Raw genomic sequence first — 57,671 nt, 5'->3', positions numbered from 1 at the left:
CCCTGGTCAGAACGATTTCGGGGGAAGATCTACCGGAACTTCGAACTGCACTCGGCCAAGCCGCGGCGTCGGCCGGAGCTGGTGATCGTCAGCGTCGACGAGCACTCCGACGCCACTCATGGCCGTACCGTGGCCGACTGCCGGCGCGTCACAATCCGGTTCCAGATCAGCTGGGAGAAGGGCCGGCCTTACCTTGGGAGCGAGAACCGCACCTACTACCGTCGCTGTTCCGAATCTCGTTGACCGGCAGGCAATTGCGAGCAACGGACGGGTGTCACGGCTTCTGCGGTTCGGTCCCGGGATCCTCGCCCCGGCTCTCACGCCACTTGCGCAACGCCTCGTCGTGCTCGCGGTCCACGCGCTCCTGATCCCGGCGCAACTGCTCGTCGATCGCATCGGTGGCGGCCCGGTGGGTCTGCGGCCGCTCGTACTCCGGGAACCCCGCGGTCCCGGTGGAACGCCAGGCCACCTGATTACCGGCCGCATCCTTGGGCCGCCCGGCCACCAGCCAGGCGATCCCACCGACGATCGGGAAGAACAGGATCAGCAGGATCCAGCCGACCTTGGGCAGGTTACGGACCCGGTCGGAGTCGGTCTGGATGCACTCGATCAGGCAGAAGATCATCAGCGCGAGCTGGATCAGAACGGGCAGGAACCGGATCACGGCGGTCGTTCTCCTCGCATCGAGCTCGTGATGCGAGCTGTCGGACGGCAGGTGCCGGGCCGGATCCTATGGCTTGGCTGTGCCGGGCGGCTACTGCCGAGTCGGTGGCCCGGGGCCGCCTCAGCCGGCCGGCCTCAGGCACCCCGGGCCACACCATCACCAGCCGCGCTCGTGCCACGCCGCCAGGTGCGGGCGCTCGACCCCCAGCGTGGTGTCCTTGCCGTGCCCCGGGTAGATCCAGGTCTCGTCCGGGTAGACGTCGAACAGCCGCTGCTCCACGTCCGCGATCAGTGACGGGAAGGTGTCCTGCGTCGTCTTGCCGACTCCGCCCGGAAACAAACTGTCCCCGGTGAAAGCGTGCACGCTGCCGTCGGAACTGGTCAGCACCAAGGTGATCGAGCCCGGGGTGTGCCCCCGCAGGTGCACCACTTCCAGGGTCAGCTCACCGATCGCGACCTTGTCACCGTGCCGCAGCCGCACGTCGGGCTGCACCGGCAGTGCATCGGCGTCCTCCTCGCCGGCCAGTGTCGGCGCCTTGGTGACGGCGGCGACCTCGGCCAGGGCGCGGTGGTGGTCCCAGTGCTGGTGCGTGGTCACGATGCCGCGCAGCACCCCACCGCCCTCGCCGATCAGGGTGCTGATCCGCTCCGCGTCCTCGGCCGCGTCGATCAGCAACTGCTCGCCGGTGGCCCGGCAGGTGATCAGGTACGTGTTGTTGTCCTGCGGCGAGACGCTCGCCTTCCGGATCACCGCGTCGGGCAGATCACGAACGTCCGCAGGCCCGCCATGGGTGACTTCTCCGCTGTAGACCATGGGCATACCCTGCCAGCCCACCAGGCCCACCCGGACCCGGGACCGCGACATCGCCGGGTGATCCATCGGGTCCGGCACCCTGATCGCCCGGCTCGACGCCGGGCGATCCCGAGTCCTTTTCCGGTGCTCTGGTGCCTGATGTCCACTCGCCGGACGGCGATGGGCCGGTTCGACGCGAAGACTGTCGGTGGTGGCACCTAGCATGTCCGTCGTGAGTGACCGACTTATCGTTCGCGGAGCCCGCGAGCACAACCTCAAGGACGTCTCGCTCGATCTTCCTCGTGACGCGCTGGTGGTTTTCACCGGTCTGTCCGGGTCGGGCAAGTCCTCTCTGGCGTTCGACACCATCTTCGCCGAGGGGCAGCGCCGGTACGTCGAGTCGCTGTCCGCCTACGCCCGTCAGTTCCTCGGCCAGATGGACAAACCCGACGTCGACTTCATCGAGGGCCTTTCCCCGGCCGTCTCGATCGACCAGAAGTCCACGTCGCGTAACCCGCGCTCCACGGTGGGCACGATCACCGAGGTGTACGACTACCTGCGCCTGCTCTGGGCCCGGGCCGGCCGGGCGCACTGCCCGACCTGCGGCGAGGCGATCACCAAGCAGACCCCGCAGCAGATCGTCGACCGGCTGCTCGACCTGCCCGAGGGCACCCGGTTCCAGGTGCTGGCCCCGGTGGTGCGCGCCCGCAAGGGCGAGTTCGTCGACCTGTTCGCCGATCTGCAGACCAAGGGGTTCTCCCGGGCCCGGGTCGACGGTGACGTGGTCTCGCTGGCCGACTCGCCCACCCTGGACAAGCGCTACAAGCACACCATCGAGGTGGTGGTCGACCGGCTGGCCGCCAAGGCCTCGTCCAAGCAGCGCCTGACCGACTCGGTCGAGACGGCTCTGCTGCTGGCCAACGGCATCGTGGTGGCCGAGATGGTGGACGAGCCGGAGGGCTCCCCGGGCCGCGAGCGCCGCTTCAGCGAGAAGATGGCCTGCCCCAACGAGCACCCGATCGCGATCGACGACATCGAGCCGCGGGTGTTCTCGTTCAACAACCCGTTCGGGGCCTGCGGCGAGTGCACCGGCATCGGGGTCAAGCTCGAGGTCGACCCGGAACTGCTGGTCCCCGACGAGGACCTGACTCTGGCCGAGGGCGCGATCGTGCCCTGGACCCAAGGCTCGGCCGAGTACTTCCTGCGGCTGATGAAGGCGCTCGGCAAGGACCTCGGCTTCACCGTGAACACGCCGTGGCGGGCGCTGCCCGAACGGGCCAAGAAGGCTCTGCTCGAGGGGCAGGACTACGAGGTCCACGTCAAGTTCAAGAACCGGTTCGGCCGGGAACGCTCGTACACCACGGGTTTCGAGGGTGTCATCCCGTTCATCCAGCGCCGCCACTCCGAGACGGAGTCGGAGTGGAGCCGGGAGCGGTACGAGGGTTTCATGCGCGAGATCCCGTGCCCGGTCTGCAAGGGCACCCGGCTCAAGCCTGAGGTGCTCGCGGTCACCGTCGGCGGCCGGTCGATCGCCGAGGTCTGCTCGCTGCCGCTGGCCGAGGCGGCCGAGTTCCTCGGTTCGCTGCAGCTGAACAAGCGCGAGAAGCAGATCGCCGACCAGGTGCTGAAGGAGATCCACGCCCGGATCGGCTTCCTGCTCGACGTCGGCCTGACCTACCTCTCGCTCGACCGGGCGGCCGGCACGCTGTCCGGCGGTGAGGCGCAGCGCATCCGGCTGGCCACCCAGATCGGTTCCGGTCTGGTCGGTGTGCTGTACGTGCTGGACGAGCCGAGCATCGGCCTGCACCAGCGCGACAACCGGCGGCTGATCGACACGCTGACCCGGCTGCGCAACCTGGGCAACACGCTGATCGTGGTCGAGCACGACGAGGACACGATCCGCGCGGCCGACTGGGCGGTCGACATCGGCCCGGGTGCCGGTGAGCACGGTGGTCACGTGGTGCACTCCGGCACCGTGAAAGAACTGTACGAGCACCCGGAATCGCTCACCGGCATGTACCTGTCCGGGCGCAAGGCGATCGAGATCCCGCAGATCCGCCGCCCGCGCGACCCGAAGCGTCAGCTCACCGTGGTCGGCGCCCGCGAGCACAACCTCAAGGGCCTGGACGTCTCGTTCCCGCTGGGCTGCCTGGTCTCGGTCACCGGGGTCAGCGGTTCCGGTAAGTCCACGCTGGTCAACGACATCCTGTACACAGTGCTGGCGAACAAGCTGAACGGTGCCCGCCAGGTGCCCGGCCGGCACAAGACGGTCAAGGGCCTGGAGCACCTGGACAAGGTGGTCCACGTCGACCAGAGCCCGATCGGCCGCACCCCGCGCTCCAACCCGGCCACCTACACCGGGGTCTGGGACCACGTGCGCAAGCTGTTCGCGCAGACCCAGGAGGCCAAGGTCCGCGGCTACCAGCCCGGCCGGTTCTCGTTCAACGTCAAGGGTGGGCGCTGCGAGGCGTGCTCCGGTGACGGCACGATCAAGATCGAGATGAACTTCCTGCCCGATGTCTACGTGCCGTGCGAGGTCTGCCACGGGGCCCGGTACAACCGGGAGACCCTGGAGGTGCACTTCAAGGGCAAGACCGTGGCCGACGTGCTGGACATGCCGATCGAGGAGGCCGCGGAGTTCTTCGAGGCGGTCCCGGCGATCGCCCGGCACCTGCGCACCCTGGTCGACGTCGGCCTGGGCTACGTGCGGCTCGGCCAGCCCGCGCCGACCCTGTCGGGTGGTGAGGCCCAGCGGGTCAAGCTGGCCAGCGAGCTGCAGAAGCGCTCCACCGGCCGCAGCGTCTACGTGCTCGACGAGCCGACCACCGGTCTGCACTTCGAGGACATCCGCAAGCTGCTGGTGGTGCTGCAGGGCCTGGTCGACAAGGGCAACTCGGTGATCGTGATCGAGCACAACCTCGACGTGATCAAGAGCTCCGACTGGATCGTCGACCTCGGGCCGGAGGGCGGCAGCGGCGGCGGCACCCTGGTCGCCGAGGGCACCCCGGAAGACGTGGCGGCCGTGCCGGAGAGCCACACCGGCCAGTTCCTGGCCGACCTCCTCGAGATCGAGAACCCGAACGCGGTCGAGGCCCGGGTGGCGGCGATCAAGAAGACCCGGCCGGTGGCGGCCGCAACGGCCGGAGCCCGTAAGACGGCCACCAGCAAGACGGCTCCGGCGAAGGCACCGGCCACCAAGACGGCCACCAAGGCAGCAGGGGCCAAGGCGCCAGTGGCCAGGGCAGCGGCCAAGAGCACAACAGCCGCGAAGACAGCCCCGGCCGCCAAGACGGCCGCTACGAAGCCGGCGGCGAAGAAGGCTCCGGCCAAGAAGGTGACGGCGGCCCGGACCGCGGCCAAGCGGATCGACCTGGACACCACCGAAAAGGTGAGCACCCGGCGTCGATAACCCCACCGGCGGAATGCTGCGCGGGAGCCCGGAAGGGCTCTCGCGCAGCATTCCGCGTTTCGGCGGGGTGACGGCTCTCACCCGTCGTTGACGGACTTCGTGGCCATCGGTCAGGATGTCCGCCCCGGCGCCGACCTTGCCTCCCAAGATCGCATCTTCCCAGGTCAGCGCCATCGGAGTGGCAGGAGCGCGAGCAGTGGCGGAGCAGAGTCGACAGACGCGGGTGCTGACTGGGGTAGCCGTCTCCGGGGTGGTGGTGGCCGGCTTGGTGCTGGCCGGCGTCATGGTGGCGCGCGGTTCCGGCACATCCGCCGACGAGGTTGCCGGGACGGTGGAGCGACCTGCGCTGGTGTTCCACGAGCCCACTCCCGCCGCCACCGCGGCAACTTCGTTCGGCGCGGGCAGCTACATCGTCGGCCGTGACATCGAGCTCGGCCGCTACTCCGGCGGCCTCGACCGTGAGGTGATCGCCAACTGCTTCTGGAAGCAGACCGATGCCGAAGGCGGAGACCTGGACAACGACGGCAAGGACCGCCCCAACCAGGTGCTCAGCCTGATGACCGAAGGCAGTCACCTGGTGGTGGCCGGCGAGAACTGCACCTTCAGCCGGCTGCCGGACCAGGTGGCTGTGTCTTCCCGCTGAGCGCCGGCGGTCACAGAACTACCGCAGAGAAGACAGCAGGTCCCGCACCCGCAACGCCACATCGCCGGGCATGCCCAGGTGGGGCGAGTGGTCGCTGTCGATCTCCTGCACCGAAGTGGCACGCGCGGCCATCAGCCGTTGCTGAGCCGGTGCGATGGCCTTGTCCTGCAAGGTCAGCAGATAGGCGGAAGGGATGTCCCGCCAGGCCGCCCGCCCGACCGGCTCGCTGAAGCTGCGCATCGACTGCGGCCGCAGGGTCTGCACCATCTGCTCGGCCAGCCTGCGCGGGGTGGTGCCGTAGAACATGCTGATCGGATCGGTGGCCTCGAGGTAGAGGCCGTCCTCGCTCACCCGGGACTCCGAGGTCGGCTCGCCGCGGTCGGCCTGCGGCACCGTCCACACGCTCTCACCTTCAGCCGGCATGAAGGCAGCCAGGTAGATCAACAACTCGACGCCGTCGGAAGGCAGCACCGCGTCCGTGGTCGGGATGCCGCCGTAGGAGTGGCACAGCACCATGCGCGGGTGGTGCTCGACCAGCCTGGCCCGGATCGCCCGAGCGTCCTCAGCGACACCAGCGGGCGGATGACCCGGGCCGGCGGCGCTGGGCAGATCGACCGTGGCAGTGCTGATCCCCAAGGCGGTCAGGGCGTGAACCAGCGGCTTCCAGCAAGTCGCATCATGGCTGCCTCCGTGCACCAGCAGTACGTCCACCTTCGGCTCCCCCCGTGGCCCCATTCGTCCCCTAAGTCGCATGAGGAACCCTGTCCCGCAACGACTTTCGTCAGGAACTTTAGCGGGAGGCCGGTGGAAGCGCTCCGCTTCGGTCGAGGGGCCAATCAGGGACGTCGGCGCGACCGTTGCGGGGGTGCGCTCGGTAAGTGGACAAAAGGTCTATCCGTGAGCATTGGTCGTACGTCACGATGTCCCCGTGTCAGACCAGCCCCCCATCCTCGACAGCGTCTACTTCGACCGCTGGTACTCCGACATGGAGACCTCGCCGGTCAAGGACGCGCTCCAGGCGCGCCACCTGGGCACCCCGGCCGACTATGTCGCGATCACCGGTTTCCTGCCCTGGGAAGCGCTCGACGAGATCAGCGCCGAACTCCGCCTGAGCCCCGGAGGTCTGCTCGCCGACATTGCCTGTGGCCGGGGTGGCTACGGCATAGCGGTGGCAAAGCGCAGCGGAGCAAGGCTTTCCGGCGTCGACTTCTCCGCCGTGGCGCTGAAGCAGGCACAACTGGCCGCGGCCACGTTGCTGGGGGAGGGCTGGGCCCAGTTCACCGAGGGCACATTCACCAGTACCGGGCTGGCCGAGAGCACCGTCGATGCGCTGCTGTGCACCGACTCCGTGCAGTTCGCCGAGCCCCGGGTCGACGCCCTGACCGAGTTCCGCCGGGTGCTCCGGCCGGGTGGCCGGCTGGCCCTGACCACCTGGCAGGCCATCCGCCCGGATCCGGCCCTGCCGACCCGGCTGCGCAACCTCGATCTGCGCCGGGATCTGCAGGCCGCCGGCTTCACCGAGATCGTGGTGGCCCGCCGGGCCCGCTGGCTGGCGCTCGAGCGGGCCCTGCACGAGGAAGCGGTCAGCCTGCCCAACGACGGCGAGGACGCGGCACTGGCCGACCTCCAGGCCGAAAGCGTTCGCTCGCTGTCCACCTTCGGCAGCATCCAGCGGATCGTGGTGTTCGCCACTGCGCCGTAAGAGGCACATGGTGCACCGTTGCCCGGTTGTGACCATAAACGCCCGGCCGCGTCTTTAGCCGCACTTCATACTTCTCCTGATCACACGGGGGTGGGCGTCGGATCCGGCGCCCGTTCTCGCTGTGCGCGTTCCCCTTCCTCACCTCATCAGGAGTTGCTGCGTGTCGTTCTCAGAGGCCGTCGTCACGGTTCTCAAGCGTAAGTACGCCAAGTTCTCGGGCCGCGCCCGGCGCTCGGAGTACTGGTGGTTCTGCCTGGCCTCGATCCTGATCAACGCGGTGGCCACGATCGTTCTGGCGCTCGGCCTGGTGGCGGGCCAGGAGTTCCCGGCCGCGATCGTGGTGGCCGGAATCATCTACGCCGTGGTCTATTTCGGCCTGATCCTGCCGAGCCTGGCGGTTGCGGTCCGCCGCCTGCACGACATCGGCCGCACCGGCTGGTGGATGCTGCTCAGCCTGGTGCCGTTCGGTGCCCTGGTGCTCATCGTCTTCGCGGTGCTGGAAGGCGAGCAGGGGACCAACAAGTGGGGCCCGAACCCGAAGAACGCCGACCCGGCCTACGGGCAGCCGGACTTCGTTCAGTAGAGCCACGAACCAAACAAGAGGACGCGTACGGGCGGTTCCCGTACGCGTCCTCTCGTTCGAAACCGATCCGGTTCAAACCCGTTTCAGTTCAACCAGATCCAGGCCGGTCAGGCCGGGTCGTAGGCCAGGTTCGGGCGCAGCAGCTTCTCCACCGCGGCCCGGCTGAGCCCGCGCCGCTCGGCGTAGTCGGCCACCTGGTCCGAGCCGATCCGCCCCACGGTGAAGTACCGCGAGGAGGGGTGGGCGAAGATCAGGCCGCTGACCGCCGCGGCCGGTGACATCGCGTAGCTCTCGGTCAGCGTGATGCCCACCTGCGGCGCCTTCAGCAGATCGAAGAGCTCGGTCTTGAGCGCGTGATCGGGCGAGGCCGGGTAGCCCAGCGCCGGCCGGATGCCCCGGAAGCGCTCGGCGTGCAGGTCGGCCAGCTCGGGCCGGGCGTCCGGCTCGAACCACTCGCGCCGCGCCTGCAGGTGCAGGTGCTCGGCGAACGCCTCAGCCAGCCGGTCGGCCAGCGCCTTCACCATGATCGCCCGGTAGTCGTCGTTCTGCGCCTCGTACGAGGCCGCGAGCTTCTCTGCACCCTGGATGGCCACCGCGAAACCGCCCAGGTGATCGCCCGATCCGGCCGGGGCGATGTAGTCGGACAGGCAGCGGTTGGGCCGGCCGTCCGGCTTCACCGTCTGCTGGCGCAGCATCGGGAACTTCACCCCGTGCTCCGGCAGCACGATGTCGTCGCCCTCGGAATGCGCCGGCCAGAACCCGTACGCGCCCTGGGCGGTGAAGTGCCCGGCCTCGATGATCTCGTCGAGCAGGGTCTGCGAGTCCTCCCAGAGCTCACGCGCCGCCGGGTTCTCCAGCACCGCCGGGTACTTGCCCTTGATCTCCCAGGCCAGGAACAGGAACGTCCAGTCGACCAGGGAGCGCAGCTCGTTCAGGTCCGCGTCCACCGTGCGCATCCCGGTGAAGGCCGGGGTGGGGATCTCGGAGAAGTCCACCGGCTCGGGGTTCAGCCGGGCCTGGGTGAGCGAGAGCAGCGGGTTCGCGCGCCGGCTGGCGTGCGCCTCGCGCAGCCGTTCCTGCTCGGTGCGGGTCTCGGCGACGAAACCGGCCTTCTGCTCGGCGCTCAGCAGCTTCGACGTCACCCCGACCACCCGGGAGGCGTCCAGCACGTGCACGGTGGTGCCCTCGTAGGCCGGGGCGATCCGGACCGCGGTGTGCTGGCGTGAGGTGGTGGCACCACCGATCAGCAGCGGCAGGCTCATGCCCTTGCGCTGCATCTCCTCGGCCACCGTGACCATCTCGTCGAGCGAGGGCGTGATCAGCCCGGAAAGGCCGACCGCGTCGGCGTTCTCGGCGATCGCCGTCTCAAGAATGCGAGCCGCCGGCACCATCACCCCGAGGTCGATCACCTCGTAGTTGTTGCAGCCCAGCACCACCCCGACGATGTTCTTGCCGATGTCGTGCACATCGCCCTTGACCGTGGCCAGGACCACCTTGCCCTGCGCGCTGCGCCCGGCCGGAACCTTTCCCAGCCGCAGCATCTCGGCCTTCTCGGCCTCCATGTAGGGCTCGAGGTAGGCCACCGCGCGCTTCATCACCCGGGCGCTCTTGACCACCTGGGGCAGGAACATCTTGCCGGCCCCGAACAGGTCGCCGACCACCTTCATCCCGTCCATCAGCGGGCCCTCGATCACCTCGAGCGGCCGCGCGGCCTGCTGCCGGGCCTCCTCGGTGTCTTCCTCGATGTAGTCCACGTTGCCGTGCACCAGGGCGTAGCTGAGCCGTTCGTTCACCGGCGCCTCGCGCCACGAGAGGTCGACCACCCGCTTGGTGCCCGAACCGCTCACCGTGCCCGCAAACGTCACCAATCGGTCGGTGGCGTCCTCGCGACGGTTGAACAGCACGTCCTCGATCAGCTCGAGCAGGTCCTTCGGGATGTCCTCGTAGACCGCCAGCTGGCCGGCGTTCACGATGCCCATGTCCAGGCCCGCGCGCACCGCGTGGAACAGGAACGCCGAGTTCATCGACTCGCGCACCACGTTGTTGCCGCGGAAGGCGAACGACAGGTTGGAGATACCGCCGGACAGGCGGGCGCCCGGGCAGCGCTCCTTGATCCGCGGCAGCGACTCGATGAAAGCCCGCGCGTAGTCGTTGTGCTCGCTCATCCCGGTGGCCACGGCCAGCACGTTCGGGTCGAAGATGATGTCCTCGGGCGGGAATCCGACCTCGTTGACCAGCAGGTCGTAGGCTCGCCCGCAGATCTCCACCCGGCGGTCGGCGTTGTCGGCCTGGCCGGTCTCGTCGAACGCCATCACCACCACGCCCGCGCCGTACCGGCGGATCCGGCGGGCGTGCTCGAGGAAGACCTCCTCGCCCTCCTTCAGGCTGATCGAGTTGACGATCCCCTTGCCCTGCAGGCACTGCAGCCCGGCCTCGAGCACGCTCCACTTCGAGCTGTCGACCATCACCGGGATCCGCGCCACCTCGGGCTCGGTGGCGATCAGGTTCAGGAAGGTGACCATCGCCTCCTGGCTGTCCAGCAGGTCGGCGTCCATGTTCACGTCGAGCACGTTGGCCCCGCCGCGGACCTGGTCCAGCGCGACCTCCACGGCCGTCTGGTAGTCGTCGGCCTCGATCAGCCGGCGGAACTTGGCCGAGCCGGTGACGTTGGTGCGCTCACCGATCATCACGAAACCGGTGGTCTCGGTGATGTTCATCGGCTCCAGACCGCTGAACCGGGTCTGCGGCTGCACCCGCGGCACCTGCCGGGGCACCAGGCCCCTGACCTTGGAGGCGATCGCCGCGATGTGCGCGGGGGTGGTGCCGCAGCAGCCGCCCACCACGTTGACCAGCCCGTCACTGGCGAACCCGCCGACCAGGTGCGAGGTCTCGCCCGGCTCCTGCTCGTACTCGCCGAACGAGTTGGGCAGGCCGGCATTGGGGTGACTGGCGGTGTAGGTGCCGGCCAGCCGGGCCAGGTCGGCCACGTAGGGCCGCATCTCGGCCGCCCCGAGCGCGCAGTTCACGCCCACCACGAGCGGGTTCGCGTGCTCGATGGAACGCCAGAAGGCCTCCACCGTCTGCCCCGAGAGGGTGCGGCCGCTGGCGTCCACGATCGTGATCGAGAACCAGACCGGCAGATCGGGCGCGACGTCCTGGGCCGCGGCCGCGGCCGCCTTGGAGTTCAGCGTGTCGAAGATCGTCTCGATCAGCAGCAGGTCCACGCCGCCGTCGCGCAGGGCCTCGATCTGCTCGGCGTACGAGGTGTAGACCTGCTCGAAAGTGACCGCGCGGTAGGCCGGGTCCTCGACCTTGGGCGAGAGCGAGAGGGTGACGTTCAGCGGGCCGACCGAACCGGCCACGAAGCGCTTCACCCCGGTCTTCTCGAAGGCCTCGTCGGCCGCCTGGCGGGCGATCCGGGCCGCTTCGAGGTTCATCTCGCGCACCCACGACTCCAGGCCGTAGTCGGCCTGCCCGATCGTGGTGGCGGTGAAGGTGTTGGTGGTGGTGATGTCGGCCCCGGCGTTCAGGTACTGCCGGTGGATGTCCAGCACCACCTCGGGCTTGGTGATGTTGAGCAGGTCCGGGTCGCCGGTGACGTCCTTCGGATGGTTCGCCAGGCGCTCGTCCTGGTAGTCGGCCGGGGACAGCTTCGCGTTCTGGAACATCGTGCCCCAGGCGCCGTCCAGAACGGCGATCCGGCTGTCCAGAAGCTCGCGCAGCGCGCGCGTACGATCCTGACTCATCTGTTGCAACCCCACTCCGACACGGATGACGACTCGTTCTGAGAGGGGCGCCCTTGTGATGCACTAAGCCGCAGGTGAGCGTGGCGGGAACTGCTCCCGCAGTGCCCGTTGCAGCGCCTCTCGACCCTGGCCGACTTCAAAGTTTACGTGGTAACGGCTCAAATGCCGAGTTGCGGGTGAGCGGGTGGCGCTCGCGGCACCAGTTCCGCACGTCTGCTTGAGGACGGGGTGCGCACCGAGGCCGGCCGGGTCACCTGAGCGACCGGTTGGGGTGACGGCGGACGCGGGGGTGCGGGGCCGCTGTTCGGTGACGGTTTGTCCGGTGGTCGGCAGAAATATTCGCAGGCGCTGGGAGTGTGGCGCCCGGCACACTGCTGCGCGTGCGAATGCTCTGGTCAGAGATCCCGGCTCACGTCCGCGACAAGGTCACGGAGTGGCTCGGCGCGGCCGTGGTGGGGGAGACGTCACAGCCCGGCGGCTTCTCGCCGGGGGTGGCCTCGCGCCTGCTCCTGAGTGACGGCCGGCGGGTGTTTGTCAAAGCGGTGGGGGCTGTGCGGAACGTGGACGCGCCGGTGCTTTACCGGCGGGAGATCGCCGTTATGGAGTACCTGCCGCTGTCTGCTCCAACGCCTCGGCTCCTGCACAGCTACGACGACGGGGAATGGGTCGTGCTGGTGATGGAAGACGTTGATGGCGTGCCCCCGCGTTTTCCCTGGGACGCGGCGGAACTGAACAGAGTCGTGTCTGCGCTGGAACGCCTGGCGGAAACGCTGACCCCGGCTCCGGCGGTGGCGCCGCAGATGACCGAGACCGTGGCCGAATACTTCACCGGATGGCGCTCGTTCGCCGCCTCGGCCCAGCTCTCCGAGGTACCCGACGCCTGGGCCCGTGAGCACCTGCCCGATCTGGTGGCCCTGGAGTCGCGCTGGCCCGAGGCCGCCCGCGGTGACACGCTGCTTCACATCGATCTGCGGGACGACAATCTGCTCCTTACCCCCGAAGGTGCTGTGGTGGTGGTCGACTGGCCGCACGCCGCGGTCGGTGCGGCCTGGTGCGATCTGCTGCTGATGCTGCCCAGCGCGGCGATGGGCGGCACGGTCGACCCGGAGGCGGTCTGGGCGTCGTTCGGCCCGGCGCAGAACGCCTCCGCCGACGACGTGAATGCCGTTTTGGCCGCCGCGGCCGGATTCTTCCTGTATCGCTCGACTCTGCCGGTGCCGCAGAACCTGCCAACCCTGAGGGATTTTCAGCGATCTCAAGGAGATGCGGCGTTGCGCTGGCTCCGCGCGCGGCTGGATGCGTAGGGTCCGTAATGTCCGATCGCATAGCCGCATGACGTGGGAGAGTTGGTCGACGTGAAGAGCCTGACCCAGACCGAGGCCGCCGAACGCGCCGCACTGCTGAGCGTGCAGCGGTACGACATCGCGGTGGATCTGACCGATCTGCCCACCGGCCCGCACGTGCGCACCACCTCGACGATCACCTTCACCTGCCGCACGCCGGGCGCGCACACCTTCGTCGACGCCGCCGCGACCGTGCTGCGGGCCACGCTCAACGGCCGCGAACTCGGCCCGGCGGACGAGGCCCGGCTCACCCTGGAGGACCTGGCTGCGGACAACACCCTGGTGGTGGAGTGCGAGCAGGCCGACACCCGCGCGGGCGCCGGGGTGCACAAGGCGGTGGACCCGGCCGACGGCGAGGTCTACCTGTGGATGAGCTTCGAGCCGGACCAGGCCCGGCACGTCTGGGCGTGCTTCGACCAGCCCGATCTGAAGGCGCCGCACACGTTCACCGTGAAGGCCCCGTCCGGGTGGACGGTGACCAGCAACACCGGTACCGCCGAGACCGAGGCGAGCGGAACGTCCACGGTCTGGAAGTTCGCCGCCACCCCGCCGCTGTCGCCGTACAACACGGTGGTCAACGCCGGCCCGTTCCATCAGGTGCGGCGCACGATCGAGGGTTACGACCTGGGCCTGTACAGCCGCCGTTCGCTGGCTGCGGTGCTCGATCGTGACGCCGAGAAGCTGTTCACGGTGACCGCGCAGGGCCTGCGGTTCTTCGGCGAGCAGTTCGGGATGCCCTTCCCGCAGCCGCGTTACGACCAGGTGTTCGTCCCCGAGTTCGGCGGCGCGATGGAGAACTTCGGCTGCGTGACCTGGTCGGACTCGCACCTGCGGCGCAGCACGCCCTCGGCCGGCGAGGACGAGCTGCAGGCCCGGATCCTGCTGCACGAGATGGCCCACATGTGGTTCGGCAACATCGTCACGATGAGCTGGTGGGACGACCTGTGGCTGAACGAGTCGTTCGCCGAGTTCGCCGCCAACTGGGCCGCCGCCGAGGCCACCGTGCACACTGACGTCTGGTCCCGGCACCTGACCGACGGCAAGGTCGAGGCCTACCTGGCCGACCAGGGGCCGATCTCGCACCCGATCCGTCAGCCGATCCACGACGTGGCGCAGGCGATGTCGATCTTCGACGCGATCACCTACCCCAAGGGCGCCTCCGCCCTGCGGCAGCTGCAGGTGTACGTGGGGGAGAAGGCCTTCCGGGCCGGGATGACCTCGTACTTCGCCCGCTTCGCCTGGCGGAACACCACGTTGCAGGACTTGATCGACGAACTTGCCGCCGCCTCGGGCAAAGACCTGGACGTGTGGAAGGAGGGCTGGCTGGAGACCGCCGGCACCGACCGTTTCAGCCTGGACCTGACGGGGGAGCAGCCGGTGCTGGTGGGGAGCGGTCCGGCCGGACCGCCGCGGCCGCAGGTATTGGCCGTCGGTGCCTACACAGTGACGGGTGACGCGTTGGAGCGCACCGATCTTCAGCTGGTAGACGTCCAGTCCGAGCGCACGCCGGTGAATCTGCCCCAGGGAGCGGATTTCTACCTGGTGAACGACGACGACCTTACGTTTGCTTCGACCCGCCCGGTGGCGTCGGCCGCGACGGCCGGAAAACTGCCCACCACCATCGCGCGGGCCGTTGCCGCTACATCAATGTGGGACGCTCTGCTCACCGGAGAGGCTGGCGCTCAGCAGACTCTGGACGGCTTGGTCGCGGTGCTCCGGGTCGAGACCGCGCCCTCCATCGTCGAGACGTACCTACAGATGGCGGCCGCCGCGGCCGAGCTCTGGACACCCGCCGCCCAGCGTGAGCGCAGCGCCGAGCAATTGGCCGAGGTCTGCCGTCAGCTGGCCGATCAGCCCCAGCTGCGGCGGCCCGCCTTGCGCACCCTCGCCCGGTTCACCACCGACGTGGAAGAGCTGATCGGCGACGACATCGACCTGCGCTGGCGGGCCCTGGTCCGGCTTTCCGAGCTGGGGGTGGACACCGCCGGCCCGGTGGCGGACCTGCTGGCCCAGGACCCGGACCCGGACGCCAAGAACCGGGCCGCCGCGGTCCGGGCGGCCGCACCCTCGGCCGCGGCCAAGGCCGAGACCTGGCAGGCGGTGGTCGAGCACACCCTGCCGCTGGGCGCGGTCTACCCGGTGATGAGTGCCTTCTGGCGCCCCGGCCAGGAGGATCTCCTGGCCGGTTACGGCGAGCAGTACCTGACCCTGCTGCCCACCCTGCACCAGGGCGGGATGATCCCCGGGCTGTACTTCACCGCGGCGCTCTTCCCGGTCTTCGGCATCGACGAGGCCTTCGTGGCCCGGGCCGCCGAGGTCAAGGACGGACTCGCCCCGGTGGTGGCCACCACCCTGGCGAGCCGGGCCGACGAGGTCGCCCGGATGCTGCGGGCCCGGGCACAGGGCGAGACTGTCGGTGGGGGCGCCTAAGGTTGTTTGCGTGGCTGATCCATCGACGTACCGACCGGCGGTCGGAACCATCCCCGAGCAACCGGGCGTCTACCGGTTCCGTGACTCGTCCGGGCGGGTCATCTACGTCGGCAAGGCCAAGAGCCTGCGGCAGCGGCTGAACTCGTACTTCGCCGATCCGGCCGGGCTGCACCCGCGCACCCAGACCATGGTGTTCACCGCCGCCTCGGTGGAGTGGACGACGGTGAACACCGAGGTCGAGGCGCTGCAGCTGGAGTACTCCTGGATCAAGGAGTACGACCCGCGGTTCAACGTGAAGTACCGGGACGACAAGTCCTACCCGTACCTGGCCGTCACCATGGGCGAGGAGTTCCCCCGGGTGCAGGTGATGCGCGGGGCCAAGCGCAAGGGCACGCGGTACTTCGGGCCCTACGCGCACGCCTGGGCGATCCGCGAGACGGTGGATCTGCTGCTGCGTGTGTTCCCGGTCCGCACCTGCAGCAACGGGGTTTTCAAGCGGGCCGGGCAGATCGGCCGGCCGTGCCTGCTGGGCTACATCGACAAGTGCTCGGCGCCGTGCGTGGGCAAGGTCGACGCCGAGCAGCACCGGCGCCTGGCCGGGGACTTCTGCGACTTCATGGGCGGGCGCACCGAGCGCTACGTCAAGCGCCTGGAGCGCGACATGCTGCAGGCCTCGCACGACCTGGAGTTCGAGCAGGCGGCCCGGCTGCGCGACGACATCCAGGCGCTCTCGCGGGCGATGGAGAAGAACGCGGTGGTGCTGCCCGACGGCACCGACGCCGACGTGTTCGCCCTGGCCGACGACGAGCTCGAGGCCGCGGTGCAGGTGTTCCACGTGCGCGGCGGCCGGATCCGGGGCCAGCGCGGCTGGGTGGTCGAGAAGGTGGAGGACGTCACCACCGGCGACCTGGTCGAGCACCTGCTGCAGCAGGTCTACGGCGACACCGGGGGCGAGGGCGGCAGCGAGACCAACGGTGAGGCGGTGCCGCGCGAGGTGCTGGTGCCGCACGAGCCGCCGGCCCTCGGCGAGGTGGAGGACTGGCTGTCCGGGCTGCGCGGTTCCCGGGTCGAGGTCCGGGTGCCGCAGCGCGGCGACAAGCGCACCCTGATGGAGACGGTGGCCCGCAACGCCGGGCAGGCGCTCACCCTGCACAAGACCCGCCGGGCGGGCGACCTGACCACCCGGTCCAAGGCGCTGCAGGAGATCCAGGAGGCGCTCGACCTGCCCGAGGCGCCGCTGCGGATCGAGTGCTACGACATCTCGCACATCCAGGGCTCGAACGTGGTCGCCTCGATGGTGGTCTTCGAGGACGGCCTGGCCAAGAAGCCGGAGTACCGCAAGTTCACGATCAAGAGCCTGGCCGAGGGCAGCTCGGACGACGTGGCCTCGATCCGGGAGGTGATCAGCCGGCGGTTCCGGCGCTTCCTGAGCGAGCAGGAGGCCATTGCCGGCGAGCAGGAGGCTGGCGCCGCGCTCACCGCCGGGGCCGACCCGGCCACCGGCGAGATCCTCGACCAGGCACCCTCTCTCGACGACGAGGCGCCCGAGGGCCGGCCCACCGCGATCGATCCGCAGACCGGTCGCCCGCGCAAGTTCTCCTACGCCCCCAACCTGGTGGTGGTCGACGGCGGCGCTCCCCAGGTGGCCGCCGCGGCCGCCGCGATGCGTGAGCTCGGCATCCAGAACGTGGCCCTGTGCGGCCTGGCCAAGCGGCTGGAGGAGGTGTGGATCCCGGACGACGACCAGCCGGTGATCCTGCCGCGTTCCAGCGAGGGCCTGTACCTGCTGCAGCGGGTGCGCGACGAGGCGCACCGCTTCGCGATCACCCATCACCGCCAGCGCCGCAGCACCGCGATGACGGCCAGCGAGCTCGACGCCGTGCCCGGTCTCGGTCCGGCCCGGAAGAAGGCGCTGCTGGCGCACTTCGGCTCGGTGAAGAAGCTGCGGACCGCCTCGGTCGAGGCGATCGCCTCGGTCCAGGGCGTCGGGCCGAAGGTGGCCCAGGCGGTGGTCGACACCCTGAACCCGGCCCCGGGAGACACGGCGATAGCGGACAAGCCTGTCGCGGTGGACATGGCCACCGGGGAACTGCTCGACTGATCGCGAACACCCGACATCGAGAGACAAACCCGGTCCTGGACCCGGAGCACCGCCGGACCGGCGGTGGCCCCCGACGAGATTTGGAGACGCAAGGTGACCAGCACCCCGGAGGGGTCCGAGTCGACGGGCTCGGAGTCCACGGTGCCCGCGATCGCGGAAACGGTGGCTTCGTCCCACCACGTGCCCGCCACCGACCCCGCCGCCGAAGCAGCCGCCGAAGCCGGCGCCGGCCCGGACGGCCGCCCGGCCCCCGGGCCCGCGGCCTCGTCCGAGCTGCTGATCATCACCGGCATGTCCGGTGCCGGGCGCAGCACCGCGGCCAAGGCCCTGGAGGACCTCGGCTGGTACGTGGTCGACAACCTGCCGCCCCAGCTGATCGCCGAGCTGGCCATGCTCGCGGCCACCGCCGAGCCGCGGGTGCCGCGGATCGCGGTCGCCGTGGACGTGCGCGGCCGGTCCTTCTTCAGCGCCCTGGCCGATGCGGTCTCCACTGCCGAGAACAGCGGCATCCGCACCCGTCTGCTGTTCCTGGACGCCACCAACGAGACCCTGGTGCGCCGGTTCGAGTCGGTGCGCCGGCCGCACCCGCTGCAGGGTGACGGCGCCCCGCTCGACGGCATCCGCGAGGAACGCCGGGTGATGGGCGAGCTGCGCGGCAACGCCGACACCGTGATCGACACCTCACGGCTGAACGTGCACGAGCTGGCCAGCAAGATCATCGCGCTGTTCGGCGACGCGGGCGACCCGGCGATCCGGATCCTGCTGATGTCGTTCGGCTTCAAGTACGGCCTGCCGCTGGACGCCGACCAGGTGGTCGACATGCGCTTCCTGCCCAACCCGTTCTGGGTGCCGGAACTGCGGGCGCACAACGGCCTCGACCAGGAGGTGGCCGACTACGTGCTGTCCCAGGAGGGGGCCGCCGACTTCGTCGAGCGCTACGCCCTGGCCCTGCAGCCGGTGCTGGCCGGGTACGTGCGCGAGAACAAGCGTTACGCCACGATCGCGGTGGGCTGCACCGGCGGCAAGCACCGTTCGGTGGCGATCACCGAGCTGCTGTCCCAGAAGCTGGAGGGCGACGGGGTCGCCGTCACCACCGTGCACCGTGATCTGGGGCGAGAGTGACCCTTCCCACCCCCGGCCGCGGGCCGAGCGTCCCCTCGGTCAGCAGCAGTCGGGGCCCGAACGTGGTCGCCCTCGGCGGCGGTCACGGCCTGGCCGCGTCCCTGTCGGCGCTGCGGCACCTCACCGACCGGCTGACCGCAGTGGTCACCGTGGCCGACGACGGCGGGTCCTCGGGCCGGCTGCGCCGCGAGTTCGGGGTTCTCCCCCCGGGCGACCTGCGGATGGCCCTCTCGGCGCTGTGCGACGACAGCGAATGGGGCCTGCTGTGGAGAGACGTGCTGCAGCACCGCTTCGCCAGCGCCGGGGCGATGCACGACCACGCGCTCGGCAACCTGCTCATCGTCACGCTCTGGGAACTGCTCGACGACCCGGTCAGCGGGCTCGACTGGGTGGCCCGGCTGCTCGGGGCCCGGGGCCGGGTACTGCCGATGGCCGCGGTGCCGCTGGACATCGAGGCGACCGTGCTGGGCATCGACCCGGACGACCCGGGCGGCCTGACCACGGTGCGCGGGCAGGTCGCCGTGGCCACCACCCCCGGCCGGGTGATCGGCGTGCAGCTGAGCCCGAACGACCCGCCGGCCCGGCCGGAGGTGCTGGCCGCCGTGCGCGATGCGGACTGGACGGTCCTCGGCCCGGGCTCCTGGTACACCAGCGTGCTACCGCACCTGCTGGTGCCCGAACTGGCCCGGGCCCTCTCGCGCACCGACTCCAGGATCTGCCTGACCCTCAACCTAGGCCAGCAGCCGGGGGAGACCGACGGTTTCTCCCCGGAGAAGCATCTGGAGGTGCTCGCCGCGCACGCCCCCGAACTGCGGATCGACGCGGTGCTGGTCGACCCCTCGCAGATCGAGGACGAGGCCTCGCTGGTCGCCGCGGCCCAGGGGATGGGTGCGGTCCTCGTCACCCGCGACGTAGCAATCGGTGACGGCACGCCCCGGCACGACCCGCTCCGGCTGGCCGCCGCCTACCGGGATCTGTTCAGCGGTTCGATCACGCTGAACGCCTGAGCCCGCCGGCCGGGCGCCGGGCCGATCCCTGCGGGGGCGCCGGTGCCCGGCCCGGGCCCCGGAGACCATCCGGCGCCCGCCGGTTTCACAAGTTCACGAACCATGCTTGCGCGCGGTGGCAAGATGCTGTTCATGGCATTGACGGCACTGGTCAAAGACGAATTGAGTCGGCTGCAGGTCACCAAGCCCTGCTGCCGCAAAGCCGAGGTATCGGCCACCCTCCGGTTCGCCGGTGGGCTACACATCGTCGGCGGCCGCATCGTCGTGGAGGCCGAGCTCGACACGGCCGCCGCCGCCCGGCGGCTGCGCAAGGACATCAGCGACGTGTTCGGGCACAACAGCGACATCGTGGTGCTGGCGCCCGGCGGTCTGCGCCGCGGCAGCCGCTACGTGGTCCGGGTGATCCGTGACGGAGAGTCGCTGGCCCGCCAGACCGGTCTGGTCGACGGCCGCGGCCGCCCGGTCCGCGGGCTGCCCCCGCAGGTGGTCTCCGGCGCGACCTGCGACGCCGAGGCGGCCTGGCGCGGTGCGTTCCTGGCCCACGGCTCGCTCACCGAACCCGGCCGTTCCAGCGCCCTCGAGGTCACCTGCCCCGGCCCGGAAGCGGCCCTGGCGCTGGTCGGCGCCGCGCGCCGGCTCGGCATCCAGGCCAAGGCCCGGGAGGTGCGCGGGGTCGACCGGGTGGTGATCCGCGACGGGGACACGATCGGCGCGCTGCTCACCCGGCTCGGCGCCCACGACGCGGTGATGTCCTGGGAAGAGCGCCGGATGCGCCGCGAGGTGCGGGCCACCGCCAACCGGCTGGCCAACTTCGACGACGCGAACCTGCGGCGTTCGGCCCGGGCCGCGGTGGCGGCCGGCTCCCGGGTGGAGCGGGCGCTGGAGATCCTCGGCGAGGACGTGCCCGAGCACCTGCGCTCGGCGGGCAAGCTGCGGCTGGCCCACAAGCAGGCCAGCCTCGAGGAACTCGGCCAGCTGGCCGAGCCGCAGATGACGAAAGACGCGGTGGCGGGCCGGATCCGGCGCCTGCTGGCGATGGCCGACAAGCGGGCCGCCGATCTCGGCGTACCCGGCACCGACGCCAACCTGACGCCCGACATGCTGGACGCCTGAGTCGCCTGGAGGATCCAGGCGAGCCGGCTACCGGTGCCGGGGACGAGCGTCCGTCGGTTTGAGCTCTGCTGAAAACCCGCCGGACCCGCTCCGACCAGCGTGCCATGTGTCGGTCGTCCCTGATTCATGGCCCGTTGGTCCCGGGATCACCAGCCGGAACAAGGGTCCGGACACGGGACCCTCACAGGGTCTGTCTGGACATCCGTCGTAGAAAGCCACCCCGTAGGGTGAGTGCTGCACACCACAGGAGCAGCACCGGTCAGCCCGGTGCGATGTGGATGACGAGAGGAAACGAGAAGTGACTGTTCGCGTTGGCATCAACGGCTTCGGCCGGATCGGCCGTAACTTCTTCCGCGCTGCCCGGGCGGCCGGTGCGGACATCGAGATCGTTGCCGTCAACGACCTCACCGACACGAAGACCCTCGCGCACCTGCTCAAGTACGACTCGATCCTGGGCCGTCTGGACGCCGAGGTCTCCGTCTCCGGTGACGAGATCGTCGTGGGCGAGAAGAAGATCAAGGTGCTGGCCGAGCGCGACCCGGCCAACCTGCCCTGGAAGGACCTCGGCGTGGACGTCGTGGTCGAGTCCACCGGCTTCTTCACCGACGCCACCAAGGCCAAGGCCCACATCGACGGCGGCGCCAAGAAGGTCCTGATCTCGGCCCCGGCCAAGAACGAGGACCTGACCATCGTCTTCGGTGTCAACCACACCGAGTACGACCCGGCCAAGCACCACATCGTCAGCAACGCCTCCTGCACCACGAACTGCCTGGCCCCGATGGCCAAGGTGCTGAACGACGAGCTGGGCATCGAAAAGGGTCTGATGACCACGATCCACGCCTACACGCAGGACCAGAACCTGCAGGACGGCCCGCACAAGGACCTGCGCCGCTCGCGCGCCGCGGCCCTGAACATCGTGCCCACCAGCACCGGTGCCGCCAAGGCGATCTCGCTCGTGATCCCGGCCCTGAAGGGCAAGCTGGACGGCTACGCGCTGCGCGTTCCGGTCCCCACCGGCTCGGCCACCGACCTGACCTTCGAGGCCGGTCGCGAGACCACCGTCGAAGAGGTCAACGCGCTGATCAAGGCGGCCGCCGAGACCGAGGCGTTCAAGGGCATCCTGAAGTACACCGAGGACCCGATCGTCTCCAGCGACATCGTGACCGACCCGCACAGCACGATCTTCGACGCCGGCCTCACCAAGGTGATCGGCAACCAGGTCAAGGTCGTCGGCTGGTACGACAACGAGTGGGGCTACTCCAACCGCCTCGTCGACGCCGTGACGCTCGTCGGTACCGGTCTCTGATTTCATGAAGACCATCGACGACCTCACCGCCGAGCTGGGAACCCTTGCCGGCAAGCGCATTCTGGTCCGCAGCGACCTGAACGTGCCGCTGGACAAGGAGACCGGCGCGGTGACGGACGACGGTCGCATCCGGGCGTCGCTGCCGACCTGGCAGCGGCTCCTGGACGCGGGCGCGAAGGTCATCGTCGTCGCCCACCTCGGCCGCCCGAAAGGCGTTCCGGAGGCGAAGTACTCGCTCGCTCCCGCGGTGGAGCGCGCCAAGGAACTGCTGCCGGGGGTTTCGATCTCCCTGGCGCAGGACACCGTCGGCGAGGCCGCCCAGGCCGCCGTCGCCGCCCTCGGTGACGGCGAGCTCCTGGTGCTGGAGAACCTGCGGTTCAACGCAGGGGAGACCAGCAAGGACGACGCCGAGCGGGGCGCCTTCGCCGACCAGCTGGCCGCTCTGGCCGACGGTTTCGTCAGCGACGGCTTCGGCGTGGTGCACCGCAAGCAGGCCAGCGTCTACGACGTAGCGCAGAAGCTGCCGCACGCCGCCGGCGGTCTGGTGCTGGCCGAGGTCGAGGTGCTCAAGCGCCTCACCGAGACCCCGCAGCGGCCCTACGCCGTGGTGCTCGGCGGGTCGAAGGTCTCCGACAAGCTCGGGGTCATCGACAACCTGCTGAACACCGCCGACCGGCTGCTGATCGGTGGCGGCATGGTGTTCACCTTCCTCAAGGCCCAGGGCCACGAGGTGGGCAAGAGCCTGCTCGAGGAGGACCAGCTGGAGACCGTGCGCGGCTACATCGAGCGCGCGGCCGCCCAGGGCGTCGAACTGGTGCTGCCGGTCGACGTGGTCGCGGCCGCGGCCTTCGCGGCCGACGCCGAGCACTCCACCGTGGCGGCCGAGGAGATCCCCGCCGACCGGCTGGGCCTGGACATCGGGGCGGAGTCGGGCAAGCTCTTCGCGAGCAAGCTGGCCGACTGCCAGACGGTGTTCTGGAACGGCCCGATGGGCGTCTTCGAGATGGAGCCCTACAGCCACGGCACCCGTGCGGTGGCTCAGGCCCTGGTCGACGGCGACGCGTTCAGCGTGGTCGGTGGCGGCGACTCGGCCGCGGCCGTGCGCACGCTCGGCTTCGACGAGAAGGGCTTCGGCCACATCTCGACGGGTGGCGGCGCCAGCCTGGAGTTCCTCGAGGGCAAGACGCTCCCGGGCCTGACCGTTCTGGAGAGCTGATGGCCACCGCACAGGGCCGGACCCCGCTGATGGCGGGGAACTGGAAGATGAACCTCGACCACTTCGAGGCGGCCCACCTGGTGCAGAAGCTGGCGTGGACCCTGGACGACGCGAAGCACGACTTCGACGCCGTCGAGGTGGCGCTGCTGCCGCCGTTCACCGACCTGCGCTCCGTGCAGACCCTGGTGGACGGCGACAAGCTCGGCTTCAAGTACGGCGCACAGGACCTGTCGCAGTACGACAAGGGCGCGTACACGGGAGAGATCTCCGGTGCGATGCTCGCGAAGCTGAAGTGCACCTACGTGGTGGTCGGGCACTCCGAGCGGCGGCAGTACCACGCCGAGGACGACGCCGTGGTCAATGCCAAGACCAAGGCGGCCCTTCGGCACGACCTGATCCCGATCGTCTGCGTCGGCGAGGGCCTGGAGGTGCGCAAGGAGGGCCGTCAGGTCCAGCACGTCCTGGCCCAGCTGGACGCCGACCTGGCCGAGGTGCCGGCCGAGAAGGCGGCCTCGATCGTGATCGCGTACGAGCCGGTCTGGGCGATCGGCACCGGTGAGACGGCCACCCCGGACGACGCGCAGGAGGTCTGCGCGGCGATCCGCAAGCGGCTCGGCGAGCTGTACTCGGCCGACGTCGCGGCTGCGGTCCGGGTGCTGTACGGCGGCTCGGTCAAGGCGCAGAACGTCGCGGCGATCATGGCGCAGGAAGACGTCGACGGGGCTCTCGTCGGCGGGGCGTCGATCGATCCGGGTGATTTCGCGTCGATTGTCCGCTATCGGGACCATAAGACAGCCTGAGGCACACGCTTAGGTCTGGTAAAAACCGCGTATCACGCGGCGCGCGGCCCCGGATCTGTCCGATCCGGGGCCGCGCATCGCCTACGCTGTGTCTCGAGACTGCTTTCTGAGCATCCTGACCAAACCAAGCAAACGAGATAGAGGTCCGCGTGTCCGTGCTACGCCTGAGCCTTCAGGTGCTTCTCGTCATCACCAGCCTGATCCTGACGCTGCTGATCCTTCTCCATAAGGGGCGGGGTGGCGGCCTGTCGGACATGTTCGGTGGCGGCATGTCCTCCAGCATGGGCAGCTCGGGGGTCGCCGAGCGCAACCTCAATCGGTTCACGATCGCGATCGGCGTCACCTGGGGCATCGTCATCGTCCTGCTGAACCTGATCTACAGGTTCTTCCCCGACGCGTTCTGAACGACATACGGCAACCGGCGCGAGTCCGGGTACTGAAGGAGAGGATTCACGGTGGCGAGTGGCAACGCTATCCGCGGCAGCCGAGTTGGCGCCGGGCCGATGGGCGAGGCGGAGCGGGGCGACACAGCGCCCCGTATGCGCATCTCCTACTGGTGCGCCAACAAGCACGAGACCAAGCCGAGCTTCGCCGAGGAGGCCGGGGTCCAGCCGCCGGAGACCTGGGACTGCCCTCGGTGCGGTTTCCCGGCCGGGCAGGACCGCAACGCCCCGCCCTCACCGCCGCGGAACGAGCCGTACAAGACGCACCTCGCCTACGTGAAGGAGCGTCGTAGCGACGCCGACGGCCAGGCGATCCTGGAAGAGGCGCTGAGCTCGCTGCGCTCGCGCCGCATCATTCGCTGAGTTCCACCGCAGGTTCTGCTTCCCGATCGGCTTCCGGCACTGTGCCGGGGGCCGATCGTCGCGTTTGGGGTGTTGGATGGGCGTCATGACTTCCACGGCAGACAACAGCACGACAGCGGCGTCGTCCGGGCAGCCTCGGCTCGGAGTCGCCTTCGTCCCCGTCGTCCCGCCCGAGCGCCTGCGTTCCCTCGTGGTCGCCGCCGAGGAGTCCGGTCTGGACGACTTCTGGGTCTGGGAGGACTGTTTCAAGGAGAGCGGGGTGGCCAGTGCGGCCGCGGCGCTGGCCTGGACCGAGCGGGTCCGGGTCGGGATCGGCCTGATGCCCGCGCCGCTACGTAACGTCGCGCTCACGGCGATGGAGATCGCCACGCTGGAACGGATGTTCCCGGGCCGGGTGCTGCCCGGGGTCGGGCACGGCGTGCAGAGCTGGATGGGCCAGGTCGGCAACCGGGCCGCCTCTCCGCTGACCCTGCTGCGTGAGTACTCCGACGCGCTGCGCCGGCTGCTGCACGGCGAGAAGGTCACGGTCGAGGGCAAGTACGTCAACCTGACCGACGTGAAGCTGGACTGGCCGCCGCTCACCCCGCCGAAGCTGTGGGTCGGGGGAGAAGGCCCGAAGACGCTGAAGCTGACCGGTGAGGTGGGCGACGGCTCGATGCTCAGCTTCGCGGGGTCGGACACCGAGCTCGGCGAGCGCGTGCAACTGGTGCGTGAGGGCGTGCAGGCCAAGGCACCGGCGCTGGCCGGCGTCGGGCACGAGATCTCGGTCGGCCAGATCGCCGCCACCGGTCCGGATGCTCAGGCCCGGGTCGACGCCGAGTTGCCGATCTGGGGCCGCAAGCCCGGGCCGGGCAACGGAGTCGCCGGTGACGCGGCCACCGTCGCGGCGGATGTGCGGCGCCTGCACCGGCTCGGCTGCACCACGGTGATCCTGCAGCCCACCTCGGACGAGCCCGACCTCGAGGGTTTCATCCGGTTCCTGGGGCAGGAGGTCCGGCCGCTGCTCGCGCCGTAGAGCCGCCAGGACGGGGTGGGCGCCTCGGGCGTCTGCCCCGCCCGGGCATCGCCCGCTCGGCTGGGAAGTGCTCCCGAAGAGTGGAATCCCGCTCCTTTTGGTAATCGCGTGGTCACAATGGTGGCTCACGACGAAGTGGGGGCGAGATGACGAATCGTGCAGGCAGAAGAACGCTCACGGCGGCCGCGGTCACCGCGCTGGTCCTCGCCCTGACCACACCGTCGGCGCAGGCCAGTGACAACTCCACGCCGGTACCGCTGCATCCCACCGAACAGGTCTCGATCACGCTGCTCGGGGGTTCCGCCGAGGGCTACGCGGCGCAGGTCGCCAAGCCGGTCAGCGGTGGCTACGGCATCTTCACCAGCGCGAACGGCGAGCAACTGGTGGAGCGCCAACTGCCGGTGCCCGCCGACCGGATGTGGGACGTCACCTTCCTCGGGGTGGTCGGTCAGCAGCTGGGCTACGTGTTCGACCAGCCCGGCAACCCCACCCGTTACGAGATGCACCGGCTCAACGTGGTCACCGGGGTCGACGCCGTTCTGGGCACCGTCACCTCCCGCCCGCTGGCCTTCACCGCGGACAGCTGGATCGGTACGGCCGACGGCTATCTGGTCTCCACCCGCTTCGACAACGGCGCGGCCACCCGCCTGGCCAAGGTCCCGCCCAACAGCTACGGCTTCGATCTGACCACCGACGGCCTGCTGGCCCAGACCAGCGGCACGGACGGCGAGACCCATCTGGACCTGGTCGATTTCACGAGCGGAACAACAGAACGGGTGGCCACCGAGAAGGCCGGGATCCTGGGGTACGACATCTCGCCCACCACCATCACCTGGTGGCGTAACCAGACCGTGGGTGAGCCTCAGCCCATCAAGATCCGCGCGCGTTCCGGCGGCCCGGTGACCACGTACGAAGAAACGGACGACTGGGCCGACAACGCCCAGAAGGTGGCCGGTTCCGACGGGATCGGCTACGTGTACAAGAGCAAGGACAACTGGCGGCTGCGCACCGTCTCCACCTCGGGCGCGGTGGAAACCGTTGTTCTGCCTGACGAATCGGGATCGTTGCGGGCCGACGGCTCGCGCTGGCTCTTCAGCGTCGGTGGCCGCGGCCAGGACGCGGGGGTGTACACGGTCGAGGGCACGACGCCGACCCGGGTGGCCACTGTGGACGCACCGGACGCACCGGTTTGGGGCATCTCGATGGCGGCCGGGCGGGTGTACTACTCCGACAACCCGATCTTCGACAACGAGGACAACTATCCGCTGGCCCGGCCCACGCCCATGCATGTCTGGTCGAGGCCGGTGACCGGTCTGGGCCGGCCGGTGCTGGGCGACGAGGTCGAGCTGGACTACGGAACCGCCTTCCTGCCGGGCGATCCGGCCCGCAGCATGTCGTTCTCGGCCGGCCGGGGCGTGGTCAGCGACCAGTTCACCGGAGGCTGGTTCAATTGGCGCCTGCTCGACCGGGGCCGGACCAGCGCCACGATCAAGCAGGAGTGGTCGTTCCAGCCCACCGGGGAGAGCGACGACCGCTATCCGAATCTTTCCGGGCCCTACATGATTTCCGCCGGGCACGTGTTCGACGCCGCGGGCCGGCAGATCTACTCCCGGCCGGGCGCCGCGGCCGGTGAGCTGTTCACCTGGTCCGGCAACGACGATCTCTACGGGCCCCGGCTGGTCTACACCAAGCGGGCCAAGAACGGCGATACCGATATCTGGCTGCGGGATCTGGACCGGCCGAAGTCCAAGAAGAATCCCGGCAAACTGGCCTCGAGCAAGGTCAGTTCGCCGAAGGTGACGATCTGGGGCAACACCGTGGCCTGGCAGTCCGGTGGGCGCGAACTCAGCGTGCGGAACTTGAGTTCCAGCAAGGTGCGCAAGGTGAAGATCACCGGCCCGCTGGTCGAGCTGACCAGCGGCGAGGGCACGCTGGCCTGGAACGCGAACGCCAAGACGTACACGCTGAACCTGAACAGCGCCAAGTCCGTGCCGTGGGCCTACGCCGCGGCCGGGCGCACCATCCGGCTGGACGACCACTACCTGGCCCGGCGGGTCAGCACCGGGGCCGTGGTGGTCTACCGCAGCTACGCGGTGCCCTACCGGCCGAGGCTGATCGGTACGTTCGCCCCGGCCGGTTTCACCCCCAACGGCGACGGCCGGGCCGACACCTGGACGCCCCAGTTCGACCTGTCCAAGCCGGTCAACGAGGTGAAGCTGACCATCCGCAGCACCCGGACCGGCAGCACCCTGCGCACGCTGACCGGCACCGGGCCGGACGGCAGCATCCGCGACCTGGTCTTCGACGGGCGCAACGGCGCCGGCAAGGCCCTGGCCAACGGCAGCTACAGCTGGGAACTCACCGCTGAGGCGAAAGACGGCGAGGGGGCGGCGATCGGCATCCGAGGAGAGAAGAAGATCACCGGCACCTTGAAGATCAGCAAGGTCTAACGACCTCCCGACAATTTGCGGCTGCGCTGCACGATGCCCAGCTCTCCGTAGGGGTAGTCGGCCACCTTGGGCAGGCTGACCTCGTCGAGGTGGGCGGTCTCCTCGGCCGTCAGGTTCAGTCCGGCCGATGCCAGGTTGGTCTCCAGTTGTTCCACCGTGCGGGCGCCGAGGATCGACGCGGTGACCCCGGGCCGGTTCGTCACCCAGGACAGGGCGACCTGGGCCATCGGAACTCCGCGTTGCCCGGCGATCTGCTGCACGGCCTCCACCACGGCCCAGGTCTGCTCGGTGCTGCGCCGGTCGTAGGCCTCCATGCCCCGCTGCGGATTCTCGCCCAGCCTGGTTGCCCCGGCCGGGCGCTGGTCCCGCTGGTACTTACCGGTCAGCCACCCGGCGCCCAGCGGGCCCCAGGGCAGCATGCCCATCCCGGCATCGAGCACGGCCGGCACGATCTCCCACTCGATCTCGCGCACCAGCAGGTTGTACTGCGGCTGGAGGGTGACCGGGGCCGGGATGTTCAGGGCCGCGGCGCGGTGCACCAGCTTGGTCAGCTGCCACCCGGTGAAGTTCGACAGGCCGTAGTAGCGGATCTTGCCCGAGCGGATGAAACCGTCCAGCGTGCGCAGGGTTTCGTCGATCGGGGTGTGCGGGTCGAAGGCGTGCAGCTGGTAGAGGTCGATGGTCTCCACACCCAGCCGAGCCAGCGAGGCGTCCAGCGCGGAACTCAGGTGCCGCGCCGACAGGCCCACCCCGTTGGGAGAGTCGTCCGTGGGGAAACGGGCCTTGGTTGCGACCACGACGTCGGCCGCGCGCCGGCTCAGCCAGCGGCCGACGATCTCTTCGGAGCGCCCGTCGTTGTACACGTCCGCGGTATCGATGAAATTGCCGCCGGCCTCGACGTACCGGTCGAGCATGGCGTGCGCGGTGGCCTCGTCGCTCTCGTCGCCGAACGTCATCGTGCCCAGGCAGAGCGAGGAGACCGAGCAGCCGGAATGACCCAAAGTCCGAAAATCCATCACCCGTCCGGACGCTAGCACCCGGATCCGGCTGGGCGGCAGGGCCGCGCCCGTTCTTTCCGGCCGCACCGGAAACGGCCGGCCGGACCGCGGACGCCCGCCCTGGCCCGAAAGTCTTGCCTTGCCCGAAAGTCTTGCCTTGCCCGAAAGTCTTGGCAGGCGTCCAACAATTGGGATCCGGTCCGGTCGGCGCCGGGCATTGACGAATGCCCGGCTCGGCCCGCAAGGTTGCTGGTGGGGGTCGGACACCGGCACGGTTGAGGCACGCGGGGGCCGCGGGGAAACCGGTACGGAATTCGTGAAAGTTGAACGCGCACTGACCGTGCATTCGGGGTGGCGGCAGCCATAATGACACGGTGCGTACTGATCGCCGGGACAGTTCTGGAGAAGTGCTCGTCCCGGAGCCGGGGGAGGGTGGACGCGGTCGAACTGTGATGCACCACGGCGGCGGGCAGCGGGCCTGACCGGTCAAGAACGGCATTCCAGCGACCGATGGTCCTCATGAGCAGATCTTCAGGAAGGCGCGGGGTGTGATCGAGGTGAAGCAACCCCGTGACGGCCTGACGGTGACTCCCTCACCGCCGGCCGTACTGCTGACCCCGGCCCAGCTGACCCAGGAGCTGGCGGCCCTGGACGACGTGGTCGGCTTCGATCCGGCCGGTGCGCTCCGGCAGGCCACCGCGCTGCGGGCCCGGGCGGAGGAGCTGGCCGATCACGACGCCACCGTCAGCGCGATCCTGTGGCAGGCCGAGGCCTCTCAGCGCGACGGTGAGCCGGCCGCCGCGTCGGTCCTGATCAACCAGGTCCGCGACGCCTTCGCCCCGCTCAGCGCGGAACACACGGTGCGGGCCGCCTGGCTGATGTCCCGGGTCTACACCGACCTCGGCGACCGGCCCGCCGCCCTGGAACACGCGATGGACTCGGTGGCCGCTTTCGGTGAGGACGTCTCGCGCCGGCTGCGCACCCGGGTGCTGATCAAGGTCGGTGACCTGCTCGACGAGCTCGGTGCCCGCGAGGACTCGCTGATCTGGTACGGCCGGGCCGAGGAACTGGCGGTCGGGGACGGCCGGATGCACATGCTGGTGGTCAACAACCGGGCCTACGGCGCTCTGGAGGCCGGCGAGGCCCAGGTGGCGCTGCACGAGGCCCAGGCGCTGATGACGCTCAGCACCCGCTACCAGCGCCCGCTCAACGCCGATGCGCTGGACACGATCGCCCGGATCCATCTGCTGCGCCGCAATCCCGGCGCCGCCGCCGAGACCGCCCAGCAGGCGGTGGACGCCGCCCAGCAGCTGGAGACGAAGGTCGCCGATGCGCTGCCCGAGTACCTGCTCACCCTCGCCGTTTCGCAGCGCCAGCTCGGCCTGCCCGAGGTGGCCTCGGCGACGCTGAAACGCGCCGGGCAGATGTGCGGGACCGAGGCCTACGCCCGCACCCGGGCCCGGATTCTCGAGGAGGAGGCCGAGGTCCAGGCCGCGCTGGGGGATTTCAAGGCTGCCTTCCAGACCCACAAGGCGTTCTACGCGGCCGATCAGGAACTGCTCTACCAGCAGCGTGAGGCCCAGGCCAAGGCCCGGCAGACGATCTACGAGACGATCACCGCCCGCGAGGAGGCGGCGCGCTACCGGGAGGAGGCCCGGCGGGATCCGCTGACCGGCCTGCGCAACCGGCTGTACGTGGAGGAACGCCTGCCCGGCCTGCTCGACGACCAGCTGACGGCGCCGGGTCAGGTCAGCGTGGCGCTGCTCGACCTGGACCACTTCAAGCTGGTGAACGACACCTTCTCGCACGAGGTCGGCGACGAGGTGCTCCGGATCGTGGCGACTCTGCTGGAAGAGGCCGCCGAGGCGCCCGGGGCCGGATCGTTCGCGGCGCGCCTGGGCGGCGAGGAGCTGCTGCTGATCGTGGTGACCGCAGACGTTGCGCAGGCTTTGGCGATCGTCGACGGTCTGCGTCGGTCGGTGGAGAACTACCCATGGACGAAGATCACCCCCGGCCGGATCGTGACGCTGAGCGGAGGAATGGCCACCGCCGGCCCGGAGGACACCCGCTCGTCGTTGCTGGCCCGGGCCGATGCCCAGCTGTACGCGGCGAAATCGGCCGGGCGCAACCGGATCTGCACCGATGGAAAGACGTCGGGTGCCGGGTGAGCGAGGGCCAGCAGGATCTCCTGACCGGGGTGCCCGGCGAACCGGCCCGGATCCGGGCCGAACTCGCGGCGCTGGACGAGCTGATCGGCTCCCAGCCCTCGCAGGCCCGCAAGCTCGCGCACGAACTGCAGAAGCAGGCCGAGGACCTGGGTGATGCGGCCGCGGTGGCCAGTTCGCTGATCTGGCAGGCCGAGGCCGCGGGCCGGGAAGGGCATCAGGCCACCGCCGCCGAGCTGGTCAACCGCAGCCGGGAGAGCGGCGCTCCCCTGGAACCGGAACTCGTGGTGCGCGGGGCCTGGGTGATGTCGCGGGTCTACAACGACCTTGGAGACCAGGCCGCGGCCCTGGAATGCGTGATGGACGCGGTCGCCGCCTTCGGCCCGGAGGTCTCCCGCCGCCTGCGCACCCGGGTGATGCTCACCGGCGCCGACCTGCTCGACGACCTGGGAGCCCGCGAGGACAGCCTGATCTGGTACTCCCGCGCCTCCGAACTGGCCGAGGGCGACATCCACATGAGCATTCTGGTCGCGAACAACCGGGCCTACAGCTCGCTCACCGCCGGTGATGCGGCCGACGCGCAGGCCCAGGCCGAGGTGCTCACCGAACTCAGCCGCAGGCACAACCGGCCGCTGAACGCCGGTTTCCTGGACACCATCGCCAATGTGCACCTGCTGAGCGGCGATCCGCGGGCCGCCGCCGAAACCGCCCAGAAAGCAGTGGACGCCACGGCGGCCATGGACACGAAGGTCGCCGACGCGCCGCCCGAGTACCTGCTCACGCTGGCCGTGGCGCAACGGCGCCTGGCCCAGGCCGCCGAGGCCGGGCACACCCTGCGGCGGGCCCGCGCGGCCTGCGGCCCGGAAGGCCACGGCCGGGTGAAGGTGCGCATCCTCGAGCAGGAGGCCGAGGTGCTCGCCGACCTGGGCAACTTCGAGGGCGCCTTTCACGCCTACAAGACATTTCACACCGCGTACGAGGAACTGCTCTCGGCCCAGCGCGAGGCCGCGGCCCGTTCCCGCCAGACCCTCTTCGAGACCGACAAGGCCCGCGAGGAGGCCGCGCGGTACCGGGAGGAGGCCCGCCGGGACCCGCTGACCGGCCTGCGCAATCGGCTCTACGTCGAGGAACACCTGAACCAGCTGCTGGAGAAGGCGGACTCGATCGGCGTGGCCCTGATCGACCTGGACCACTTCAAGTCCATCAACGACACGTTCTCGCACCAGGTCGGCGACGAGGTGCTGCGGGTGGTGGCCCGGGTCCTGCAGGCCTGCGTCAGCGAGGCCGGAGGCCCGCCGTCGTTCGCGGCCCGGCTGGGCGGCGAGGAACTGCTGCTGGTGATGGCAGACGCTGCCCGCGGTGTTCGCGAGGTCGCCGAACGGGCCCGGGTCCAGATCGAGGCGCAGGACTGGTCCGGCCTCACCCCGGGCCGGGTGGTGACCTTCAGCGCCGGCACCGCCGTCGCTGGGCCCGGCGACACCCGGGCCAGCCTGCTCTCCCGCGCGGATGCTCGCCTGTACGAGGCCAAATCAGCCGGACGAAACCGGGTACGGGGCCACTGAGTCCGCCCACCGATGAGTTTCGCGGCCGCGACCGGTCTATCGACGTATGATCACCACACCATCTCATCTGGACCCGGCGGTCCCGAAGGCGGCGCCGCCGGTGGTCTCCCGCGAGGAATGGCAACGGTCCCTGGCCGAGCTGCTGGTCGAGGAGAAGAAGCTGACCCGGGCGCTGGACGCGCTGGCCGCCCGGCGTAGGCGGCTGCCCATGGTGGCCATGCCGGATTATGAGTTCGCCGGTCCGGACGGCCCGCTGAAGTTGTCCGACCTGTTCGCGGGCAAACGTCAGCTGATTGTTTACCAGTTCATGGACTCCGGGCCCGATGCACTGTGCCCCGGCTGCAGCACGATGATGGACAACGTGCCGCACCTGGACCATCTGAACCGGCGGGACATCAGCTGGTGGATGGTCTCCAACATCCCGATCGACCGGCTCCAGACCCTGGCCGGGCGCTTCGGCTGGAAATTCCCCTACGCATCCTCGGCCGGTACCACGTTCAGCGCCGACTGCGGAGCGGGCGAGTACTTCGGCCTGAGTGCCTTTCTGCGCACGGCCGAGGGGGTGAACCAGACCTACTTCGCCTCGGGCCGGGCCGGTGACCGGGTGCGGTTCGACTTCAACATGATGGATCTGGCACCCTACGGTCGCGGCGAGACCTGGGAGGACTCACCCGAAGGCTGGCCCCAGACGCCACCTTACGAATGGTGGCGGCCGCGCGACGAAGCCTGATCCCGCAGATCGCCGCTGGGGGCGGAGCGCTCGCACTGGTTGCGGAGGGGAGTGCGATCGCCCGGCCCCAGCGGTTTCAGGCGTGGTCGAGGCGTCGGCCGATCCGGCGGCAGGCGAGGCGGAGTTCATCGGGTTCGACCACCGTGAAGTCGGCGTCGAAAGTGGCCAGGATCCCGGCGATCCCGGCCCAGGACCAGGCTCCGACGGTGAAACGGCTCTGCTGCGGGCCGATCCGCTCGACCACCGAGCCGCCCGGGGCCCAGCGGGCCACCACGTCCGACGGCAGATCGATCACCACCGTTCCCAGGCACTGCCACGGGGCGGGGGTGTCACCGCGATCGTGCCTGGTCATCAGATAACGCCGGACGTCGGGATCCGGGAGCGCCTTGCGGGTGAAGGGTAGTCCGGTGGGATCGGACGGGCGGATGCGGTCCACGCGGTAGATGGCCCAGTCGGCCTCCCGGCTGTGGGCGATCAGGTACCACCGTCCGGCCCAGAGCACGAGGTGGTGGGGTTCGACGCGCAGCGGCGGATCCTGCCGGCTGCCGTCCGGGCCCAGATAATCGAAGCGCAGCAGGTGTTCTCGGTGCACGGCCGTCCCGACCGCTTTCAGCACCGCAGGGTCGATCGGCGGCGCGGCGAAGTCCCAGTAGTTGCGGATCGCGGTCACCCGGACGGCCTCGACCTGTGCCCGCAGCCGGGCCGGCATCACCTGGGTCAAGGTGGTCAGGGCCCGGGTGGCACCCTCGTCCACACCGGAAACTGTGACCGGGGCGGTCTGCAACGCCAGAGCCAGGGCCACCGCCTGCTCATCGTCGAACAGCAGCGGCGGCAGGCTGGTTCCGGCACCGAGCCGGTACCCGCCGTCCGGGCCCAGCCGCGTCTGCACCGGATATCCCAGTTCCCGCAAGGACTCCACGTCGCGGCGCAGCGTGCGGGTACTGACCTGCAGCCGCTCGGACAGTTCGGGACCGGACCATTCCCGGCGCGACTGCAGCAGCGAAAGCAGTTTGAGCGCGCGGGCAGAGGTCGTGGCCATAAACCTCATGGTGCCTGACAAGGGCCTGTCCTGTGGATCTTTGCCTACTGCGGGGCACCCGGAACGCCGTCTGACCGCGTCCGGCGTGGCCCCACGCAAAACCATTGCGAGGGGCCCCACCGGCCACGTCAGCCGACGTCCGGGCGCCTCGTCGCTACGGCCCTGATCCACAGGACAGGCCCAAGGCGGACGCTCGGTGTCCGCCACCCCTGCCAGCCTTGGTCCATGAGCCGATTCACCGGATCCCGCATCGACCATCTCAACCTCGCCGTGCCCGACCTGCCGGCCGCGGTGGCCTTCTACGAGCCGGTCCTGGCCTCGATCGGCATCGTCACGATGATGACGGTGCCCGCCTCGCCGGAACTGGCGGCGATGCACGGGTTCGGCTGGGAACACAAGCCGTACTTCTGGCTCGTCGCCGACGGCCAGGTGGGCACGAACATGCATCTGGCCTTCACCGTGGACACCGCCGAGCAGGTACGCACCTTCTACGACACCGCCCTGGCGCACGGGGCCACGAGTCTGCACGCCCCGGGCGATCATCCTGCTTACCATCCCGGCTACTACGGGGGCTTCGTCCTCGATCCGCACGGCATCAACCTCGAGGCGGTCACCCACGACCACGTCTGAAGCTGGGTCTTAGGGCCCAGCCCGGCCACCCACGGTGACGTCGCAAAACCGGCTTGCTGTAAGAAGATCCAGCCGGAGCGCTAAGAATTCCCTAAACCACCACGCACGGCCCGGAATCGCCGGAATCCACTGGTAGCGTCCCGATTTGTTGATCGGCGCGGAAGGATTTCGGTGACACGTTCTCGGGTATTCGGTATCAGGGCCGCGGCTGCGGTGGCCGCCCTGGCCCTGGTGGGTGGCGGCGTGTACTTCGCCCAGTCCAGTTCGGCCGCCAATCCGGCGGCCGAGCCTGCTGCCACTGGCTCCACGGTCAGCGCCGCGGCCACCGACTCGAAGGACCGGATCAAGTTCGGCAAGAAGTACCAGGGCGTGGCCACGTCCTACGCCGCCGACGGTTCCGGGGCCTGCAACTTCAAGCCGGGCGGCAGCATGATGATCGCCGCGCTGAACGCCCCCGACTACCAGGGCGCCCTGATGTGCGGCGCCTACGTCAAGGTGACCGGCCCGGGCGGCAAGAGCATCCGGGTCAAGATCGTCGACCGCTGCCCGTCCGGTACCGGTACCTCCGGCTGCCGGGTGAACCAGCTCGACCTGTCCCGGCAGGCGATGAACAAGCTGGCCCCGGGCCAGGGCAAGATCAACGTCACCTGGCGTCTGGTCAGCCCGAAGCTGAAGGGCCCGGTGCAGTACGTGTACGAGAAGGGCTCGACCAAGTGGTGGTGCGGCGTGCAGGTGCGTAACCACCGCAACCCGATCCGCACGGTCGAGTTCAAGACGGCCGGCGGCTGGCACAAGGTCGCCCGCCGCGACTACAACTTCTTCGAGTCGAAGAACGGCAAGGGCTGCGGCAACACGATCCGGATCACCGACGTGAAGGGCAACCGCCTGGTGGACAAGGGCATCAAGATCTCCACGAAGGTGCAGAAGGGCAAGAAGCAGCTCCCGGCGGTCTGATCCGCGGCGTCCCTCGCAGTAACGGGCCTGCCGGGCTGCCGCGTCCCGGTGGAGGGTGATGGACGAGGCGACCCGGCAGGTATGGCGACCCGACCGAGGGTGGTGGGTGCCCCTTGAGTACCCGACCTGCCTGGCCGGCGACCACTTCCCGGCTCCAGATGTTCGTTTTCCGAAGGCCCCCGTCGTCATCGGTGCGTAGCTATACGATGACGCTTCGTCAGTTCGCGAAGGCGGGGGCGTCCCATGGCACATTCCGAAGGCGGCGTCCGCACGTCGTCCGTGGTGACCGACCGGCCCGACGTGGCCGGCGAGCTGATCGGGCGGATCTTCGCCCGCACCCGGCTGGACCTGGATGCCGTGGACGAGGACTTCGAGTTCCGGGTGGTCCGGGCCGAGGCCGGCGAACTGGCCTGCGGCATCCAGCAGTGGGGTTTCACCGGCCGCTCGGTCTCCGAGCCGCTCAGCACGTTCGCCACGATCCTGGTCACCGGCGGGTCGATGAGCCAGGCCCGCCCCGGCCGCCCGGACCTCGTCCTGGGCCCGGGCCAGGTGTGGCGCAGCGACACCGTCCAGGCGACCAACGCCACCTGGACCCCGCACTCCACGTTCACCACCGTCCATCTGCCGTTGGCCAGCATCGCCCAGGCCGCCGAGGAACGGGCCGACGGCCCGGGCGCCGAGGTGCGCTTCCTGGACAACACCCCGGTGGACGCGGCGTGCGGACGTTACTGGGCCGATCTGATGCGGATGACCTACCGCGAGGCCATCGCCGCGCAGTCCGGCCTGGCCAGCCCGATCCTGCGGGCCCACCTGATCCGCACCCTCACCACCGCGGCCCTGAACGTTTTCCCGAACAGCACCCTGACCAGTCAGTACCTGCGGGACAGCGGCCAGGTCGGCCCGGCCACCCTGCGCCGCGCGGTGGCGTACATGTACACGCACAGCGCTCAGCCGCTGACCCTCGGCCAGATCGCGCTCGCGGCCGGGATCAGCGCCCGGGCCCTGCAGCGAGCCTTCGTCCGGCACTACGAATGCACCCCGATGAAGTTCCTCCAAGGGCTGCGGCTGGAGCAGGCCCATCGAGAACTGCAGGCAGCCGACCCGACCTACGGCGACACGGTCACCGAGATCGCCCGGCGCTGGGGGTATGCCAGCCCGGGCCGGTTCACCATCGCCTACCACCGGGCGTACGGCGTGCATCCGAGCGTGACGCTGCAGAAGTGACCGCCTGCCGCCGGACGAGCCCGGCGCATCTGTCAGAATTCGGAAGTGCTTGACCATCTGGACACGTCGATCCTGAACGACCGCCAACGGCAGATCCTGGCCGTCATCCAGAAGTCTGCGCTGCGTAACGGCTACTCACCCTCCACCCGCGAGATCGCCGACGCGGTCGGCCTGGCCTCCACGTCCACGGTCAGCCGGCACCTGCGTCTGCTCGAGGAGCACGGCTTCCTGCGTCGGGGCCGCGCCACCCGCCCCGTCGACGTCCGGATGTTTCTGGCCCCCGAGGAAGCCCCCACCAAACCGGAGGCGATCGGGGTGCCGGTGCTCGGTGACATCGCCGCCGGCGCGCCGATCCTGGCCGAGGTGAACTCCGACGAGGTCCTGTCGCTGCCGCGCGAACTGGTCGGCAAGGGAACCCTGTTCGGCCTGCGGGTCCGGGGCGACTCGATGATCGACGCGGCCATCTGCGACGGTGACATCGTGGTGGTCAAGCAGCAGTCCGAGGCCTACAACGGCGAGATCGTGGCCGCCATGATCGACGACGAGGCCACCGTCAAGGTGTTCCGCCGCCGGCACGGCCACGTCGTCCTGGAACCCCGCAACCCCGCCTACGAGGACATCGACGGCGACCGGGCCACCATCCTCGGCAAGGTCGTCTCCGTCCTGCGACGTACCTGATCCCACACAGAAGGTTCGATGCCTGGGCGAGGCGGACTCGGTGCAGAGCCCCGGACTTGCTTAAAGTCGCATGTGTGGAAATTGTGCACGAAGGCATGTCCGAAGGGATCGGACGGGATGAAACACCACCGCAGCGGATGATCACCGGGGCAACTCTCGATCCGATGGCGGCCGGGGTGGTGGCCCTGGCCGTACAGCCCCTGCTGCGCACCGGCGAGAAGATCCGGGCCGTGGTGGCCGAGGACCATTCCCAGCGCCGATTGCACGTGGTCACCCAGCAGCGCTGCATCTCCTTCGACAAGCGGGCGCAGAGCATCGCCTCCGCCTTCGAGATCCTCACCGTCGTGCGGGCCGAGCTCACCCAGGACGGAATCGGTCACCGCGCCGACGTCGAGCACTCCAACGGCCGGTTCACCGAGCTGCGGACCACCAGCGCGCAGGACGCCCGCACCCTGGGCACCGCGGTGCTGCGCGCCTGCAACGAGGCGTTGCTGCACGTCGAGCAGCTGCTGCCCGCCGAGATCCCCGACCCCTCCGCCAACCGGATGCTCGCCTCCGGGCAGGACCGCTGGTCGGTGGTGGTCTCGCGGGTGGAGATCCGCTCCCGCGACGTCTCCGGGGTGCTGCGGGTGCTCGCCCCGATGCTGACCAGCCCGGTGCTGGCCCGCCGGAGCGTGGAGTCGGTGAGCCTGGACATCATCGGCTTCGAGGACCGCCCGCAGGAGCTGTGGGAGATCGCCGAGGTCAGCACCTTCCTGCAGCACCTGGACGCGCAGTTCCCGTACTGGTTCGTGTTCCTCGACAAGAGCGAGCCGGGTCTGCAGCACGTGGTGAACAGCGTGCTGCCCCCCGGTTTCTCCGCCGAGGAACTGAGCGAGCGCCTGAGCACCTGGTGGATCCCCGCGCTCGAGCAGATCATGGACTTCGCCGCCCTGGACGAGGAGGTCAGCGACATCCTCGTCGAGCGCAGCCTGGCCTACCTGCGCCAGGGTCCCGGTGAGCCGGTCGCTCCCGAACTGCCTTCGCTGGTCTTCGCCCAGGACGATCTGGAGGAGCACGAGCCGCTCGACGCCGAAGAGGTGATGGGCGACCTGGCCGAGCTCCTGGCCGATCTGCCGCCGACCTGGCTGCCCGAACCAGAGGACGATCTCCTCGTCTTCCTGTGGTCCGTCCTGGATGCGAAGGGTCTGGTCCGACACCGCACCCAGGTCGAGCACGTGCGGGCGGTGGCTTCCGTGCTGGCTCTGCACAAGCTGCGCTCCCGGTTCCACGGGTACGCCTTCGGTGGGGGAGAAGCAGAGGACGATTATCAGTTCCCTTCTGCGTCTCTGGTCGGCCGTTACCCCCGGGCCGAACCGTTCTGGATCGGCGTGCACGCCGGGTCTGATGCCACGTTCGACGCCCCGCTCGATCCGCAGGCCGAGCCCCCCGGAGCGGTAGAAGCCCTGGAAGAACTGGCCCGCAATCAGTACGACGAGCTGGTGCCCGCCCTGCGGCGCACACTGGGCGAGAACGCGCTGTTCGCCGCCCTGCTGGCCTCGCGCACGGAAGACGCCCGGTACCCGATCCCGCAGGCCATGGTCGACGAACTGCGCAGCAGCGACCTGGACGGCCGGCTGGCCGAGGCCTGGGACTGGCTGGGGGAACAGGGCCGGTAGCCCGGCATGATCCAATCCTGAGACTGCCTGAAGGGTGACATAACCGGACAAGCTCTAGCTTTCATCCGTGAAGCGACGTACCAGCGTGATCCTTGCCGCCGCAGCCTCTCTCGCCGTCACCGGTGCCGTAGCCCAGGGGCTGGTCAGCCACGCCGAACCCGCTGCCCCGGCCGCTGCGTCATCGCTGTCCCAGGCCGCCGCCGCACCCTCGGCCGTGTCGGCGGCGGCGGTCAAGTCGCTGCCCAAGAGCATGACATTCTACGTCGACCCGAAGTCGGGCCCGGCCACCTGGGTCGCCCAGAACAAGAGCGATTCCCGCGCCGCCACGATCCGGTCCGGGGTGTCGTCCAAGCCGATGGCCAAGTGGATCGGCGGCTGGTCCGGCGCGCCCAAGGCGGCCGTGAACACCTACGTCACGGCCGCGGCGAAAAAGAAGAAGACCCCGATCCTGGTGGCCTACAACATCCCCGGCCGGGACGCCTGCGGCGGGCACTCCGCGGGCGGTACCTCGGCCGCCCAGTACCGCACCTGGATCAAGGGATTCGCCGGCGGAATCGGAAAACGCAAGGCCCTGGTCATCCTCGAGCCCGACTCGCTGGCCGACTTCCAGTGCATGAGCACCGCCGACGCCAACGCCCGGCAGAAGCTGCTCACCTACGCCACCGAGCAGTTCAAGAAGAGCGCCCCGAACGCCCTCGTCTACCTCGACGCCGGCAACTCGAACTGGGCCTCCGCGCAGGACATGTCGACCCGGCTGATCAAGTCCGGCCTGAAGAACGTGCGCGGCTTCTCGCTGAACGTGTCCAACTACCGCACCACCGCGCAGGAGAACGCCTACGCCGCCAAGGTGAACGCCCAACTGCGCAAGAAGGGGGCCAAGGCCAAGCCCTACGTGGTCGACACCAGCCGCAACGGCAAGGGCAGCAGCGGCGAATGGTGCAACCCGAGCGGCCGCAAGCTCGGCGTCACCTCCCGCGTCAACCAGACGCCCACGGCCAAGAGCCCCGAGGCCCGGCTGTGGATCAAGACCCCGGGCGAGTCGGACGGCAACTGCGGTATCGCCCCCAACGCCGCCGCCGGCGTCTTCGACCCGAAGATCGCCGTCAGCCTGGTGAAGGGCAAATGATCCTCACCCGCCCGAAAACCGGATCACGAGGTCAGGAGATCCAACCGGACCACCCAGCCCTCAAGCGTCCATAGTTCGTCGCCCTGAAGCCCTTCCGGAACGTCCGTGTCGGCCGCCACCGGCAGCGGACGTCCGGAACCCACCAGCAAGGTGCCATTTTCGCGGAGGCAGGCCACCACGTCGATGTGCGAGATCCGGCCGGTCACCGCGCCGTCGGGATCATCGCCGTGGTGCTCCTGCACGTAGCGCACGCCACCGGCGTACTCGGCGTTCATCCGTACGGCCAGACCTTCGTATCCCGGCTTCTCGTTGACCTCCCAGGACACGACTTCGCCGGTCCGGAACGGCTCGCCGCAACACTGCTGCTGCCCGGCGTCGATCCACACACTGACCCGCATTCAACGATTGTCGCAGGTCAGACTGCCTCAACCGGTGGCCCGTCACCCGGCTCGGGATAGCGATCGAGAAACTCCCGGCCCAGGCGGACCTGGGGCTGCGTCATGGCAAAGCTCACCAGGACGAGAACGCTCATCACACCCGCGACCGCGCCGCTGAAGGGGTTGGGGTTCAGGATGAAGACCCCGACGAACAGAAGGCAGTGGCCCACGAGGCCAAAGGCTGTGCCCAGCCAGAGCAGCCCGTTCACCGGGTGGGCATGCTCTGGCTGGCTTCCGGCGGGTACCGAAGCAGAAAAGCCTTGGCAACTCGCACGTTCCGCTCGACCCGGAGGACGGCCGGTCCGATGATCAAGGCCGCCAGCACGGCAAAGGCAGCCCGACCGAGGCCAGGATCTGCGATCATCGCTCCCACCTGGATGATCAGCCCAGCCGCGAAGAACAGCTGAACCGAGTGGTTCTTGCGGAGCGCCTGAGCCTGAAGCCGCAGGTCGGTCAACTCAGCGGGGCTCGGTTCCTGCTCGAGCGCGCGTTCGAGTTCGGCTCGCTGAATGAGGGCGGGCGGCGCCTCCGGGGAGAGGCCCGCCGCGCGCCGTTCTTCGGCCTCCTTCATCGTGTTTCGGTACCAGGCGATCAGCCCAGGTATCACCAGGAGAAGGCCGACGAACTGCAGCACGGAACCGAGCAGGGTCGATATGTCCGATCCACTCATGTCCTTACTTCACCGTGAATCCGCAGATCCGCAAGCGCAGCACCGGCGAGGTTCTCGCACCGGCCATCCTGTCGGTGGTCCCTGCCATCATGATCATCGACCGGTCGTGACTGGAGGGAATGCCCACGCCCAGCGTCGAACCTCCGAGAGTGATCTGTCCAAGGAGATCATCACCGTGAACGGCCGGGCCAACTGGTCGCGCTCGCACTACACCCTGTCTGTCAGCTTCTACGGAGTTGACAGCGCCGAAGATTATGGGAATTATCGGTTTCGGATCGGAATATCCGAATCTATGCCCAGGCTAGGTGCAACCTTGGGGAGGGGCGGCACTTGCGTCGCGTCCAGTCAAGGCAGGTTTCGGAAGCCTCCCACGAACCAGCGGACGCCCTCTCGGGCCATCCCCCCGTCCGCCCGCGTCCCCGGGGCGTCCGCTGTCAGCATGTGAACGATGAAGTGGGGCCCCGGGAAGGCCGTCAATCCCGGGGCCCCATGGTCAGAGATGCGTCTGCTCAGGCCCTACGCGCTGATCGATCGTGATCCGGTCCACCCAGCCCGGTCATTCGGCCCCGGTACTCCTCGACCAGCAGCGCAACATAGCGCGCCCGGGCATTCCGGGCCGGTGCCCGATCAGCCCACGGCGTGCGAAGGCCTCACCATTCCCGGCGGACGGTGGCCTTGGGGCCGGTGACGAGGCTGGCCGCCGGAACGTCTTCGGCGACGATGGCGCCGGCCGCGATGACGGCGTCCCGTCCGATGCTCACACCAGGCAGGATGGTCGCTCCCGCGCCGATCCACACGTTCTCGGCCACGTCGATCGGTGCGCCGGTGAGGAAGAGCTTGCGCTCGGCCGGGTCGACCGGATGGCCGGCGGTGATGAAGGTGACGTTGGGGCCGATCATCGTCCGGGGCCCGATCCGGATCCCTGCGTAGTCCAGGAACGTGCAGTTCTGGTTGACGAAGACGCGTTCGCCCAGTTCCAGCTTCAGTCCGTGATCGGTGAAGAAGGGCGGGTAGATCGTGACATCCGCCGGGAGCGGCTGCCCCAGGATCTGCTCGAGCAGATCTGCCCGGCCCTTCTCGTCGCCGAAGGGCAGGCCGTTCAGTTGCGCAGTGAGTTCGTTGGCCTTGAGCACCCGCTCGGACATGGCCTGGAACTCGGGGCTGCGGATCTCCATCAGCCGGTTGGCGTCGCTGTTGCCGGTCAGGGTCGAGTCCGGCGCCGGCAGAATCCATTTCCAGATCTGCAGGGCTCCGGCCGTCCCGATCAGCAACGCACACAGCACCAGCGGATAACTGTAGGAGTTGAGGTAGGCCGCGAAGACCGCGCCGGTCAGATCGCGCGGATCATAGGTGAACTCGAACTCGGCGTAGTCCGGCAGCAGCCCGACCCCCAGGGTGCGGGCCAGGAGACCGGTGAGCCACAGCACGAGGGCGGTGAAGCCGATGAAGATCGGGGTGATCAGCTGGCTCAGCTTAAGGGTGAAGGCGATGAACGCCACCAGGGCGAAACCGACGGTCAGCGGGAGGGTGTAGGCCGCCACCGAGACAATGATCTCCCGGCCGCCGGGTCCGGTCTCCTGCTCCAGGGCAAGGTGTCTCAGGGTGTCCCACCGGGTCAGGGCGCCACCGAGAACAGCGACCAGGATGAACACCCCGAGCCAGACCCAGGTCGTGTCCCAGCGGTCGAACCGCTTCTGGACCAGGTCCGCCCAGGTGGACTCTCCCTCGGTCTCCGCCGGGTCTGGAACGTCCTCGTCTTCCGGGGCGGAGATCTGGGTGTGATCCGGTCGGTCGTCGCTCACGGCAGGCGGGTCCTTCATCGGGGACGGGTCTGGGCGTTATGGGTGTTTTACGCCCGTGAGCTTACCGGCCGCCCCGCCGACGATCTGAGGTCAGAGGCCGCGCAACCGTTCGTTGATCTCACCGAGGTCGAAAGCCGCGGGGTCGAAGTCATCGGGGTCGGCAAGCCCCATCCATTCCAGCTGCACGGCGTGCTCAGGATGAGAGGGATCGGCAAGGGCCTCGATCGTCTCCTGGTAGCCCCAGATGCCGCCGCAGTCTTCGGGCGGAGCCGCGCGGCGTCCACCGGTGCAGACTGGATACTCGACCATAGGGTCGGCGGGGGAGATCTTTTCGACCAGGATCTGATGTTCCCAGTCGTCACCGAAGTCGTAGGTGTAGACGATCTTGTCCTTGACCGAGGGAGCGACCTGTTCCAGCGTGATGGAACTGTCGGCCTGGTGCCCGAGTTCGGGATCGGCGTGACCGAAGTCCCCGTAGGGGGTCTCGAAGGCGTGCAAGTGGCTGTCGTCCCAATTGAAGGACGATTGGATCACCTTGTGAAGGTCCGCGAGGGTTACGTCTGCGGGAACCAGAAGACGCCGCCAGATCGGCGGTTTGGCATCGCGCAGGCCGACTTTGATCTGGTAGACGGGGGCCGGGCCGTCCGACTTCCGGCGCCGGGCCGGTGGCTGCGCTGCGTCGGTCAGGGCAGCGAACTCACGGAGAACATCCAAGGCGCTGAAACCGGTGACATGTGCCGGATCTGGAGCACCCTTCGGACGCCGGGCCGCCGGCAGGGTGGCGAGCCGGGCGCGGGTGAGCAGCGCGAGGGTGGCGTAGCCCGGCCCGTCCTCGTCGTCCAGCAGGTCTGGGTCGGCCGGCCCACCGTTCTCTTGGTCATGCACGGCCCGGGAGTCCAGAGCCTGTTCTGCGTGCCAGCGAAACGCCGGGGCGCTCAGCTTCTTGGTGCGTAACGTGATTCCGCCCTGCTGAGTACTCATCTGAAGGGCCGCCACCAGGGACACCAGGTCCTCGGCGTCGACCAGCATGATCTGCCCGGCCGCACCGCAGTTCTCGTGGTCGACCATGATGATCAGGGTGTGCTGTCGCTCGGCTCGCTGTAGGGGGAGGACCAGGATGGACAGGGTGCGGGCGGCGTCGCTCAGTTCGGAGAACGGCCCTGCGGTCAAGGGCTGGGTCAGCTCGTCCGCCCAGGCCGGCGCCGTGATACCGGTGGCCGCGAGCCGGTCGGCGGCGGCCTGGGCAGCGGTCGCGACCGGTGGTGCGGTGGCCCCGGCCATGGCTGCGATCGCGGTGAGCAGGGTCAGGGCCTCGCGGGAGCCGCGCGCTTCGATGGCCGGGACGATCTCCAGCAGGGCGTCCAGAGCCTCGTCGCCCAAGGACGAGGACAGTGACAGGAACGCCGCCCCCGCCAGCTCCGCCGAGAGCGGGTCCTCCTCGTCGGCAAGGAGCGCAACGTCGTCGACGATGCTGGCGAGCAGGGCCTCGGGATCGAGATTCTCGCCCTTGCAGACCTCGCAGTCGCAGGTCTCGTCCGGATCTCTGACCACTGACAGCCGGCTCACCTGGATGTCGTCGGCAGACGTCGGACCGGTGCGTCGCTTCCTCGGGCTCATGGCAGGAGTTTGGCGGAGCCGGTCGGCTGAGTGGTAATCGAAGCGTGACCCACGGTCAGGCGACGAGGTCAGGCCGCACCGTCGGGCAGCTCGTCCGGCTGGTGCGAGGCGCCCTGCTCCTGGACTGCCCGGGCCACGCCCTGCAGATACTCGATGTGCCCGGTCAGGGCGGTGCGTCCTTGCGGGCTGAGCCGCAGCCAAGTGCGGGGCCGCTTACCCACATAACCCTTGTGCACCTCGACGTATCCGGCTTTGCTCAGGTACGAGGTCTGCTTGGACAAGGCGGAGTCGCTCAGCCCCATCGAGTCCCGGACGAACGGGAACTCGGCCCAGTGAGTTGCGGCCAGGAGCGACACGATCCCGAAGCGGGTCACGTCCATCAGGGCCGGGTCGAAGGTGCCCTCAGCCATGCCGGGGACCGTAGTACAGGCGCCGCACCAGAGGCCAGGCGCCGATCAGCAATACCGCCAGCACGCTCCAGGCGATCGAGTTGCCCCACTCCACCCCGGCGTCTTCCATGCGGGTGGCGGCCACTGCGGCGGCGATCATCAGCACCGCCAGGCTGAGCGTTCCCAGCAGCCGCGAGCGGTTCCACGGGGTCACCGCCCCACCCCGGGCCAGGGTGTGCGGGGCCATCTGCAGGCCCATCCGGGCGCCGACCCACCGATTCTGCGACAGATACAGCACGGCCAGCGGAATCAGGAGCAGCCAGGTCGACCAGGAGTTGCCCTCCCAGATGTCCCGCGAGACGCCGGAGGCGGCGATGACCACGCACTGTGCGACCCAGAGCCAGGTCGGCACCGAGGTCGTGCCGACCTGCTGGCGTCGGTTCTGGTTCTCCTGCAGCAGGTGGGTGGCTTCCTCAGGGCTGGGCGGGTTCACGGGCGTCGTCATGGTTCTCTCCTCTCTGGGCAATTACTTTCCTAACAAGAAAGTACTCGCCACTTTCCTAGCGGGCAAGTGCTTGCTCCTTGGGAAGGTGAGGGCTGGGGGTCGGGTTGCAGGAGTGTTCGGACCATTTTTGGAGTTTTCGTGCTTCTCTCGCTGATTTGACAGCTAGTGTCGCCATCCAACTCGCGGGGAGGGGGCGTGGTGACGGGGGATTCCGCCGAGCTTGAACACCATCGGCTGGCCATCATTTGGACTGTCGGGTCGGCGGTGGTGTCCATCGCGATGCTCTGCCTCGTCCTGGTCCGGCGCGACGTGGCTGATCAGTTGATCGGTGTCGTGTCTCTTCTGGTGAGCTGGGCGGCGACGTCGGTGGCGCTCTACCAGGCGCTTGCCCCGTTCTTGCTGAAGCGCTCCGAACGCCGCAGCAGGTCTGGCCGTTTCGGTGGAATACCCTCTGTCCGAGGCGTTTCGCAGGGCGGTAGGCCCTGGAAGATGATCTTCGGGCTGTTGGCGATTGCCCTCGTCACTTCCGGGTTCGGCTGGTGGAAGGCCGATCAGAACGGGCACCTGCGCCAGGTCGCCGGTGCGGCCGCGCTCTCCACCGACGCAGCGCTGCGGCTGGCCAGCGATCCTGCTCTGGCCCAGTCGGTGGCTGCGGATGCTCTTGCGCTGCAGGAGAATTCCCGAAGCGTCGCGGTTGCCATGGACGCTCTGGGTGCGCCCCTGCACAAGGTCTCGACCGTCGCCACCAACCATCCGCTGACCGCGCTGGTCCCGTCTCCCGGCGGCCGGTTCGTGGCCTCTGCCGACGCGGCCGGCGGCCTTCAGGTGCGCAAGACGGATTCGCAGCAGGATCCGCCGATCGCCACGCACCTGGGCGCACACGACGGGAGGGTGAGCGCCCTGGCCTTCAGCCGGGACGGCACCTGGCTGCTCAGCGCCGGAGCCGACCGGGTCCTGCGCCTGTGGGACGCCAAGAATCTGGAGTTGATCGGCGAGGCGTCGGGGCAGGGGCTCGACGAGATCGTCTCGCTGGCCGCCGTGGTCGACGACAACACGATGGTCGGCGGTGGTGTGGACGGCAAGCTCACCGTCTGGCAGTTGGGTCCGGGCGGTCTGGAGCGGATCGGTGACATGCCCACGCAGTCCAAGGGAATCACTGCCCTGGGCGCCAGTCCCGAGGGTGACCGGCTGGTCAGCGGTGCGCCCAACGGGATGCTGCGGTTGTGGGACACCGCGAACTGGCAGGCTGACGACGGAGGGCTGGTCGGCGAGTTCACCCAGCCGCGCTACTACGCCGCGGTGAGCGTGATCGCCTTCGCTCCGGACGGCCAGAGCTTCGCGGCTGCGACCACCGCCAACGACCTCGACCTGTGGCAGGTCGAGGGCCTCGAGCACCTTCGGAACCTCGACGGACAGCACACCGGCGCGGTCACTGCGCTGGCCTTCGAGCCGGAAGGCAAGCAGCTCGTGAGCGGCGCGCAGGACCGCTCGGCCGTGCTCTGGCGTCTGGACCAGCCCCAGGTTTCGGCCGAGCGCCTGGGTGACCTGGCCGGTCCGGTGAATGCCGTGGTCTTCGCCGAGCAGGGAGAACAGGTCTGGACCTCGTCCGGGAGCGAGCCGGTCCTCACGTCCTGGGCCGCCTCCTCGGAACAGGTTCTCGGGCAGCCGCTGATCGGCCATCGGGCACCGGTGAACGCCATCGTCCTCAGCTCTGACCGGCGGACTCTGATCTCCGGCGATGCCGCTGGCAAGCTTCTTTTCTGGGACCTCGCCAGCCGGGAACGACTGGGGGATCCGGTGCTCGACGACGAGAAGAGCCCGGTCACCGGCCTGGCCCTGGATCGGCAGGACCAGGTGCTCGTGGTGGCGCACGAGAACGGTGTCCTGAAGGTGCTGGACGCCCAGACCCACGCTGTGCGGCAACGGATGACCACCCCCGGAAAGACGGCGAAGGTCTGGGGCATCAGCCTGGCGCGCGATGGGCAGACCCTGGCCACTGCCGGTGACGACCACCTGATCCGGCTCTGGAATCTGTCCTCCGGTGAGCAGACCGCGACCTTGACGGGCCACGGTGAACCGGTGCAGGACGTGGCGTTCAGCCCCGACGGCGCCGTTCTGGCCAGTTCCGGCAACGACGGCACCGTACGGTTGTGGGACGTCAACTCGCACGCACCGTTGGGTCCGGTCCTGCTCGACAAGCCGGGGGTCCGGGTCTGGGGAGTGGCCTTCTCTCCCGACGGTTCGCGGCTGGCTGCTTCCGGCCAGGACGGGACCGTGCGGGTCTGGAACGTCGGGAACCGTGCTCTGGTGGCGGAACTCGACAACGACGACGCTCCGGTCGACGATGTGGCTTTCGCCGGCGCCGATCACGTGGTCGCCACGAACGGTGATGGTCTGATCCGCCTGTGGGACGTCAGGAACCGCGCCCTGGTCGGCGCGCCGATGAAGGGGCACACGGGCTGGGCGGACGCGGTCGCCGTCGACCCGGCCACCCGTACCGCCTTCACCGGCGGTGATGATGCAACGGTCCGCCTTTGGAACCTGGACCGCGAGAAGTGGCTGCCGCACCTGTGCCGGCGGGCCTCGCGATCACTCACCGAACACGAATGGAAAATCATCCTGCCGGACAACGACTATCGGCCCCGCTGCGAACGAGCCGCCTGAAAGCGGCTCGAGGTCGGGCCGGTGGTACGGGATGTTGCCCCGTCCGTTGCCCGCAGGACATCTGTCCGTCCTGGACCGGCGGGGTGAGGATGACAACGTGAGCCCGCCCCATTTGCCCATCTTGTTGGGAATCCTGATGCCCCCACGCAAGTCCCGGTGGCGCCGGGCCGGAACGGTCGCGGTGACCGTTGCCTGCCTGAGTGCCCTGCTGCCCACCACCACGGCCCAGGCCGCCGAGATCTCACCGTTCGACGCGGTGAACCAGTTCATCGGTACCGAACTGGACACCGGCCAGAACAAGAGCAACGACGCCTACGGCAACACCTTTCCCGGAGCCGGCGTCCCCTTCGGGATGATCCAGCCCAGCCCGACCACCTGGGCCGACGGCAACGCCAACGTCGGGCAGAAGGGCGGTTACGAGTACACCGCCTCGCTGATCCGGGGGTTCGGGATGACCCGCTACGAGGGGACGGGGTGCACCGGCCGGTTCGGCGGGTACGAGTTCCCGACCATCCCGTACGCCGGATCATTGACGGACGGCGCGCTGCCTTCCAGCCCCGCGTCCAGTATCCGGGACTACTACCTTCCGTTCAGTCACGACAACGAGACCTCGCAGCCGGGGTTCTACGGTGTGAAGGTGGACAACGGTGTGGAGGCGGAACTGACCGCCACCGCCCGCACCTCCGTAAGCCGCTACGACTTTCCCAAGAGCGGTGAATCGTCCCTGATTCTGGATGTCTCCGGCCCGAACAACCGGACGTTCGGCAGCGAGGTGACCATCGACCCGAAGACCCGCACGGTTTCCGGGTGGATGTACGGCGTCGACGTCTGCGACAACGGCAACTACTACAAGGCCTACTTCTCCACCGTCTACGACAAGCCGTTCGAGTCCTACGGCACCTGGACCGACGAGGCCCTGACCCAGGGCTCGACGCACGCGATCAAGAGCACTGAGGACGTCGGGGTGGACTACCGCCACGACACCGGTGCCTGGCTGACCTTCCAGCAGGGCGCGAAAGTGCTCGCCAAGACCGGTTTCAGTTACGTCAGCGTGGAGAACGCCGCGCTCAACCGGGAATCCGAAGTGGGCAAGGACGGTTTCAACGACGTCAAGAACGACGCCAAGAAGCTCTGGAAACAGGCTCTGGCCACGGTCCAGGCCCAGGGCGGCACGACCGAGCAGCGGATCAAGTTCTACAGCGCGCTGTTCCGGGTCTTCGGCAACCCGAACGTGCGTGAGGACGTCAACGGCCAGTACATCGGCTTCGACGGCAAGCAGCACACGATCGAGAAGGGCCACCATTTCTACCGGAACATCAACTGGGCCGGCTCGGGCTGGGACGCCTACCGCAGCCAGGTGCAGCTGATCGCCCTGACCTTCCCTGAGGTGGCCACCGACATCAACCGCTCGATCATGAAACTGGTCGAGCAACGCGGCTCCTGGGCACCCGGCGCGGCCCGCATGCAGGGCGACAACTACCAGGTCATCCTCTCCACCCTGGACGACCTGGGCGCCACCGGCTACGACCGCCAGGCCGCGCTGGCCTCGATGAAGGCCACTCAGGTGCTGCCCGCCACCAGGACCTCGCGATCGGACGGATACCAGTACTTCGCCACCGGCATGATCGAGAACGCCAAGGGCGACTTCGCCACCTCACGGGTGCTGGAGTACTCCATCGACGACTTTGCGATCGCCCAGCTGGCCCGGCGACTCGGGGACGACGAGGCGTACGCGTTCTTCTCGGCCCGCTCGCAGAACTGGATGAACGTCTTCGACCCGCAGACCCAGCACGTGCGGCCGCGCTCCCGCAGCGGTTTCGACCGGAGCTTCGACCTTCGGGTACGGGACGACTCGTCCGGGCGCGGCCAGTTCAACCAGTCCACCGGTTACCAGTACGGCTGGCTGGTTCCGCACAACCTGTCCACCCTGATCGACAAACGCGGCGGCGTGGACCAGGCGAGTGCGCAACTGGACCAGCTGATGGAACAACTGGACGCCGGCGCCTACACCCAGACCGGCAACTACCTCTCCAACCAGCCCGCTTTCGGAACTCCGTGGGTCTACAACTGGCTGCAGACGCCCTCCAGGACCACGGACGTCCTCTATCGGGCCGTTGCCGAAATGTACGACACAACATCGTCGGGCCTGCCCGGGAACGACGACCAAGGCGCGTTGAGCGCCTGGTACGTGTTCGCCAATCTGGGCTTCTACCCGGCGATCTACGGTACCGGTGACCTGGTGATCAGCGCCCCGATGTTCGACCGGATCGTGATCGAGCCGGCCGGGGTCAAGCGTAAGATCACGATCAGGGCGCAGGGCGTGGCCAAGGGCGCCAAGTACGTCAACGGGCTCAAGGTCGACGGCAAGCAGCGCCAGAAGTCCTGGCTGCCCGCCTCGTTCGCGCGCTCGGGCGGCACCCTGGACTTCACGATGAAGGCCACGGCCAACTCCTGGGGCACCGCCGCAGCCGACGTTCCGCCCTCGTACACCGACGGCGCGAATGCCCGCAACAGCATCGGCACCACCCCGGACGGTCAGGGCAACCTGGGCTCGATCGACCTCAGCGACTGGTCGCTCTCCCGCGAGTCCCTGGCCTCCGCAGGTCTCAAGCCGGGCGAAACCGTTGCCGGCACCAGCTTTACCTGGCCCGCGGCCCGGGCCGGCGAGCCGGACAACTGGATCCCGCACGGCCAGAAGATCAAGCCCAGTTCGGTCAAGGGCGAGCAGTTGTCGTTCCTCGGGCTGGCCACGAACGGCCCGGCCTCCGGGACGGCTGTGGTGACCTACACCGACGGCAGCACCCAGGAGGTGCCGTTCGCGCTGAGCGACTGGGCTGCGAACCCGGCGACCGGCGAAACCGTTGTGGCCACGGTCAACGGCCGCAACAACGTCAACGGCACGGCCGGTAGCGGGACCTTCCGGGTCTTCGCCTCGGCACCGGTGACCCTGGCCGCGGACAAGGTGGTCGAGTCGGTGACCCTGCCGGAACAGACCGACAAGGGCATCATGCACATCTTCGACGTCGCGGTGAGCTGACGCTTCGAGGTGGGACGCGGGTGGTCGAGCCACACCGATCCGGGGCAGCCGCCCGCTTCCCACCGAAGAGATTGGCCACCCTCCCCGGGTACTCTGAGCGTCCTCTTGATTGCACAGGGTTGAATTCTGGGAGGGCTTCATGGCCGTCTGGTCCGGCGCGAAGTCGATCCGGAGAGGGTGGATCCTGGCCGCCTTGCTGCTTGCCGCGTGTACTGTCTCCCCCGAAAAGGCCAGTGCCCCGGAACCGACGAACGACGTCATGCAGGAAGTGGCCCGGGAGGTTTTGGAGGCCAACGTTCCCGGGTTCATGGCCCGGATCGGCAACGGTCAGGAGGTGCAGTACACCGCGCTGGGTGTTGCCGACCGGCAGACCGAGCGGGCGATGAAGGCCACGGACCAGTTCCAGATCGGCAGCGCCACGAAGACTTTCATGGCCACGCTGACTCTGCAGCTGGTCGACGAGGGCAAGGTCGATTTGGACGCCCCGATCGAGGAGTACCTGCCCGGTCTCCTGCCCGACGGCGCGGACATCACCGTGCGGATGCTGCTCAACCACACCAGTGGGCTCTACAACTACACCGAGGACGACGGCTACTGGCGAGCGTGGGAAGCCGACCCGCAGCGCCTGTGGACCGAGAAGGAACTGGTGCAGATCGCGGTCGACAAGGGGCTCAACTTCGTTCCTGGAGAGAACTATTCGTACTCCAACACCGGGTACACCGTGATCGGGATGATGCTGCAGGAGCGCACCGGCCAGACCCTGTCCGAGCTTCTCGAGCAGCGGATCACCGGCCCGCTCGGCCTGAAGCGGACGTACCTGCCCCGCCCGGTCGCCACCGACACCGGTCCGGGTTATGCCCACGGGTACGTGCTCAGGTTCATCGGGACCAAGCCGAACTACACCGACACCGTGTCCTGGCCGGTGGACGGTCTGTCCGGAGCGGCCGGGGCGATGGTCGCCGACCAGGACGACGTCGCCACCTTCTTCTCCGCCCTGCTCACCGGCAAACTCTTCTCCGCCGAGCAGCTCGCCCAGATGAAAACCGTGGTGGACCGGCCGGCGGACTTCCCGGTCGGAAGCGGCTACGGCCTGGGCCTGCTCAAGAGCACGAATTCCTGCGGAACGGTATGGGGGCACGGAGGTCAGACCGAAGGTCACCGCAGTCTGTCGGCGGTAACTGAGGACGGTGTGGGCACCGTGGTCATGGATCTCACGGCGGTGCCGATGAGTGAGAATCCGAACGACGGCACGCGGCGCTGGGACGAGGTGGTCGCGGCGGCCGAGGAGACGGCCGTCTGCCGGATGCTCGGCAAACCGGTACCGGCCGAGGTGATGGCCCGGTTGCGGGGAGTGCCGAACTCCGGGTGAGCTGGCTTGACTGATTCGTGACCTTTTCCTGGTTCATTTGCGCACCTTGTGCCAGATGATGTGACGGTATGCCCCGGTCGGCGGCGGGAGACGTTCCGGCCGACCGTGGGCACCTGACCGCCGCCCTCGGGCCGCGTACCGGGAGGACGTGACACGGATGAGCGTCGGCGCCGCTGACCAGGACGAGATCGCCAGCGAGCAGAAGTACTTCGACGCGGCCTGGGAAGCCCGGGAGCACAAACGCCAGACGCTGGGCGGCGCGGCCGGCGCAGCGGTCGGGGGCAAGGCCAGCATCGCCGTCGGGCAGGCGGCCAAGGCCCAGATCGAGCAGCTGGGCGATCCGGACGAGGCCGTGGCGATGGGCCGCTTCGACCAGGACGACGGCGAGACCTATTACGTGGGTAAGGCCGTCATCCGCGACGGCGACGGCGAGCTGCTGGTGATCAGCTGGAAGGCGCCGGGCGCGGCCCCGTACTTCACGGCCAGTTACGACGACCGTAAGGGCGTGGCGCGCAAGCGGACGTTCGAGGTGGAGCGCAACCGCATCGTCAGCTTCGACGACGTGGTCTTCGCCGACCTGGCCGAGCGGGTCGGCGAGCTCACTGCCCTGGAGCACGAGGGCATCGACGACGCGGTGCTGCGTGATCTCGAAGCCGGCCGCGACGGCGAGATGCGCGACATCGTCCAGACCATCCACTCGATGCAGTACGAGCTGGTGCGCAGCGACCTGGAGCAGCTGCTGATCGTCCAGGGCGGCCCGGGCACCGGCAAGACGGTGGTCGGCCTGCACCGGGTCTCGTGGCTGCTGTTCAACCACGCCGAGCAGCTCACGCCCGCGGACGTGCTGGTGATCGGGCCGAACCCGACCTTCACCCGCTACATCCGGCAGGTGCTGCCCGGTCTGGGCGATCACCAGATCGAGCACCGGGACCTGCGGGGCCTCGGCCCGCAGGGCAGCACCGGCCGCGAGGAACACGCCGACGTGGCCCGGATCAAGGGCCAGCTGCGGATGGCCCAGCTGCTCACCCGCGGTCTGGTGCAGCGGATCCGGTTCCCCGAGCGGGCTGCCCAGCTGGATGTAGGCCCGGCCACCGATGTCGCCGCCTCCTTCGACCGGGTCGAGGTGGAGGGAGCGCTGTCGCGTTCGCTGAACCAGGCCCGCAGCTACAACGCCGGCCGGGCGGCGATGCGCAGCTGGCTGACGTCGATGGTGTCGATCCGGGCGCGCCGCGGGGTACAGGTGCCTTCGACCGCGATTGATGCTGCGCTGGAGCGGGTCTGGCCCTCACTCACCCCGCAGATGTTCCTGCGGGATCTGTTCGGGTCGCGGGACCGGCTGCTGGCGGCGGCGGGGGAGGACTTCACCGCCGCCGAGGTGCGGATGCTGTTCCGGCCGGCCGCCGAACGCGTGTCGGACGAGCGCTGGAGCCTGACCGATGTCGCGTTGCTGGACGAGGCCGAGAAGCTGCTGAACGGCAACGGGGTGCTGTTCGAGCACATCGTTGTCGATGAGGCGCAGGATCTTTCGCCGATGCAGCTGCGCTCGGTCCGCCGCCGAAGCCGGTCCGGCTCGTACACCGTGCTGGGCGATCTGGCCCAGTCGACCGGGCCGTGGGCCCGGGACAGCTGGGACGACCTGGTCCGGGAACTGATGTTCCGGCACCCGGCCTCGATCGCGCCGCTGAAGTTCGGTTACCGGGTGCCGCAGCAGGTGTATGCGCTGGCCGCGCAGCTGCTTGCGCATTCCGCCCCCGCCGTCGAGCCGCTGTCGGTGGTCCGGATCGGGCCGGCCGAACCTGATCTGCGCCAGGTCCTGGCCGGTGAGCTGGGCGCCGAGGCGGTGCGGGCGGCCCGGGACTATGCGGCCCGGGGCTTGTTCGTCGGCATCATCTGCGCGGATGAGCAGCGCCCGGGCGTCGTCGCGGTGCTCGATCACAACGATGTGCAGTACCAGGACACCCGGGTCGGGGCACTGGGCTCGAGCATCAACCTGGTCGGCGCGGTGGATGCGAAAGGCCTTGAGTTCGAGGCCGTTGTCGTGGTCGAACCGCAGGCGATCGCGGGGCAGGGGGCGCACGGCCTGCGGCTGCTCTACGTCGCGCTGACCCGGACCACGAAATTCCTCACGGTGGTGCACTCGGGCGTGGTGCTGCCGATCCCCGGGTCGGACCCGGTCGAGGTACCGGCGCTGCAGAAGGCGAGCGCGGACGAGAAGAAGCCCCGGCCGGCGCCCCGGGCAGTGCCGGTGCCGGACGCTGCCCTGGACAAGTTCAGCGCCGACTGGGCTGCGGCGATGGGTGTTCGGCTGGCCGCAGATGTGGCCGCCGCGGCGCAGCCCCGCTTGTGGAACGCCATTGTCGATGCCTTCGCGGACGAGCTGGAGCGCCTGCGCGAGGAGTGAACATTCGGCTGCCCGCAGCGCGATATCGAGTTAATGTCTTAATTGTCGATATCGCGCAAGGCTGCGCGCCCGCTGACGTGGGGAGCCGGACATGAACTGGAAGACACCGTCGACGGCCGCGCTGCTGGCGTCGGCCCTGGTCGTCACCAACCCGGTCAGCGCACCGGCGAGCGTCCCCACGTCCTCGGTTCAGACGTCCATGGTTGTGATCCAGACCCGGCCGACGCTGGACCGGGGAGACTCCGGCCCGGCCGTGCGCCAGCTGCAGAAAAAGCTTAATGCGCTGGGCTATTGGACCGGTGGCAAGGCCGACGGCGAGTTCGGCGGCAACACCGAGCAGGCGGTGTTCGCGCTGGAGAAGGTGGCCCGGCTGAAGCCGGACGGGGTGGTCGGGCCGAAGGTCTGGCGGGCGCTGGAGGAGCAGGTCCGGCCCCGGGCCCGCAGCAGCCGGGGTACGGTCGTCGAGGTCGACAAGAAGCGCCAGGTGCTGAAGATCGTCAAGGACGGCAAGGTCAGGTACACGCTGAACACGTCCACCGGCAGCGGCGAACGGTATGTCAGCGGGGGATCCACCCACATCGCCAGCACCCCCAAGGGCCACTACCGGGTGTTCCGGCAGATCGACGGCTACCGGCACGCACCGCTGGGCCTGCTCTACCGGCCGAAGTACTTCAACGGCGGGATCGCGGTGCACGGCGCGAACAGCGTGCCCACCTACCCGGCCTCGCACGGCTGCGTGCGGGTGAGCAATGCTGCTGCCGACTGGATCTGGGACACCGGCAAGATGCCGATCGGGACCAAGGTCTGGGTCTACTGAGCCTGTTCCCGGCTGCACCACCAGGTCGTGCGCCCGCCGACCGTCCCCTGGGACATCTCGGCCTTGCAGCGCGGGCAGCGAGCCACCTTCTTGCGGTGCGCGACCACCTTGAGGGTGTGCACCCCGCCACCGGCGATCGCGTCCCGGATGGCCGCCCGGGTGGCCCGCAGCAACCGGCTGACCTCGTCGCTGTCGAGTTCGTCGGCCGGCCGGGCCGGGCTGATCCGCGCGGCCCAGAGAATCTGGTCGGCCAGCAGATTACCGATCCCGGCGATCCGGTCCTGGTCCATCAGCCGGGCCTTGACCGGGGCTGCGCTGGTCTCCAGGAGCGCGCGGAAGGCCGGTGGCTTGATGAACTGCGCGTCCGGCCCGAGCTTCTCGACCGGCGGATCCAGGCGGACCCGGCCCAGCCGGCGCGGATCGATCAGCAGCAGGCGGCCGCCGTCCTCGAAGGTCAGGCCGAAGCGGGTGAACCGGTGGTCACCGGCCTGCCGCCCGCGTTCCCAGTAGTCACCGCCGTCGACCTCGGTGCCCTCGGCGTCGCCGATCACGATCTTGCCGGACATGCCCAGGTGGATGCCCAGCACCGGGCCGGCGTCGGAGGAGTCCACCCACATGCTCTTGCCCCGCCGGTGCGCGGCGGTCAGGGTGCGCCCGAGCAGGGCCGTGCGGATCTGCCCGGGGGAGTGCGGACGGCACTCGTAGGAGTCCGAGTCGTCCACGTCGACGATGGTGCGGTGCAGACCGGCCCGCTCGATCACGGCTCGGGCGGACTCGACTTCAGGTAGTTCCGGCACCCGGGAAGCTTTGCACGAAGTCCGGTTCTACCGGGCCGCGATGGCCGCGGGAATCGGGTTCCGCCGCGGCTGCCCCAGCGGCGCCAGTTCGACCCGCTGGCGTTTCATCACCGCGAACACCCAGCCGCCCTCGGCCGACACGATCTGCTCCACC

Annotated in this window: 47 protein-coding genes (2 of these 47 cut by a window edge); 32 read left to right on the top strand and 15 right to left on the bottom strand. The window is 69.0% G+C overall.

Features of this window, described 5'->3' with window-relative positions:
• Positions 1 to 243 carry the 3' end of a DUF3761 domain-containing protein gene (locus tag LR394_RS10675; protein ID WP_231440538.1) on the top strand. Its footprint begins 1,104 nt before the window's first position, so the window shows 243 of its 1,347 coding nt (coding positions 1,105–1,347); its start codon lies off the left edge, out of view; its stop codon occupies positions 241 to 243.
• Positions 244 to 274: 31 nt separating this feature from the next.
• Here LR394_RS10675 and LR394_RS10670 read toward each other — a convergent pair whose 3' ends face one another.
• Both LR394_RS10670 and LR394_RS10665 read right to left on the bottom strand, forming a co-directional pair.
• Positions 275 to 664, bottom strand: a complete 390-nt coding sequence (locus tag LR394_RS10670; RefSeq protein WP_231440537.1) for a PLD nuclease N-terminal domain-containing protein — start codon at positions 662 to 664, stop codon at positions 275 to 277.
• 156 nt (positions 665 to 820) lie between these two features.
• Positions 821 to 1,477: an MBL fold metallo-hydrolase gene (locus LR394_RS10665; protein ID WP_407937020.1), complete on the bottom strand. Its 657-nt coding sequence runs from the start codon at positions 1,475 to 1,477 to the stop codon at positions 821 to 823.
• Positions 1,478 to 1,688: 211 nt separating this feature from the next.
• Here LR394_RS10665 and uvrA point away from each other — a divergent pair, with 211 nt between their 5' ends.
• Complete coding sequence (uvrA, locus tag LR394_RS10660; RefSeq protein ID WP_231440535.1) at positions 1,689 to 4,865, top strand: excinuclease ABC subunit UvrA; 3,177 nt, start codon at positions 1,689 to 1,691, stop codon at positions 4,863 to 4,865.
• A 196-nt stretch (positions 4,866 to 5,061) separates the two neighbouring features.
• Positions 5,062 to 5,508, top strand: coding sequence for a hypothetical protein (locus LR394_RS10655; protein ID WP_231440534.1), 447 nt, complete (start codon positions 5,062 to 5,064; stop codon positions 5,506 to 5,508).
• Between the two features lie 18 nt (positions 5,509 to 5,526).
• Here the strand turns inward: LR394_RS10655 and LR394_RS10650 are convergent, their stop codons facing one another.
• Positions 5,527 to 6,219 (bottom strand): alpha/beta fold hydrolase, encoded by a 693-nt coding sequence (locus tag LR394_RS10650; RefSeq protein ID WP_231440533.1) that lies wholly within the window; start codon positions 6,217 to 6,219, stop codon positions 5,527 to 5,529.
• A 217-nt stretch (positions 6,220 to 6,436) separates the two neighbouring features.
• Here LR394_RS10650 and LR394_RS10645 point away from each other — a divergent pair, with 217 nt between their 5' ends.
• Both LR394_RS10645 and LR394_RS10640 read left to right on the top strand, forming a co-directional pair.
• The gene (locus tag LR394_RS10645; protein WP_231440532.1) at positions 6,437 to 7,210 is read left to right on the top strand and encodes a class I SAM-dependent methyltransferase; all 774 of its coding nucleotides are present in this window, start codon (positions 6,437 to 6,439) and stop codon (positions 7,208 to 7,210) included.
• Positions 7,211 to 7,370: 160 nt separating this feature from the next.
• Positions 7,371 to 7,793, top strand: coding sequence for a DUF805 domain-containing protein (locus LR394_RS10640; protein WP_231440531.1), 423 nt, complete (start codon positions 7,371 to 7,373; stop codon positions 7,791 to 7,793).
• A gap of 107 nt (positions 7,794 to 7,900) precedes the next feature.
• Here the strand turns inward: LR394_RS10640 and metH are convergent, their stop codons facing one another.
• Positions 7,901 to 11,539, bottom strand: a complete 3,639-nt coding sequence (gene metH, locus LR394_RS10635) for a methionine synthase (RefSeq protein WP_231440530.1) — start codon at positions 11,537 to 11,539, stop codon at positions 7,901 to 7,903.
• A gap of 386 nt (positions 11,540 to 11,925) precedes the next feature.
• Between metH and LR394_RS10630 the strand changes: the two genes are divergently transcribed.
• The 13 genes from LR394_RS10630 (at position 11,926) to LR394_RS10570 (ending at position 28,248) form a co-directional block, all read left to right on the top strand.
• Positions 11,926 to 12,843, top strand: coding sequence for a phosphotransferase family protein (locus tag LR394_RS10630; RefSeq protein WP_231440612.1), 918 nt, complete (start codon positions 11,926 to 11,928; stop codon positions 12,841 to 12,843).
• 33 nt (positions 12,844 to 12,876) lie between these two features.
• Entirely contained in the window at positions 12,877 to 15,312 is a 2,436-nt protein-coding gene (gene pepN, locus LR394_RS10625; RefSeq protein ID WP_231440529.1) for an aminopeptidase N, read from the top strand.
• Between the two features lie 10 nt (positions 15,313 to 15,322).
• The gene (gene uvrC, locus LR394_RS10620; RefSeq protein WP_231440528.1) at positions 15,323 to 17,413 is read left to right on the top strand and encodes an excinuclease ABC subunit UvrC; all 2,091 of its coding nucleotides are present in this window, start codon (positions 15,323 to 15,325) and stop codon (positions 17,411 to 17,413) included.
• 93 nt (positions 17,414 to 17,506) lie between these two features.
• Positions 17,507 to 18,535 carry an RNase adapter RapZ gene (rapZ, locus tag LR394_RS10615; RefSeq protein ID WP_231440527.1) on the top strand — a complete coding sequence of 343 codons (1,029 nt, stop codon included), beginning with the start codon at positions 17,507 to 17,509 and terminating at the stop codon, positions 18,533 to 18,535.
• Positions 18,532 to 19,542, top strand: a complete 1,011-nt coding sequence (locus tag LR394_RS10610; RefSeq protein ID WP_231440526.1) for a gluconeogenesis factor YvcK family protein — start codon at positions 18,532 to 18,534, stop codon at positions 19,540 to 19,542. The genes rapZ and LR394_RS10610 overlap by 4 nt, the downstream gene beginning before the upstream one ends.
• Positions 19,543 to 19,674: 132 nt before the next feature.
• Complete coding sequence (whiA, locus tag LR394_RS10605; RefSeq protein WP_231440525.1) at positions 19,675 to 20,655, top strand: DNA-binding protein WhiA; 981 nt, start codon at positions 19,675 to 19,677, stop codon at positions 20,653 to 20,655.
• A gap of 298 nt (positions 20,656 to 20,953) precedes the next feature.
• On the top strand, positions 20,954 to 21,961 hold the full coding sequence (gene gap / locus LR394_RS10600) for a type I glyceraldehyde-3-phosphate dehydrogenase (RefSeq protein WP_231440524.1): 1,008 nt from the start codon (positions 20,954 to 20,956) through the stop codon (positions 21,959 to 21,961).
• Between the two features lie 4 nt (positions 21,962 to 21,965).
• The gene (locus LR394_RS10595) at positions 21,966 to 23,177 is read left to right on the top strand and encodes a phosphoglycerate kinase (protein ID WP_231440523.1); all 1,212 of its coding nucleotides are present in this window, start codon (positions 21,966 to 21,968) and stop codon (positions 23,175 to 23,177) included.
• Complete coding sequence (gene tpiA, locus LR394_RS10590) at positions 23,177 to 23,977, top strand: triose-phosphate isomerase (protein ID WP_231440522.1); 801 nt, start codon at positions 23,177 to 23,179, stop codon at positions 23,975 to 23,977. Before LR394_RS10595 ends, tpiA begins: the two co-directional genes overlap by 1 nt.
• Positions 23,978 to 24,126: 149 nt before the next feature.
• Positions 24,127 to 24,381, top strand: a complete 255-nt coding sequence (gene secG / locus LR394_RS10585; RefSeq protein WP_231440521.1) for a preprotein translocase subunit SecG — start codon at positions 24,127 to 24,129, stop codon at positions 24,379 to 24,381.
• A gap of 51 nt (positions 24,382 to 24,432) precedes the next feature.
• A complete protein-coding gene (locus LR394_RS10580; RefSeq protein WP_331283055.1) occupies positions 24,433 to 24,783 on the top strand; it encodes an RNA polymerase-binding protein RbpA in 351 nt (116 codons plus the stop codon).
• Positions 24,784 to 24,868: 85 nt separating this feature from the next.
• Positions 24,869 to 25,798 (top strand): LLM class flavin-dependent oxidoreductase, encoded by a 930-nt coding sequence (locus LR394_RS10575; protein WP_231440520.1) that lies wholly within the window; start codon positions 24,869 to 24,871, stop codon positions 25,796 to 25,798.
• Between the two features lie 146 nt (positions 25,799 to 25,944).
• The gene (locus LR394_RS10570; RefSeq protein ID WP_231440519.1) at positions 25,945 to 28,248 is read left to right on the top strand and encodes a FlgD immunoglobulin-like domain containing protein; all 2,304 of its coding nucleotides are present in this window, start codon (positions 25,945 to 25,947) and stop codon (positions 28,246 to 28,248) included.
• On the opposite strand, the gene LR394_RS10565 is transcribed toward LR394_RS10570, so the two are convergent.
• The gene (locus LR394_RS10565; protein WP_231440610.1) at positions 28,245 to 29,264 is read right to left on the bottom strand and encodes an aldo/keto reductase; all 1,020 of its coding nucleotides are present in this window, start codon (positions 29,262 to 29,264) and stop codon (positions 28,245 to 28,247) included. The two genes, LR394_RS10570 and LR394_RS10565, sit on opposite strands and share 4 nt — an antisense overlap.
• 539 nt (positions 29,265 to 29,803) lie before the next feature.
• Between LR394_RS10565 and LR394_RS42855 the strand changes: the two genes are divergently transcribed.
• The 3 genes from LR394_RS42855 to LR394_RS10550 are packed head-to-tail and all read left to right on the top strand — an operon-like array spanning position 29,804 to position 33,703.
• Positions 29,804 to 31,414: a GGDEF domain-containing protein gene (locus tag LR394_RS42855; protein ID WP_231440518.1), complete on the top strand. Its 1,611-nt coding sequence runs from the start codon at positions 29,804 to 29,806 to the stop codon at positions 31,412 to 31,414.
• Positions 31,411 to 32,973 carry a GGDEF domain-containing protein gene (locus tag LR394_RS42850; RefSeq protein WP_331283054.1) on the top strand — a complete coding sequence of 521 codons (1,563 nt, stop codon included), beginning with the start codon at positions 31,411 to 31,413 and terminating at the stop codon, positions 32,971 to 32,973. The genes LR394_RS42855 and LR394_RS42850 overlap by 4 nt, the downstream gene beginning before the upstream one ends.
• 46 nt (positions 32,974 to 33,019) lie before the next feature.
• On the top strand, positions 33,020 to 33,703 hold the full coding sequence (locus tag LR394_RS10550; RefSeq protein WP_231440517.1) for a DUF899 family protein: 684 nt from the start codon (positions 33,020 to 33,022) through the stop codon (positions 33,701 to 33,703).
• A 76-nt stretch (positions 33,704 to 33,779) separates the two neighbouring features.
• Here the strand turns inward: LR394_RS10550 and LR394_RS10545 are convergent, their stop codons facing one another.
• Entirely contained in the window at positions 33,780 to 34,742 is a 963-nt protein-coding gene (locus tag LR394_RS10545) for a helix-turn-helix transcriptional regulator (RefSeq protein WP_231440516.1), read from the bottom strand.
• Between the two features lie 225 nt (positions 34,743 to 34,967).
• On the opposite strand from LR394_RS10545, the gene LR394_RS10540 reads away from it, so the two are divergent.
• From LR394_RS10540 to LR394_RS10515, 6 genes are all read left to right on the top strand, one after another.
• Entirely contained in the window at positions 34,968 to 35,372 is a 405-nt protein-coding gene (locus LR394_RS10540; RefSeq protein WP_231440515.1) for a VOC family protein, read from the top strand.
• Between the two features lie 171 nt (positions 35,373 to 35,543).
• Positions 35,544 to 36,326: an expansin EXLX1 family cellulose-binding protein gene (locus LR394_RS10535; RefSeq protein WP_231440514.1), complete on the top strand. Its 783-nt coding sequence runs from the start codon at positions 35,544 to 35,546 to the stop codon at positions 36,324 to 36,326.
• 243 nt (positions 36,327 to 36,569) lie between these two features.
• Positions 36,570 to 37,550, top strand: a complete 981-nt coding sequence (locus tag LR394_RS10530) for an AraC family transcriptional regulator (RefSeq protein WP_231440513.1) — start codon at positions 36,570 to 36,572, stop codon at positions 37,548 to 37,550.
• A gap of 45 nt (positions 37,551 to 37,595) precedes the next feature.
• Complete coding sequence (lexA, locus tag LR394_RS10525) at positions 37,596 to 38,228, top strand: transcriptional repressor LexA (protein ID WP_231440512.1); 633 nt, start codon at positions 37,596 to 37,598, stop codon at positions 38,226 to 38,228.
• A gap of 74 nt (positions 38,229 to 38,302) precedes the next feature.
• A complete protein-coding gene (locus LR394_RS10520; protein WP_231440511.1) occupies positions 38,303 to 39,886 on the top strand; it encodes a hypothetical protein in 1,584 nt (527 codons plus the stop codon).
• Positions 39,887 to 39,953: 67 nt separating this feature from the next.
• Entirely contained in the window at positions 39,954 to 41,012 is a 1,059-nt protein-coding gene (locus LR394_RS10515; RefSeq protein ID WP_231440510.1) for a glycoside hydrolase family 6 protein, read from the top strand.
• 23 nt (positions 41,013 to 41,035) lie between these two features.
• Here the strand turns inward: LR394_RS10515 and LR394_RS10510 are convergent, their stop codons facing one another.
• The 7 genes from LR394_RS10510 to LR394_RS10480 form a co-directional block, all read right to left on the bottom strand.
• Positions 41,036 to 41,410, bottom strand: coding sequence for a DUF6578 domain-containing protein (locus LR394_RS10510; RefSeq protein ID WP_231440509.1), 375 nt, complete (start codon positions 41,408 to 41,410; stop codon positions 41,036 to 41,038).
• Between the two features lie 17 nt (positions 41,411 to 41,427).
• On the bottom strand, positions 41,428 to 41,658 hold the full coding sequence (locus LR394_RS10505; RefSeq protein ID WP_231440508.1) for a hypothetical protein: 231 nt from the start codon (positions 41,656 to 41,658) through the stop codon (positions 41,428 to 41,430).
• On the bottom strand, positions 41,655 to 42,083 hold the full coding sequence (locus LR394_RS10500; RefSeq protein ID WP_231440507.1) for a hypothetical protein: 429 nt from the start codon (positions 42,081 to 42,083) through the stop codon (positions 41,655 to 41,657). Before LR394_RS10500 ends, LR394_RS10505 begins: the two co-directional genes overlap by 4 nt.
• Before the next feature lie 686 nt (positions 42,084 to 42,769).
• Positions 42,770 to 43,294 (bottom strand): DapH/DapD/GlmU-related protein, encoded by a 525-nt coding sequence (locus LR394_RS43590; RefSeq protein ID WP_407937019.1) that lies wholly within the window; start codon positions 43,292 to 43,294, stop codon positions 42,770 to 42,772.
• A gap of 717 nt (positions 43,295 to 44,011) precedes the next feature.
• Complete coding sequence (locus tag LR394_RS10490) at positions 44,012 to 45,538, bottom strand: plasmid pRiA4b ORF-3 family protein (protein ID WP_231440505.1); 1,527 nt, start codon at positions 45,536 to 45,538, stop codon at positions 44,012 to 44,014.
• Positions 45,539 to 45,606: 68 nt separating this feature from the next.
• On the bottom strand, positions 45,607 to 45,948 hold the full coding sequence (locus LR394_RS10485; protein WP_231440504.1) for a winged helix-turn-helix domain-containing protein: 342 nt from the start codon (positions 45,946 to 45,948) through the stop codon (positions 45,607 to 45,609).
• Positions 45,941 to 46,432: a hypothetical protein gene (locus LR394_RS10480; protein ID WP_231440503.1), complete on the bottom strand. Its 492-nt coding sequence runs from the start codon at positions 46,430 to 46,432 to the stop codon at positions 45,941 to 45,943. The genes LR394_RS10485 and LR394_RS10480 overlap by 8 nt, the downstream gene beginning before the upstream one ends.
• 489 nt (positions 46,433 to 46,921) lie before the next feature.
• Here LR394_RS10480 and LR394_RS10475 point away from each other — a divergent pair, with 489 nt between their 5' ends.
• From LR394_RS10475 to LR394_RS10455, 5 genes are all read left to right on the top strand, one after another.
• Positions 46,922 to 49,096: a WD40 repeat domain-containing protein gene (locus tag LR394_RS10475; protein WP_231440502.1), complete on the top strand. Its 2,175-nt coding sequence runs from the start codon at positions 46,922 to 46,924 to the stop codon at positions 49,094 to 49,096.
• 136 nt (positions 49,097 to 49,232) lie between these two features.
• Positions 49,233 to 52,133, top strand: a complete 2,901-nt coding sequence (locus LR394_RS10470) for a GH92 family glycosyl hydrolase (protein ID WP_231440501.1) — start codon at positions 49,233 to 49,235, stop codon at positions 52,131 to 52,133.
• 139 nt (positions 52,134 to 52,272) lie between these two features.
• Positions 52,273 to 53,502 (top strand): serine hydrolase domain-containing protein, encoded by a 1,230-nt coding sequence (locus tag LR394_RS10465; RefSeq protein ID WP_231440500.1) that lies wholly within the window; start codon positions 52,273 to 52,275, stop codon positions 53,500 to 53,502.
• 157 nt (positions 53,503 to 53,659) lie between these two features.
• Positions 53,660 to 55,903 (top strand): HelD family protein, encoded by a 2,244-nt coding sequence (locus tag LR394_RS10460; protein ID WP_231440499.1) that lies wholly within the window; start codon positions 53,660 to 53,662, stop codon positions 55,901 to 55,903.
• A 91-nt stretch (positions 55,904 to 55,994) separates the two neighbouring features.
• The gene (locus tag LR394_RS10455; RefSeq protein ID WP_231440498.1) at positions 55,995 to 56,720 is read left to right on the top strand and encodes a L,D-transpeptidase family protein; all 726 of its coding nucleotides are present in this window, start codon (positions 55,995 to 55,997) and stop codon (positions 56,718 to 56,720) included.
• Here LR394_RS10455 and LR394_RS42840 read toward each other — a convergent pair.
• Positions 56,714 to 57,517, bottom strand: coding sequence for an Fpg/Nei family DNA glycosylase (locus tag LR394_RS42840; RefSeq protein WP_231440497.1), 804 nt, complete (start codon positions 57,515 to 57,517; stop codon positions 56,714 to 56,716). The genes LR394_RS10455 and LR394_RS42840 overlap by 7 nt on opposite strands.
• 27 nt (positions 57,518 to 57,544) lie before the next feature.
• Positions 57,545 to 57,671, bottom strand: the 3' portion of a protein-coding gene (locus tag LR394_RS10445; RefSeq protein WP_231440496.1) for a glycosyltransferase family 39 protein. It continues 1,469 nt past the right edge of the window; the window shows 127 of its 1,596 coding nt (coding positions 1,470–1,596); its start codon lies beyond the right edge, outside the window; the stop codon is at positions 57,545 to 57,547.

The organism is Kineosporia babensis, from assembly GCF_021129305.1.
GTDB classification, from domain to species: Bacteria; Actinomycetota; Actinomycetes; order Actinomycetales; family Kineosporiaceae; genus Kineosporia; species Kineosporia babensis.
Note: the sequence above shows the minus strand (reverse complement) of the source record. Positions and strands in the feature narration are given on the sequence as shown.

Excerpts from the sequence above, each read along its gene's own strand:
- LR394_RS10665 (WP_407937020.1), bottom strand. The coding sequence starts at position 1,477 with ATGGTCTACAGCGGAGAAGTCACCCATGGCGGGCCTGCGGACGTTCGT.
- metH (WP_231440530.1), bottom strand. The coding sequence starts at position 11,539 with ATGAGTCAGGATCGTACGCGCGCGCTGCGCGAGCTTCTGGACAGCCGG.
- LR394_RS10630 (WP_231440612.1), top strand. The coding sequence starts at position 11,926 with ATGCTCTGGTCAGAGATCCCGGCTCACGTCCGCGACAAGGTCACGGAG.
- whiA (WP_231440525.1), top strand. The coding sequence starts at position 19,675 with ATGGCATTGACGGCACTGGTCAAAGACGAATTGAGTCGGCTGCAGGTC.
- LR394_RS10595 (WP_231440523.1), top strand. The coding sequence starts at position 21,966 with ATGAAGACCATCGACGACCTCACCGCCGAGCTGGGAACCCTTGCCGGC.
- tpiA (WP_231440522.1), top strand. The coding sequence starts at position 23,177 with ATGGCCACCGCACAGGGCCGGACCCCGCTGATGGCGGGGAACTGGAAG.
- LR394_RS10575 (WP_231440520.1), top strand. The coding sequence starts at position 24,869 with ATGACTTCCACGGCAGACAACAGCACGACAGCGGCGTCGTCCGGGCAG.
- LR394_RS10570 (WP_231440519.1), top strand. The coding sequence starts at position 25,945 with ATGACGAATCGTGCAGGCAGAAGAACGCTCACGGCGGCCGCGGTCACC.
- LR394_RS10565 (WP_231440610.1), bottom strand. The coding sequence starts at position 29,264 with ATGGATTTTCGGACTTTGGGTCATTCCGGCTGCTCGGTCTCCTCGCTC.
- LR394_RS10550 (WP_231440517.1), top strand. The coding sequence starts at position 33,020 with ATGATCACCACACCATCTCATCTGGACCCGGCGGTCCCGAAGGCGGCG.
- LR394_RS10545 (WP_231440516.1), bottom strand. The coding sequence starts at position 34,742 with ATGGCCACGACCTCTGCCCGCGCGCTCAAACTGCTTTCGCTGCTGCAG.
- LR394_RS10540 (WP_231440515.1), top strand. The coding sequence starts at position 34,968 with ATGAGCCGATTCACCGGATCCCGCATCGACCATCTCAACCTCGCCGTG.
- LR394_RS10530 (WP_231440513.1), top strand. The coding sequence starts at position 36,570 with ATGGCACATTCCGAAGGCGGCGTCCGCACGTCGTCCGTGGTGACCGAC.
- LR394_RS10510 (WP_231440509.1), bottom strand. The coding sequence starts at position 41,410 with ATGCGGGTCAGTGTGTGGATCGACGCCGGGCAGCAGCAGTGTTGCGGC.
- LR394_RS43590 (WP_407937019.1), bottom strand. The coding sequence starts at position 43,294 with ATGGAGATCCGCAGCCCCGAGTTCCAGGCCATGTCCGAGCGGGTGCTC.
- LR394_RS10490 (WP_231440505.1), bottom strand. The coding sequence starts at position 45,538 with ATGAGCCCGAGGAAGCGACGCACCGGTCCGACGTCTGCCGACGACATC.
- LR394_RS10485 (WP_231440504.1), bottom strand. The coding sequence starts at position 45,948 with ATGGCTGAGGGCACCTTCGACCCGGCCCTGATGGACGTGACCCGCTTC.
- LR394_RS10480 (WP_231440503.1), bottom strand. The coding sequence starts at position 46,432 with ATGACGACGCCCGTGAACCCGCCCAGCCCTGAGGAAGCCACCCACCTG.
- LR394_RS10475 (WP_231440502.1), top strand. The coding sequence starts at position 46,922 with ATGATCTTCGGGCTGTTGGCGATTGCCCTCGTCACTTCCGGGTTCGGC.
- LR394_RS10470 (WP_231440501.1), top strand. The coding sequence starts at position 49,233 with ATGCCCCCACGCAAGTCCCGGTGGCGCCGGGCCGGAACGGTCGCGGTG.
- LR394_RS10465 (WP_231440500.1), top strand. The coding sequence starts at position 52,273 with ATGGCCGTCTGGTCCGGCGCGAAGTCGATCCGGAGAGGGTGGATCCTG.
- LR394_RS10460 (WP_231440499.1), top strand. The coding sequence starts at position 53,660 with ATGAGCGTCGGCGCCGCTGACCAGGACGAGATCGCCAGCGAGCAGAAG.
- LR394_RS10455 (WP_231440498.1), top strand. The coding sequence starts at position 55,995 with ATGAACTGGAAGACACCGTCGACGGCCGCGCTGCTGGCGTCGGCCCTG.